A 57,671-nucleotide genomic window follows, 5' to 3' on the forward strand; every position below is an offset into this window, starting at 1 on the left:
CGGTCTGCCCGCGTTTGTCACTTTTCTCCTGGATGAGAAAAGTAACCAAAAGAATCATGAAGAAAAGAAACTCGCTGACGCTCAGACAATCTTTTCTTCAGTAAAAGGTACCACCTGGCAGCCGTCCTCAGTTTCATAGGGAGCGTAGGGCATTGCTGCTGGTGACGTTCGTGCGTGTGCTATCTCAACACTGGGCTACGCATGCGGCCCAGCGCCGAGACAGCGCAATGGCTGAGTAGGGTTTGGAGCCGCTGCAATGCCTGTATTGTCCTGCGGACGGGAAAAAGTAAAATAGTTGGTGGGAGAATTCTCCTCCTGGGAGGGGTGAGGTGGGTTCTGTTTCAAGGCTGATTTCTGAAAAGCAGGCCGAGAAAGCAGCAAGAGCAAAAGCTCCCCTCCTAATTTAGGAGGGGCTGGGGGTGGTTACATCTTTGCCCTCCTTTTCTGAAAACAGCCTTGAAACAGACGGGCTTCTGCTTAACGAATACCTTTTAAAGCGGCGTGCATCTATGAATTTAGACTGAATCTGTATTACCCCAAATGGCCGGGTTTGAAGAACCAATAATGGCTTTTACCGGTATATTTGAGTTAAGGCGCTTACGCAAAGCAGAGCCTGCATAACAGAGATACTTACCATGAAAGATTTATTGAGACTGCGTACCTCTCTTTCAGAGGAAATTGAGACGCTCTTAAACGAACAGATAAAAGTAGAAGCCCATTCCTCGGCCACGTATTTAGCCATGTCTAGCTGGTGCAACCGCCAGGGTTTTGATTACAGCGCCGATTACTTCATGAAACAGTCACACGAAGAGCGCGAGCACATGCTTAAGCTTTTCAACTTTGTGAGTGATTTGGGCGGCCATTCCATCTCGCCGGAAGTGGTGAACATTCCGCAGGAGTTCGATTCTTTCCGTGATGTGTTTGAAAAGGCGCTGCAACAGGAGATTTTTGTGACCCAGCAATTCAACCGCCTGGCCGACCAATGCATGAAGTCCCGCGATTTCATGACGTTCCAGTTTCTGCAGTGGTTCCTGAAAGAGCAGGTAGAGGAGGAGTATGTCGCCCGCCGCGCCCTGGAACTGTTTGACGTGATTGGCGAAGAAGGCACCGGGCGTTGGGAGATTGACAAAAACGTGCGTAAAATCAAGTACGACAACGACGGCGAATAACCTTTCCCAAAAACTTCTAGTTTAAAAAAGAACCCCTCACGCCTGTAAGCCTGAGGGGTTCTTCGTTTATTTGCCCAGCACCTGCTCCCGGAAAACCTCCAGAATCTGAGATTCGGTCATGTCATGCAGCCAGAGGTTCTGGGGCTGGATGCTGAAAATAGGGCCGTGTTTGCAGCGGTCGGTACAATCGGTTTTGATGATTTCCACTTCGTCTTTCAGGCCAGCCATCTTCAGCTGGTCGCGCATGGTTTTGCGGATCTCTTTGCCGCCGCGTTTCTGGCATTTGCCGCTGCCGCAAGCGTAAATCACTTGGCGCGGGTTGGTTGGGTATTTGCTCATAACTGCGTGAATGCTCTCTCTTGGGTTGTACGGAAGGCAGCCAGATTAGCTGTCTTTCCCGCCTTGGCCACTTGCGTGCGTCTGTTTTTGAGCCCGTTTCTGAAAAACAGCCTCAAAACAAACCAGCTGAAACGTTAGTCTTCGTAGGCGTTGCGTTGCCGCTGTGCTTTATAGAGCTGCCAGATGTAGAGCAAAATGCCCAGGGCCAGAAACCCGTAGATGGAGTAGGCCAGCACCCCGCTGTTTTCCTTGGCGACAAGGTCTTTGCCTAGGAAGAACGTGAGGTTTTTGGCAGGAGCCGTTAAGCCGTACAGTTTCCGGACGCCGCCGTTCTCCAGCACATCTTCGCGGTTGCTGTACTCCACGCGCAGCCGGTCGCCGGGCTTGATGGCGGACCTGAAGGCAGCGGTGTCAAAGTTGGCCTCCTCTTGGCCCGAAAGCTCAAACCGCTCAGCGAATTCCTTGAGCCAGATGCCGTAGTCTCGCTCGCCTTCGGGCGTTTTCTTGAAAGAGTAATTGATAAAGGTTCCTTCCTTCACCACCAGATCCTGCGCCTGCTTCACCTTCTGGGTGAGGTTCTTGAAAATAAGAAGGCCCAACCCCACAATGATCAGGAGAATGGCCGGCATGAACTGCCCCGATATAGGCAAAGGGAAAGTAGGAACGCCTAAGGTGCGTCTACTGCGTGCTGACATAGTATGTTTGAAATAAGATAAAGTTCTAAAAGTATTAAAACTATGCCGGGAATAGAAGAGTTCGTTTTTCCGGGAAGTTCCTGCGCCTACTTTCCAGAGAAACGAAAGTAACCTGCCGAGCCACGTTTTAGGCCCGAAATCCTAAAAACAAGCCCAAAACAGAAGCCACGGAGCCGCGCTAAAACGAGACATTGTTCAAACGACCTTCCCTGATTTGGATGACTTTACCGGAAAACGCACTGTAAACATCCAACTCGAAATTCGCGGAGAAGCGTCTTTGCCCCAGGTCAAACGCCGTGACGGTGAACGTTCCCGTGTGCTGCGGACCGGTGGAGAAAATGCCGGGCGTATTGGCGGGGTGGCGGCCCAGGTACTGGAGCGCCCCATTACTGCCAGCCCCGCTCCCGGGCGTGTTGTCTAAGTTGTAGTACAGGGTAGATTGCTGTTGCAGAAGGTAACTGCCCGTGCCGCGTACGTCCCAGATGTCCAGGTGAAGGCTTTTGATGGAGTCATTGCAGCTATCGGTGCCCCTAATGACCAACCGCCCGTTGCCCGCGTCATACGTCACTTCCAGGTTGTTCTTGGGCAAGGTGGGCGTGGGGATTTTGCTTCCCTCCAGATTGGTGCAGGCGGTAAAAGCCCGTCCGTTTATCTGGGCGGTCATGGCCGGGTCTTCCAGGAATTCATCTCCACAACCGGTAAAAATAACGCAAGAACAAAAAAGGAAGAGGGTGAAAATAAAACGCATGGGCAGCAAGTAAAATCCAGACAACGAGCGGAGGAAGGTCAGTAGAGAGACAGGGAAAAAGCCGGTTTCCCCTATGGGCGGAGAGGAAACCGGGTCATTTCAGAATCTCCACCCAGCCTTTGGCGGTGTTGCCGTCGGTGTCTTTCAGGATGTAGAAATACGTGCCTTCTGAGAGGTCGCCGCCATCCCACTTCTGGTTGTAGATTTTCTGCTGGAAAATCTGTTTTCCCCATAAGTTGTAGACAATGATCTCGGTGGGCAAGCAACTGAAATGCTGCACGAAGGTGTCGTTCTTGCCATCGCCGTTCGGGGTGAAAATGTTGGGGATGAACGGAGGCTTCACCACTACTTCGCCTACTTCCAGTATTTCCTGACAGCCGTTCCCGTACGTGGCCACCAGCGTGACCTGATAATTGCCCGGCGTCTGGTACAGGTGCCGAGGGGCTGTCTCATTAGATTGGGTTCCGTCGCCAAACTGCCAGGTAAAGCTGCTGGCGTTGGTGGTGCCGTTGGCAAAAGTGGCGTTGAACGGCGCGTAACCCGAGATGTCAGGATTATCTGCGCAGGCATTTGCCAGATGGGCTTCCATGGAAGGAGGGGGGAGTACGGTTATTTTCCTGGTCCCCGTAGCCGGACAGGGCTGCGTAATGGAATACGTCACATTGACGGAGCCAGAGAAACCCGCCGGTGGGGTGAACATACCAGAAGATGAGATGTTAGGGCCGCTCCAGGTGCCGCCCGCTATGTTAGCCCGTAACTGAAAAGGCACCATGCTGCCCGGGCATAGCGTGGTGTCAGGGCCCAGGTTAAGGGTAGAGGAAATCACTTCTACGGTTTGGGTCACAGCGCCACAACTCCCGTTCAGGCCATCGTTTATGTAGGTAATCACGTGTTTGCCCACGCCAGCGGTAGCCGGGGTGAAAGTGGCCCCTGATACGCCTTTGCCGGAGAAAACGCCCCCTGCCGGAGAAGCCGTCAACGGTACTACTGCCGTGGAGTTGACGCAGAAGATAGTATCTGGCATGGTAAGCGTGTGCGGCTCCGGCGGAAGCACCTTCAGGATCATGGTATTGGCAATGGAGCAGGCCCCAGTGCCGGTAACGGTATACGTGAGCGTGCGGTCGCCTATCAGGGCAGGAGCGGGGGTGAAGTAATACCGGCCACCGATCATAGTGACGCCATCACCGGACCATACGCCGCCACTGGGCGAGCCCTCCATCCTAAGCGCGGGACCCTCTACGCAGATTTCCTGATCTGGGCCGGCATCTGCCCGCAGCTCTTCCGCGAAGTCAAACTTAAAGGCGGCGTTGTTGCAGTTGAGGCTGTTGTTGATTCTGGAGTAGTAATTCGCCCCGGGCGGAAAGGGGAAATTGGACCTTCCCTGGCAGCCGCCACACACCGCCTGGTAAACATAGCCTTTCTTATCGAAGCGGCTGGTGCCGCCGTCTACGTGTTCGTAGCTTCCACCGGATATGCCCTGGTACCCGCCAAAAAAAGTGGCGTAGAGGAGTTGGCTCGCATCTGTGCCCAATTGCATGAGGTAGAAATCGCCGCCATCGGTAACGGTCTGGGCCGCTCCCGGGGTGGTAGGCAGTCCGTTGACCGTTCCGTTGCCGTAGACGCCCGCGTTGTTGGTGCCGCCCCAGCCCGAGATATAAATCCGTTGGCAGTCATCTACCAGAAAAGCGGTGGGCGAAATATCAATGGTGTTTCGGCCGGAGCCAAAAGCGGTAGACCAGACCGTGGTGGACAAGTCATTGCTCAGCTTGTGCAGAAACTGCCGCCCGTTGTTGTTGCGGTAGGTGCCCCTGGTCACAGGGTAATCGCCTAAGGTCTGGCCAAACAGATACACGCTGTTGGCGGCGTCTAATTGGAGGAAATACGTTTGGTCATAGGCCGGAGTGCCCATGAAGGTGGCTCCCATAATGGCCGTGCCGGTGTTGTTAATCTTGAGCACAAAGCCATCGGTGTTTCCGCCCGAGATAGGTTTCATGCCGTTGGCGGTGCCGGGCAGTGACGCACTGGTGGTTCCGCCGCAGACGTACACCTGCCGGTTCTGGTCTAACTGAATGGAATACGCAGCGTCAATGCCGGCTCCACCGTAATAGCTGGCCCAGAGCACCTGGCTCAGGTCTGGGGAAAGTTTGCAGACCACTGCGTCATGGGTGCCGCCGTGCTGTTGCGACCGAAACCCGTTCCGGGCCGGAAAGTCAGCGGAGGAGGTGTTGGAGGCGATGTAGATGTTGCCGTTTGGGTCTGTAATGATGTCGCCGCGGTACTGGTCTCCGTAGTTTTGCACCAGCGATGGGGTGGTAGGGGTAGGGAGCTTGGATAGAAGCCCGTCGTTGTGGGTGCCGCCTAAAAACGTGGAAGCCAGCAATGCGTCTCCGTTGCTGCTGAGGCGGGTGATGACCAGATCAGATCCGAAATCATACACGGGGTTTCCTCCGGAGCCCAACGGAGAAATGGACTCTCCGCCTTTGAAGTTGCGGCTGACTGCGTTCACAGAGGTGGGGTAATCTGCTGAACTGGTCGTGCCCAGCACAATGAGCTCATCTGCGGCGTTCACCACCAGGCTGTGCGGTGTCTCGGTGCTTGCGCCTCCAATATAGGTGGCGTAGAGCCGGGCCGCCGGGCCAATCGCTTTGGTGTCGTATTTGATGATGGCTATGTCCCAGTTGCCGTTGAAATTCTCATCGAACGCGCCCGTGGTCACCGGATACCCGATGCTGGAGACAATTCCTCCGGAATACATGTTGCCCTGGCTGTCATAGGTGGCGGTGTAGCCCCAGTTGTCGGCGGTGGAGCCGGTGAAGGAGGAGAATTCCACGACTGGGTCAATCACTAGCGGGAGCTGTTGGTCATAGCCATCGGGAAACTGAAAGGAAAGGCGCTGGCCGTTGAGTTGGTACTGGCACTTTACTTCCACGCGTTGGTTCTGCACCAGTTGATACGCCACCGGTTTGTGCTCGGTGAGGTGACCCACCGAGGTTTCCACGCGCAGGTTGCCGTTCTCTAAAGACAGGTTGGCGCCGGTGTAGTTGAGTTTGATCTGGGCAGGAGATGCGCCGGGCGCAACGTGGAGGTCATATTTCAGCTGGCCTCCCTGTTCATACAAGGCCATGTCTACGCCCTTGTAGAGGCTCTTGTATTGCACCTGCCGGAAGCCCCGGGCGCCTTTTCCCCACTTTTTGGGGTCCTTGCCAAGGTAGTAGTTCCGGGTGCCAGGGGTTATTTCCTGCCCCTGCAAAGCCGGCGCGGCGTTCGCATTTTCAAACGTGACGGAATAGGCATGGCTTCTGATCCGCTTGGAGGCGGAAGTGGTCCGTTGCGTGGCCGCGTCTGCTTCCGGTGAGTGGCCGTGTTGGCTAACCGCCGTTGGGTCGCGCAGGACATAGACAAAACCGGTAGGCTGCAGAAACATTTTGCCGCCCGCAATGTCTGCCGCGTACGACACCTGTTTAGGCCATTGCCCCTCGTTCTCCACAAACTCCAGCGTGCGGGAGTCTGGGGCGGAATTGCGGGCGGAAACTACCGCGGGCGCGGGCGTAGGGGCAACAGGTGCGGGCGCTGGACTGGCAGTTCCCAGAAAGAATTCCAGCAGGGTCCAGAAGGCAGAAAAGACAAATAGGGGAGCAGGCAGGGTCATCGTCAGAAATTGAAACTTCTGACTAAAATAAGCTAAATTTTCCTATAAATCTGCTGCTGGCCGCCGCTTGTTTTAAGGAGGATTTCAAAAAAAGAGGCAGAAAACCCAATTACCAGCCCATCCTCTGTTTTAAGGAATCAATATGCCCCACGTGGTGCTCGCCGTGCCAGGCGTACATGCCCGCCGCCTGAAACAAATAGACCTCGCCGCTCTCAGGATGGTAAAAGGAACGGTGCCATTCTTCCATGCAGAGCGAGCGGAGCAGGATGATCCAGCGCTGGTGCAGCGCCTCCAGGAGTTGCAGCGAAAGGGCCGGGTCTGCCCAGTGAGCATCGTGCAGGTACGCCCAGGGAGACTCCTGGTACGGTTTAATCACGGGAATATCCTCGGTGAGGGCCAGCCGGAAGCGGGTGTAGGCATTGATGTGGCTATCGGCGACGTGGTGCACTACCTGGCGCAGGGTCCAGCCGCCGGGGCGATAGGGGGTGTCCAGCTGCTCGTCTGACAGCGGATGCACCGCCGCCCGCAATTTGGCCGGCAGGGCCTCCAGGCTGGTGAGGGATTGTTTGACAAATGCAGACCCGTACAGAGGCGGGGCCTCATATCGTCCCAGGGGGTAGCGTAAAAGTTCCAGGGGTAAAGTTGATGTTTCCATGCAGATACAGAACTAGTCTTAACAAATCTAACGAAATGCACCGTTCTTGGCTGCGTTTTTGGCCTCTATTTTTGAAACTGCCCCCAAACAAGTCTGCCTCAGGCGCTTTATAAAGGCCGGGCGGAACGGTCATTCCTTTGAAACCCTGTAGCAGTACTGACTTCTGATCAATGTTGTGGTAACGTCTTTCCGGCGGTATTATCCTGTTCAGGAAATTGCTGCACAGAACAGCGGGTGTTGTTTTGCCTTCCGGCCAGGAAATTTTCACGACTAATAGAATGAACATCGCAAAGAAGGGCGGGGCGGGCGTAAAGCCGATGGCAGCGTTGATCTTGGCGGCACGGGACTGCGTACGGAATGAAAGTGTACCGCTGGCGCAACAATGTCTGGGCGCCAACGGTTGTAGGACAGGTGCTGTTTTCGCATTGGTTTGCTGAAAACAGGCCCAAAACGCAATTGCTTTTCCCATGCCTGAGTTACCCGAGGTAGAAACGTACCGCCGCTTTATTGACGAGACCAGCTTGTACCTGCCCATTGCCGACGTAGACGTGCAAGACCCCAAACGGCAGCTGACCGTAGACCTGGACGAGTTCAGGAGAACTTTGCGCGGAGATCAGTTTACCGGCACCCAGCGCGTGGGCAAACAGCTTTTTCTTTTGACGGCGAAGGGAACAGTGGTGACCATGCACTTCGGGATGACCGGTGACGTGGCTTTCTACCGCGATGACGCCGATACGCCACGCTTCGCCCGGGCCGTGTTTCACTTTGAAAACGGTTTCCGGTTTGCGTTCATTGACTCCCGGAAGTTTGGCCGAATCGGCTTGGCCCCGAGTGTGGACGCGTTCCGGCGGCAGAAGAAACTCGGTCCTGATGCGCTCACCCTCTCCACCGAAGAACTCACGCAAGGGCTGGCCAAAAAGAAATCGGCGATCAAGCCCCTGCTGCTGGACCAGCGCATTGCCCCCGGCGTGGGCAACTGGATTGCCGATGAAGTTTTGTTTCAGGCCCAGCTGGAGCCGGAACGCCCCGCCGACTCCCTACAGCCCGCCGAAATTGACCGACTGGCCACGGCCATCCGGGAGGTGCTGGAAACCGCCATCGCCGCCGAGGCCATCTACCGCGATTTCCCCTCGCACTACCTCATCCATGCCCGCGAATGGGACGACGCACCCGCCTCGGCCACCAAAGACGCCCATTTGCACTGCCCCCGGTGCCAGACCCTCATCCAGAAGAAGTACGTGGGTGGCCGCGCCACCTATTTTTGCCCAACTTGCCAGGTCTAAAGCCAAAGTGCTCTGGATTGCTCACGGTTCGTAAAGCGAGTAAAAGCAGGACATGGTTGTTCTATCCTGTTCTCTGAATATAGTATATTCAGTAGCGCAGTTACGGTTATCTGTTGATTTCGGCGAAAAACTGTATGTTTAGGCTAAGCTATAGGGCGCATAAGCGTAAGAGTGCGTTTATACGATAGTTATGCACAAGCTAAAAAAATAGAAAAATGTATAGAGATACTTGGACCAACTGTTATTCCTCAATTTGCTCAATTAGCTTTTTTAATCAGTTAAACCAAAAAATAGGATCTGGTACAGGATTTAAGGTCAACAATTTCTTAGTAACCAATAATCATGTATTTCAAGCCTCAGGTGCTTCATCAGTAGAATTAAGATTTGTGAATATTGATGGAAATTCTACAAAGTTTTCCAAAATCTTAAGTTATCAAGAATTCCAAGGTCGGCTTCAAACAGGTATGCCTGAACATTCTTGGGACTTTGCAATTCTTTCATTAAATGATACGGAATTTTCTACAATACCATCTTTAACACTTTCTGATTCTTCAAAAATCCAGATTGGAGGTAAAATAGCAGTTTTAGGGTTTCAGTTTGATCAAACAAACTTATCTATAAAACAGGGCCTCTTATCATCTAAATATACCAAAGCAGGAGTCAAATACATGCAGATTGACGCAAGCGTGAATCATGGAAATTCAGGCGGGCCACTCATTAATGTTGACAACAATCGGGTAGTGGGAATTGTGACAAGAAAACATACTGGACTTACTAACGCATTCGATGATTTGATCAAAACATTTGACAACAATATAAAAGTACTGAATGTTGCGAAAGGAATGATGTCAATGAGTGGAGTTGACCCTGTTGAAGCTTTAATAGTAAGTCAAAATCAGATGAAAATCACATCAAAAGAGATACAGCGTTCATCGAATGTTGGTATTGGTTTGGCATATGAACTTGACCAAATCAAGGACTTCTTTGATCACTTATAAAAAGCCAGTGCATAACAAGGTGCATAAGCCATGCTACGGCTTCAGCCTCGCACGTCTCATGCACGAGACCGTTGAGCTTAATTTAGATTATGAGATTAGATATAGTCCAAAAGGGTTCCAAATATACTTTTTATAAAAAGGGCGTTGAAGAGCCTATGTATAAAGGTCGCTACCGTTCTTTTTTCTTTAAATCTGGATACACAGAAGTATTTAACCCAGCAGGTGAAGTAGCGGCATCTGTAAGAATTGGGAACAGTATTTGGTTTCCAGGTCTAAATCGGACGTCTAAGGCAACTTATATCATCGATTTTACTGAGCAATCAACTATAATAGAAATCACAGTTAAAAATTATTCAAAAGGTTACTGGGAATTTGAATATCAAAACCATCAATACGCTTTTTATCGACATAGAGGACATAAAAGGTCTCTCTTCAAAAATGAAAAGCAGGTAGCTCGATACGACAAGAGAGCGGTTAACCTGTTTGAAAATGACCGTGCGTATGTGGTTGCGAACAGTGATGAGGATGAATTACTTCTCCTATGTCTATTCTTAGCATATGATATGGGTGAATATAATGATGCTGACATTTCTTTAGATTTTGGACAAGTATTGGAAGGAGTTAAGAAGATTGACCATGATTGGCAGCCATGGAAATAGAAAAACTAAGCTCAATAACACCTAAAAAGCAGTAGACGATTTTTAGCCAAGACGTTAGCGGCAATAAGAATATCAATTCATTTACTTAAACCACAACCAGTAAGAAGGATACTTATTGCTGAGATTTGGATACTTATTGCCAATCTTTTGTGCCGAATTTTGCCTTGTACTAAAAATAAAAAAAATGGACAGCGCAAAAGCATGGTTTATTACCGGAGCATCTAAAGGATTAGGATTGGCTCTAACAAAATTGGTTTTGGCAAAAGGTGACAAAGTAGTGGCAACTTCCCGGAACACAGAAAGTTTAAGTAAAAGCATAGGCGAAAACAACGAAAATTTCTTGCCCCTGCAGGTAGATATTACTTCTGATGCCGAAGTAAAAGATGCCGTAAACCGCAGTATTGAAAAATTCGGGAAGCTAGATGTGGTAGTAAACAACGCCGGGTATTCGTTGGTAGGCAGCATGGAAGAAGTAACGGATGAAGAGTTCCGGAAAACCATGGATGTCAACTTATTCGGGACGGTGAATGTAATAAGGGCGGTAATGCCTTACCTTAGGAAACAGCAATCCGGGCACATTATTAATATTTCTTCCAATGCCGGTTATGTTGGGTATGCTAATGCGGCCAGTTACAATGCCGCAAAATTTGCCGTTATTGGCCTATCCGAAGCCTTGCACCTGGAGGCCCAGCCCTTTAACGTAAAAGTAACCGTAGTGGCGCCCGGCCAGTTCCGCACTAATTTTATGGACGAAGGCTCTTTAACCTTTACTAAAAACAAAATAGATGTTTACAAAGTAGCCGAGGCCGAAGCCATGTGGCGCAGCTTTAGTGGTCAGCAAATGGGCGACCCCGAAAAGCTGGTAAATATTTTGTATGATATTACCCAACTACCTACTCCGCCCCTACACCTGTTATTAGGGCCAGATACGTATGAACTGATAACCAATCATAGAGCCCAGGAGAAACAGGAAATAGAAACCTGGAAGCACTTAACTTTATCAACTAATTTCGATTAAGGCAAAAGCGGGCTATTTTGTCCCGCTTTTTTAATTTTATGATATGAAAAGAACCGGAAATTTACCTCATCCTATAAAATCTATTGCGGAACTGCACCGACTTTTGGAAATTGAAAAACCAAAACATCCTTTAATTAGTGTCATCGACTTTAGTAAGATATCCTGCTATTCTAACGAAAAGCTTAAAAGCGTAAGTTACCATTTTTACTGCATTGCCTTAAAGAAGAACTTTGCCGGAAAAATGCGATATGGCCAGAATTACTATGATTTTGACGAAGGTGTGATGACATTCTTCTCCCCCAATCAAATCATAACCACTGATTTTGACCCGGGCTTAAAGTTAGAAGGCTGGTGGCTCGTACTGCACCCGGATTTTATCAGGGGTTACCCCTTAGCACAAAGGCTGAATACGTATAACTTTTTTTCCTACGCAGTAAACGAGGCCTTGTATGTGTCAGAAAGTGAAGAAATAGTAGTTGATACAATTATGCAGGGCATTCACAAAGAATATAACACCTCTATTGATGGTTTTAGCCAGGATATAATTGTGTCGCAAATAGAATTACTGCTGAATCATTGCAACCGGTTTTATCATCGGCAATTTATTACGCGTAAAACCGCCAGTAACGAACTTTTGGTAAAATTGGAAACTATTCTGGCTGATTATTTCAGCAGTGAAAAATTGCAGCAGTCAGGCCTGCCCACGGTGCAGGATATTGCCGACCAGTTGCATTTGTCACCTAATTATTTAAGCGATATGCTCCGGACGCTTACCGGGCAAAGTACGCAGCAACATATTTATGACCGCTTAATCGAAAAAGCCAAGGAAATGCTGGTGTCTACCAATTTGTCTGTAGGCGAAATAGCTTTTCAGTTTGGCTTTGAGTACCCGCAATCTTTTCATAAATTATTTAAAAGAAAAACCAACTTTTCGCCTTTAGAGTACCGGCAGTCCTTTAATTAAATCCTGCTTCCGCTAACACAAGCTAAACGCCAGTCGGGTTGTATCCAGATAGAAATCTGTCACTTTTTTTACCGATAATTAGCAAGCAAATATAAAGCAAGTAAACTTTCCCAATCGCCGCTTAGCCACAGTACGTTATAGGCTGTTGTCAAGCGATACTGGACTCATTTGAGTAAATTGCAATCATGAAATTTAAAATCGCATTTATAGGTCTGGCAAGTTGGCTGCTGGCCATTTGCAGTGTAAACGCCCAACAGCCGGGCAACAAAGTAAAAGTGGTTGGGCAAATGAAGAATGTGATGTGGAAAGGGCAACTTCATGGCAACATACACCTTGACACCATCGCCGATAAGAAGAAGCTATACGGGCTGGGGCCGGTTGAGTATTTAGCGGGCGAAATTCTGATCATTGACGGCAAAGCCTACAAATCTACCGTGGTGTCTGATACGAAAATGAAAGTGGAAGAAACCTATGACATCAAAGCGCCCTTTTTTGGTTATGCAAACATCGCCAAATGGAGAGAGCAGACCTTGCCTGACAGCATTCAGACGATGCAACAGCTTGAACGGTACCTTGATAAAGTTACCAAGACATCGCCGAGGCCCTTTATGTTTAAGCTTTCAGGAACAGTGGCAGAGGCCACAATCCATGTCGTGAATTTGCCGAAAGGTTCAAAGGTTAGTTCGCCCGATGAAGCACACCAAGGGCAGAAAAATTATGGACTGAAAAACAAATCATCAGACATCATCGGCTTTTTCTCCACCCAGCACAAGGCCATTTTAACGCACCATGACACGTTCTTGCATATGCACTTAATAACAGATGACCGACAGCAAATGGGGCATTTAGACCAAGTGCTTTTTAAGAAAGGCACAGTTAAGCTGTATTTGCCGGCAGAATGAAAGAATAAGGAAGGTGTGAAACGGGCTTAGAAAAGACCATAGGTAGTGCCGGCTAGGCGTATATATAGTTTGCTATATATTGATCTTCCGCATGGGGATCAATGATGGAAATCGTCCCTCATGCCAAATCCGAAATCCTCATGGGTAATGCTCTTTTTTAATGATAGATTCCTGGAAATAGGCTTTGTATAACTTACACTCATGGAGCAGTTGATTGAATTTATTTTGCAGTTTGGAAGCCTGGGCCAACAACAGATTGACCTCATTAAAGAAAAGGCCATAGAGAGACAATTGCCAAAAGGCGACTACTTTTCTGAAGCAGGAAGAATTCCCGCCCAGGTTGGTTTCCTGGTGGAGGGGGTGATGCGGGGATACTATTACAATAGCAAAGGGGAAGAAATTACCCGCTGCTTTATCAGTGAGAATAGCCTAGTGGTTGATTACATGAATTTTGAGGCGAATACAGCCTCCTCAGAATACCTGCAGGCCAGTACTGCTTGCAGGCTCATGGTGTTTTCCAAACCGAACTGGGAAGAGCTTTCCCGGGCTATTGTGGGTTGGGACAACATGAAAAATAAGATGGTTCAACTGTGTATGTTCCAGAAATCCAGAAAAGGCCCGGTGATTTCACAAGATGCCACTACCCGCTACCTGGAATTTATAGCCAATTACCCATCGCTGATGAATCGTGTCCCGTTGGCCTACATTGCTTCCTATTTGGGCGTAACCCAACAGTCTTTGAGTAGAATCAGAAAAAGCATCCGCTAAACCACTATTTACCATTTGGTAAACGATTCCATTTCTTGACGAGACAATTTTGCGTGTCAACTTAACGAAAGCAAGAAATGAAATCAGTGTTAATTACCGGAGCCAACAAAGGCATTGGCCTGGAAACCGCGAAACAACTTGTGAGAGAAGGACTGTTTGTTTATGTAGGCAGTAGAGATATTGAAAAAGGGAGAGAAGTTGTACAGGAAATAAACGCTCAGGGCTTTGAAAATGTCAAAGCGATTGAATTAGACGTCACCAATCCCGCCACGCTGGCAGCTGCTAAGAAGGTGATAGAAGAGGAGCGGGGGCATCTGGATGTGCTGATCAACAATGCCGGCATCAGTGGAATGGTGCCCCAAAGCGCTCAGGAGACAGGCATTGATCAGTATAAAGAAGTCTTTGCCGTTAATGTATATGGCGTTGTAAGCGTTACCCAAACCTTTCTGGGGCTGTTGCAGAAATCGGGGGAGCCCAGAATTGTAAATGTAAGTACCAGCGTGGGCTCCCTGACGCTCCAGAGCAACCCGGCCTGGCCTCCGTATGACTATGCCAAGTATGCGGTGTATGCAGCTTCAAAGTCTGCCATGAACATGTACACGGTCCATCTGGCGTATGAGTTGCGCGGCACCGCTTTCAAAGTGAATGCCGTTTGCCCAGGCTACACCAAAACTGATTTCACGAACTATATGGGAGGTGACGTGGAGGAAGCCGGAAAACGCATCGTAAAATACGCCCTGATTGACCAAAACGGCCCCACTGGCAAATTCTTCAGCGAAGAAAGCAATCCGGAAACCGGCGAGATTCCCTGGTAAGAAAAGCCGCTCCCCACAAAGTGCTGCCACAAAAGGGCTGACGAGGTTCATTCATCGTCAGCCCTTTTGTGTATCTTCCTGTTAGATTGATCGCCTGTGTTTTGAAGCAGCACTGCGGCAATGCTTTTCTCCTGGATGCCTGAGAAGAAGTAACCGGTGACCATTGCCTCTGCTGCACCAAACCGAAAACTGTATCCTTAACCTTGCACCTGCTCAACATGAATGTACCACAGCAACTCGCCCAACACGTCAGGGAAGTTTTTTTTGGAGGGAATTGGACAGAATCTGCCTTGAAGGAGCATGTCACTGACGTCACCTGGCAGCAAGCCACCGCCCGCGTGGGCTCCCTGAATACCATTGCGGCCCTGGTGTACCACTCCCATTACTATATAAGTGCCCTGCTGCAGGTCTTGAGGGCAGAGCCGCTCACCGCCCGCGACAAAGACAGTTTTGAGCACCCGCCCATCCACTCGGCGGAAGCCTGGGAAAGTTTGTTGGCGAACGTGTGGGAAGAGACCGAGGCCGCGGCGCTCCTGATTGAGCAGCTGCCGGAAGCCAAACTCTGGGAAACTTTTGTGGAGGAGAAATACGGAACCTACTACCGGAACATCCAGGGCATTATTGAACACACGCATTACCATCTGGGGCAGATTGTCTTATTGAAAAAGCTGTTGCCCCAGACGGCAGAAACGAGCTCAAGCCCCGCGCTCTCCTGAAGTGCCAACCCCGTCTGGATGCTCTCCCTTCAAGCGACGGCACCTGCGGGCTCGTCTCAAAGCAGCAAGGCAAAAGGGGATGCTTTGGCATAGAACCCGTCATGACAACAGCCCGCCTGTACTTTTGCGTTTAAAGAGCAAAAAACGAAAATGACCGGCGAAACAGATTTAGCTAAAATGCTCAGGACCTTGGAGCCCAGGCTGAACCCAGGGGCGTATGTCTTCTGCGTTGTGCAAGACATGGCAGAGCTCGACCTGGCGGAAGTCCTCATGATGTTCCGGGAAGGCGAGGGGACCACCGTCATCTTGAAGAAAGATGTCGCCGATCGTCTCCAACTGGCGTACTCCTTCATTGCTGCCTGGATTACTCTGTCCGTGCATTCGTCGCTGGAGGCGGTGGGTTTAACGGCCGTTTTTTCAAAAACACTGGCAAAACACGGGATCAGCTGCAACGTGGTGGCCGCCTATTACCACGATCATATTTTTGTAAACCAGCAGCACGCCGCCGAAGCCATGCGGGTGCTCACCGGGCTGTCGACTGGAAATGCGAATTCAGATGAACTTTCGTCAGTTTCATAGCAAAGTAAGCAAGCAAAGAAGTGTTGTTTTAAATATTTGCTAAGTAAAAAGTAAAAACTTTGCGAATATTTATTTGAATTAAGAATTTTACTACGATATTTGGTAATCGTAACTCTTAAATTCAAGTATTGTGTGTGGAATTGTTTGTGCTTTTGATTTAAAGGAACCTGCTGAAGCATTACGGCCTCAGTTACTGGAGATGGCTAAATGTATACGGCACCGTGGTCCGGACTGGAGTGGGATTTTCAGTAGCGAGAAGGCCATTCTGGCGCATGAGCGCCTGGCCATCGTGGACCCTACCTCCGGGAAACAGCCGTTGTTCAGCGAAGATGGTAAGTTGGTGCTGGCCGCCAACGGAGAAATCTACAACCATTTAGAACTCAGAGAAAAACTCACCATTGACTATAATTTCCAGACCAGATCAGACTGTGAAGTCATTCTGGCGCTATATAAAGAGAAAGGAAGCAAATTCTTAGACGACCTCAACGGCATTTTCGGGTTTGCCCTCTATGACCTGGAGAATGACGCCTACCTGATTGCCCGGGACCACATGGGTATTATTCCGCTGTACATTGGCTGGGACGCGAACGGTACCTTCTACGTGGCCTCAGAACTGAAAGCCCTGGAAGGCAAGTGCGCCAGAATTGAGCTTTTCCCGCCGGGTCATTACCTGTCCAGCCAGGAAGAGGGTTTCCAGAAATGGTATGACCGCGAGTGGCGCGAATATGAGAACGTAGCCCAGAACGAAACCAGCATTCAGGAACTGCGCGAAGCCCTGGAAGCCGCCGTGCACCGCCAGTTGATGAGCGATGTGCCCTACGGCGTGCTGCTCTCCGGCGGCCTGGATTCCTCCATCACCTCGGCCATCGCCAAAAAATACGCCGAGAAACGGATAGAGAGCAACGACAAAGAAGCCGCCTGGTGGCCGCAGTTGCACTCGTTCGCCATCGGGTTGGAAGGCTCTCCGGATTTGGCCGCCGCCCAGAAAGTGGCCGATCATTTGGGTACCGTGCACCACGAGATAAAATTCACCATCCAGGAGGGCATTGACGCCATCAAAGACGTGATCTACCACCTGGAGACGTACGATGTCACCACCGTGCGGGCCTCTACGCCCATGTACCTCATGGCGCGTGCCATTAAGTCCATGGGCATTAAAATGGTGCTTTCCGGCGAGGGTTCCGATGAGATCTTTGGCGGCTACCTGTACTTCCATAAAGCGCCCAACGCCCGCGAGTTCCACGAAGAAACCGTCCGGAAACTGGACAAATTGCACATGTATGACTGCCTGCGCGCGAACAAATCACTGTGTGCCTGGGGCATTGAAGGGCGCGTGCCATTCCTGGACAAAGAGTTCATGGACGTGGCCATGCGCATCAACCCGCAGGACAAGATGATCAACGGCGAACGCATGGAGAAATGGGTGCTGCGCAAAGCGTTTGAAGACTACCTGCCCGCCAGCGTGGCCTGGCGCCAGAAAGAGCAGTTCTCAGACGGCGTGGGCTACAACTGGATTGACACGCTCAAGGCCATGGTCAACACCAAGGTGAGCGATGAGCAACTGGCCAACGCCAGCGAGTACTTCCCTATTCAGCCGCCGTCCAGCAAAGAGGAGTTCTACTACCGTTCCATCTTCTCCAAACACTTCCCCAGCGATGCCGCCGCGCTATCCGTACCATCAGTGCCGTCGGTAGCATGCAGCACGCCTATTGCCCTGGAGTGGGACGAGTCCTTCAAGAACATGAACGACCCCTCTGGCCGGGCCGTCGCCAACGTCCATGCCGATGCTTATCAAAAGGCGGAAGTAGCGCAATAAGCAACGGAGCTGATGTAAGCAAAATGGAAACGCCACCCACTACACACGTGGGTGGCGTTTCTCGTTTACAGAAGTAAGGAAGCCGTGAAAAGATAACTGAAACAGCATTCCTTGCCGAGCTATTTTAGGCCTGTTTTTCAGGAAACAGCCCGAAAAGGAATAGCCTCCCCCAACGCTTAAACTCGTTCAACAGCTACGGAAGGTGTCTCTGAAGAGAATGCCGTTTATAAGTCATTCTCAGCTTTGAGCACCGCGCCGCGAAAGCACCTCCTTCACCGAAGCCCAGCGGAGATCTGGATAGCGGGCGTTGTCCAGGGGCTGCAACTTCGGAAGGCCGCTGAACATGTTGCGCAGGTACTGCATGCCTTGCCAGGGCGGGAACACCTCCTTCGGCTGTGGGAAAAGGGCGCGCGTCACCTTGATGAGGGTGTCAAGTCTACCAAGGCTGCCGGCCCGCAGCAGACGGAAGTTTTTGCCGGTCACTTCAGAGGCAATGTCCTTCAGGCCGCTCGCGCTCACCACCTCGCCGGCAATGCGGAGGTAGCGGGGAGCGGCGGCATCCAGGGCGGCAGCGGCGGTAAAATGGGCGGTGTCTTCAATGGTGGTAAAATCCAGAGGTTGGTGCGCATTGCCCCAGTAGACCACCCGCTTCATCGGAAACAGCACCACGGGCGCGGCTCCCACCAGCAAATCAGTGAACATGCCGTTCAAAACCGAGGTGGCCGCAATGGGCGCCTGGTTCAGGCGCTCGGCAAACTCCCGCCGGAGATCCAGATTGCGGTTGGTGCCTTGGGGGAGCTTGGTGAAATCGATGGAGAAATCGGAGGGAATGAAGCGGGGAACTCCGGCCTCCACGGCCGCCTGCAACAACAAGGTTTGAGCGTCTACAATCACTTCCCGCAGCCCGGAGAGCGCCGAGATCACGCAGGTTCCGCCAGCACAAACTTCCCGCAACGCGGCGGCGTTCTGGAAATCCACTTCCACCACCGAGGCTCCCAGGTTCCGCAAGCCAGTGCTTTTCTCTGCCGCCGTTCCGGGCCGGACCATCGCCCGCACGTGCGCTCCCCGCTGAACAAGGGCCCGGACAATTCGGCCGCCAAGGTCACCGGTGGCTCCGGCTACAATAATGGTGGGTTTCTCAAGGGATGCGTTTTGTTCAGGAGCCATGGCGTCGTTTTCTTTTACCCTTAACCACTAGACGGGACAAATGTTGAAGGAACAACCTGCCGGAGGAAGGTAAATACCTTTTCCCTTGCGATGTGTGCTCTCCAGCAAGCCGAAAGGTGCCTCCCTCTGGATGATGGATGAGCCCGCAGCAAGACCAAAGTGCTCTCCTTCGGCTCACGCAACAGGTTCGTCTTCTTTTCCGATCGATAAAAAAATACTTGTCCATTTTTCGGTTGCCAGCCGGTGTGGGATGGGCGTTCTTTGAAGAAAAAAGCCCTGGTTTTCAGAAATCAGGCTTAAAATGGAAGAAGTCGTTCATGCTATTTTTTACCCTATGTTGGTCACGAACAGAAAAGACGTAGATAAATACTACAAAGCCCTGGTGGCGAAAGATGAGCAGTTCATCGGCATCTTTTACGTGGGCGTGAAAACTACCGGTATCTTCTGTATTGCCACGTGCCGCGCGCGCAAACCCAAACCCGAGAACGTGGAGTTTTACACCGAGGCGCGCGAACTGCTGCAAAACGGGTATCGGCCGTGCAAAGTCTGTAAGCCCACGGAGCACGCGCACCAGCCGCCGCCCGAGGTGCTGGCCGCCCTGCAGCTGGTGAAGGAAAACCCCAAACAGAAAATCCAGGACTATCATTTCCGGGAGCAGGGCCTGGCCCCGGAGAAAATCAGGAGATGGTTTAAGAAGCACCACGGCATCACCTTCCAAGCCTACCAACGCATGACCAGAATCAATACCGCCTTCCAGGAACTGAAAACCGGCAAAAACGTGACCGACTCCGCCTTTGACTCAGGTTATGAGTCCTTGAGCGGTTTTGGCTATACTTTCAAAAAACTGCTCGGAAACTCCCCTGACGAGATCAAAGACCAAACCATCATCCTGATGACCCGGCTCACCACGCCGCTGGGCCCCATGTACGCCTGCGCCACCCCGCAAGGAATCTGCCTCCTGGAGTTCACCGATAGAAGAATGCTGGAAACTGAGTTCCGGGATCTGCAGAAACGGTTAAACGCCACTATTCTGGCCGGCGAAAATGACCACCTGCTCCAATTGAAAACTGAGGTGGCCGAGTATTTTGCGGGCACCAGAAAAACGTTTACGGTGCCGTTGAACGCCCCGGGCACGGCGTTTCAGCAGAAGGTGTGGCACGTGCTGCACGACATTCCCTACGGGGAAACCTGCTCGTACCAAGGCCAGGCCGAAAAGCTGGACATGCCCAAGGCGGTTCGGGCGGTAGCCTCGGCCAACGGCCACAACCGCATCTCCATTATCATCCCGTGCCACCGCGTCATTGGCAAGAACAACCAGTTAACAGGCTACGGCGGCGGCCTGGAACGGAAGAAATGGCTGCTGGACCATGAACGGAAACATGCGCTCTCTCAGCCGGAATAAGAAGGAATTGTTTGCGAGGACCTAAAATGAATCGTCCCGTTTAGGGCCTGTTTTCAGAAAACAGGCCCTAAACGGGACGATTCATTTTACTATAGTATTTTAGAACGGATACCCGATGGCCAGGTTCAGCACGCCTGTCCCGAAGAGGCCGGATTTAGGTCGGCCGCCGTTGGGGTACGTAGGGTCGCGGAGCGGGTACGCCAGATCCACCCTGATCACGAAGAACTGCACATCTACCCGTAGACCTGCTCCCGCGCCAATGGCCAGTTCGCTCATGAAGTTACCGCTGAACTTACCGCCAGGCCGGGTGGGGTCTTCGTTCACGAGCCAGATGTTACCGGCATCCGCAAAGACCGCGCCTTTCAGGTACGGGTCCATGAGCGGGAAGCGGAACTCCGCGTTGGCCTCCAGCCGGATGTCGCCGGTCTGGTCAAAGTAGGAGAAGCTTTGGGAGACCTCGTTGCCGGGCTCCTGTAACGCTCTTGGATTATACACCCCTGGGCCAAGGCTGCGGGCCGGGAACGCCCGGATACTGTTGGGCCCGCCAATGCCGTATTGTTTAATGTACGGCAACACACTGGAGTTTCCGTAAGGCAAACCATAGCCGCCCAGCAGGCGGGTGGCCAGCACCAGCTTCTCGGTGAGGTTGAAGTAATAGCGGGTTTCCAGGTCAAACTTGGCGTACTGTGACAAGGCCTGCCCGCGAAACGTGTTAGGGTTTTCCGGATCGGCGGGTCGTTTGTTTTTCACCCGGTAAAAGAGTCCCCACAAGCCGCCCGAAAAATCCAGCCCGGGGCTGATATATAACTGGTGTTTGCGGCCGGCAATGCCCAGGGTATTGTACACTAACCGGTAATTGCCGCCAATGATGAGCTGCTGGTCAAAGGCCCGGGCCAGGAACGGACGCTGGGCCAGTTCCTTCTCAAACGCGGGCGTTGGGTTCATCAGCCGCGAGTACTGCACCTGCACCGGGTTGAGCTGGATCTCGGTGGTAGCGTACTGCCGCCACGAGTACCCGTACTCAAAGTTGAAGGAGTTCTGCTGAAAGAATTCCTTCCGATTGATAAACCGGAAACCGAGCGCAAACCGCGTTCTGGGCTGGTACATGCTGCTGGCAATCCGGATGTTGAACGGCGAGATGATGCGGGGCACGTGCATCTCGGCATCGGCCCCCACCTCCGTGGAGGTAAGGCCGGAGCGGGCGCTGTCTCCGCTGATCTGTGACTCAAAAGAACCCACCAGGTTGATGAGCAGGAGTTCGGCGCCCCGCAACGCATTCCGGTTCCGGAAACTGACCGTTATACCCGGCCCCGCGTATCCGTTGGATTTCTGCACGGTCTGTACCTCCGCCCGGATGGACTTTTTCTTGGCCTGGGTTAAGAGGATGTCGGCATTCAGGCGGCCGCTCAACCCAACGGAATCCAGCGGGGTGAACCTGACCTCGGCAAACTTGAAGGTGCCCAGATCCATAAGGCGGTTGACGGTCTGCAGGTGGTGCTTGCGGCTGTAAAGGTCTCCGTTTTCCACAAACACGGCGTTCAGAATGGTTTTCGCCTTGAAGGTTTCCTCGTCTGGGTAGTATTTGTAATCACGGTACTGGACCGGGGCCTCACTGTCGCCCAGGGTGTCTCCTAAAGAGAAATCTGTATAGATGCTGACCTGCTGGTACCGGTACGGGATCAACGCTTTATCCGGGGCAGTGTCCTTGATGCGCACGTAGATGTTCACCTTGTTGTTGAGGGTGCTGTCTACGTGGTAAATCAGGTAACTTTCGTCAAAGAAGAAAAAGCCTTTCTCCTTCAGAATCTCATTCACCCGCAGGCGCTCGGCAATCAGTTTCTCCAGGTTATACGGATCATTCACCTTCAGCAAGCTTTGGGGCTCCGTTTCCCGGATGGCCATGGAAAGGCTGTCGTTCCCCTGCGGAAACTGGATCTGCTGTATGGTATACTGGCGGCCCACGGTAGCCTCATAATGTACCGTGGCCATTTTGCGCTTGCTGGTAGTGTCAAGGGTGTGCGCCAGCGTGGGGGAAAAATACCCGTTGTTATACAGGCGGTTGATCATGTTGGCCTGCACCCGGTCTGGGTGGGCCTCGCTCAACAGCACCGGCGGCTCTCCCAGCCGAGTCTTGATCCAGTTGGCGATGCCTTTGCGTTCCCGGTTTCCGCCCATGGCGTTGTAAATCCAGAGCTTGGGACGCATGCCCAGAAAAGAGGTATTGGGCTGCGGCCGAATGGCGGCGTTCAGCTCCGGTTCCAACGCTTTGGTGTTGGTCTCCGGCACCGGTGACGTTACTTTGATGTCACCGCCAATGTAGAGATAATCTCCCTGGGGTACGCTTTTGGTGCTGCTGCAACCCGCCAGAAAGGCCAGGAGAAACAACAGGGATACGCTCCTGGAGAAGGAGGAGGCAGAGAAGGTCACGTGTCTTAAAAGCGATATCATTTATTTTGCTTTGCCAGTATTTCTAAAGAGGTCTGCGAGGCTGTCATACTCCCGCACGAACAGCAGGGAAACACCGGTGCGTATTAATTGTCCATCCAGGAATCCTTCGTAGGAGTTGTTCCGGAAAGCCCGCAAGCGCAGTCGTCCGTCCTGGGTCACCGAGTATTCCACAGAGACGTCGCCCGCGAAGGCATTGCTGCCGGAGTTGGTATTGCCGGAGCTGCCCTGGTCATTGCCCCCACCCAACGGAATGTCCGTCCCAAAACTTACGGTTAACCGGTCGTTGAGGAGCTGGCGGCGCATGGCCACGTTCAGGTCGGTGCGGCTCTGGGCATCACCGGACGAATAATCATCATAGGTGTTCAAGCCTAACTCCAAGCCCAGGCTACCCAGGTACTGACCCGTCAGGTTGTTGAGCTGATCAGAGAGCACCTTGCTGGCGCTGCCGCGCAAAGCACTGTTGATGCCACCTCCGCCCGAGGAAGCCAGTGGGTCCTGCGCCATGAACCTTCCCAGCACCAGCAGGGAGAAGACCTGTTTGGTGCGTTCCGCTTCCTGGGTAGGCTGGCTGAGTTGATCCAGGCGGGCATCCACCTCGGCCACCATGGCGCCTTTGGCTTTCTCGTCCAGTTCAATGTTGAACGAGATGGCAGGGCGCATGATCTCGCCTTTCATGTTCAGGCGTACGTCAAACGGCAGTTTCTGACGGAACTGGCCCGCCGACCCGGCATCTACCCCGGAGGTCTGGCTCTGGATGAGTTCCAGCGGAGCGGCGTCTATGTTGTAAATGGCCGTGATATTGGCATCTGCCTCCAGCATGTCACCGGTCCAGACAATATAACTGGCCGGGTCAAACTCAAACTCGCGTTTCACCAGTTCATAGAGGTTTAGGGAGTAACGGCCTTCCGTGACGTCATAGCGGCCCGTTAAGGTGATGTTTTCCGTCACGTCATAGCCCACGCGTAAGTTCGCCTCGCCTCTGATAGTCAGGTTATCGCCAGATTCAGGGTCCATCAACACTGTGATAGGGGTTTCATCGGTCAGGGTCAACGTCATGTCCATTTCGATGCCCTGGATTTCGGTCTCCAGCGTGTCTATGTCTTTGGGGCGGTTGATGCGGCGGTTGCGCGCGCTGTCTACGTCCACAAAGACCACAATGCCCTCTCGGTTCACGCCCACTTCTTCCTGCGGCATCACATAAGTGAGGGCAGAATTAGGGGCCACGGTCACGTTGGTGGTAATGACCGGCACATTCAGGTCACCGGTGATGCGGGTGTCGCTGTCCAGGAACACGCGGCCGTAATAGAGCGGGTTGTCAGCGGCGGTGCTGTTCATGACCATGAAATCATCGGTGGTGGCCCGCAGGTCGAACCGGTAATCCAGGAAGTTGGAGGTCAGGATGGAGCCGTTCACGGTAGCGCGGTTGTTCAGGGAATCCAGCATCACAAACTCATTGAACTGGATGCCCTGGTTGTTCACGGTTAACCGCTCATCAGGTACCCGGAACGTAGAATTCAGCATGGCGATGTTGAAGGTAGCGTCTCTGAACTGCAGATCACCGGTCATCTGAGGGGCCTCCAGGGTTCCCCTGATCGCCACGTTGCCCAGCAAATTACCGCCCATGTTTTTGACCATGCCAGCCGTGAAAGGTTGCAGCGAGGCCAGGTTCAGTTGGCCCATGTCCAGATCAAACGACATGGGTTTTCCTTCAGAGGTCAGGTAGTAGCCCGCCAAGGTCACGTTGTTGCCATACCCCGAGAGGCGGGCCGTCATGTTGTAGCGGTTGGCGGTAGGATTGCTGGCTTGCAGGGTTAAATCACCTACCGGGAAGGTCTGGTATTCCAACCCGGTCAGACCCATGTCTGCCGTAAAGCTCATGTTGCCCGTAATGTCATTGACGGTGGCCGTTCCGTTGAGGGTACCGGCTACCAGACTGTCCTGATCCAGGAACGCGCGGGCCAGGTACCCGATGTCCAGATCGGTGATGTTCACGTTGAGGGGCGAGTTGGGGTTCTGCGGATTCTGGCTTTGCAGCGCCAGCGACATAGGACCGTTGGACAGGCGCAGGGCATCGGCCACCACCGCTCCAGAGGACGTGTAGTAGCGTACGTAGTTGTTCGCAGATACTTCCCATTTATCGCGGTTAATCAGCAAATCAGGGTCAAAACGTACTTCCAGCGCATTTTGCAGTTGCTGTAACCGCACACCTAACGCCGTCTGGTCCTCGCCGGCCTCGTTCTGGATCGCGGCCCGCGTGGCCACAATGTTGTTCTGCACGTTGCCTCCCAGCACAATGTTCTCAATTTTCAAGGTGTCTTGCCGAACACGCTCGGCCCGCACGGCATAGTTCAGTTGTGTTGGGTTAGAGCTCATTTCCAGCCTCATGGAATCAAGGCGGGTAGTGGTGTAACGCAGGCGCGGTACATTAGCCACCAGTTGCAGGTTAGCCGTCTGGCTGTTGTAGTTGCCGTACAGCGTATCCAGGCGCAGGCGGGTCAGGCCGGGAACAAACGCCTGGAACACCCTAGGCTTGTGCAAGGCCATGTTAAAGGAGAACTGCCGGTTGCGGGCGCTGGGTTTGTAAGGGCCGTTCCCCAGGTCATAGTACCGACTGATGTGGTTCATGAGCTCCGGCCCGATGTCGCCCAGCCCGATGTTTCCGTTCAGGTTCGCGGTAAGCACGTCAGACAGGATCCGCAACTCGCTACGGTTAGGCTGCTGGGTGATGTACACGGCCAACGAGTCAAACTTAAGCGGACGGTTGTTGCTGGTAAGGGCCGTGTTGCGGGCAATGATGGAGCCGTTCAGGCTGTTGGCATCACCGCCGCGTATGTTCGCAACAATATCGCCGCGCAGGCGCAGGTCCTCAGAATAGAGTTTTAAGGCCTGGAAATCCACCGCGCGCAGGTTGGCCGTCATGGCAATGTCTGGTTGGGCGCCGCGCAGGTTCACCGTGCCGTTCAGGGCGAAGTCCAGGTTCTGGTCCTGGGTGCTGTTGGCTTTGATGGCGTAGCGGTTGCGGTTGGCGTCCACGTTAAACCCGATGTTGTGGTAGTTGTACCCGCCGTACTCAAAGCTCTGCACGGTGCCGTTGATCTTGGCCACCATGGTCTCGGGCGTGATGCCGGTGCCGTTGATGTTGGCCACCAGGGAAGCCTTGCCCAAGGTTGGGTCTTGCATTAAGCGGCCCAGGTCAAAGCGCAGGAGGCGCACATTTCCTTTGATGCGTTCCTGACCGGCGGTGCGGCCCGGGGTCATGTCAATCTTGGCGATGGCGTTCCCGAAGGTGGTGCGCACGGTAGCGTCTACGTCAAAGGCGGTCATGGTCCCACTGAACGATCCTTCCACGTCCATGGACGGCGGCAGGGTGATGTTAGCCGGCAGCGTGCCCGCCGGAAGCAGGGATTTCACGTCGGCGGCGGTGGTATGAAAACGGTTGATCTGGAGGTTGGCCGCCAGGTTGTCTGGGTTGGGTAAGCCCCGGATACGACCGCTCAAAGCCAGATCGGTGTTGCGCCAGCCGCTCACGCGCACGTTGCTCAGGAGCAGGTTGTCCATGCGGCCGTTGACGAGGCCGCTCAGGCGCACGGTCTGGTTCAGGTTGCCCGCCAGCGGCGGTTGGCTCACCAGCGAAGGTTGCAGCAAGGCGATGTCCCGGAACCCGATGTAGGTATTCTGCAAATCAGCGGATAAGGTGAGCTTGCTCAGGTCATCGGCGGCGGTTTCCAGCGACGGGTAGCCTACTTTCAAACGGCGCGCGATGCGGCTGTGTCCCGTTTCCAGCACCAAATCTGAAAGTTCGGTCTGAACCGAGTCAAACAAAATACCGGCGGTGAATTGCTTTACCTCAAAGCCGCTTTTTTCCTGGAACGTGAGTTGGTCCAGTTGGGCGGTGGTGCGGTTGGTGCTGAAGAAAAGATCAGAAAGCTGGATGTTCAGGTTGCGGGCCAGGAGGTGGTTGTAGTCCATGCCCCGGGCTTGTTTGGGCGCGTCATAGTTGTCAAAGGCGGCGTCTACCTCGGTCACGTTCAGTTTGTCCAGCGTCACCACCCAGTTCACGGGCTCGCCGGTAGTTTTGGAAACGGCTTCCTCAATGGCTTCCACGGCCTCTTTCGGGTTCACCACGCGGTACTCGGCGGGCATTTCGGCGTTTTGGGAATAAGCCAGGGTGCTGTTGTGCAGCTCCAGGTTGCTCAGGTCAATGCGCGAGTTGATGAGGTCGATGTTGTCAGAAGCTAGGCGGGCCTGGCCCAGGTTTACGTCAATGTACTGCTTGGCCACGCCGTTGCGGTATTTCAGTTTCACGCGGTCCAGCGCCACCGTCTTGAGCCCGAACTGCATGGTCAGGGGCTCAGATTCGCCTTCGGGCGGAACTTTGGTCTGCACCATGTCCACGTAGGTGTCGCGCAGCGTGATGTCGCCGATGCGGTAAATTTCCTTGGTGAGGTCCAGCTCGTCCATCTTCACGTTGAGGTTGCCCACGCGGGTGCGCACGTTCTGGCCGTTCACCTCGTCGCGGTACGTGAGGAAGATGTTCTTGAAGTCAATGGTGCCGATGTCATAGACAAAACCGGCGCTGGTAGTGTCCTGCACGGTGGTGTCGGTGGGTGTGGCGAAGGCCTCCAGGATGTAGTCAAAGTTCGAGACGCTGTCGGGCAGGGTACGGTAGAGGTGCGCGGTGGCGTTCTCCAGTTCCAGGGACTTGAGCGCCACTTTTGACTTGAGGATGCCCAGAATGTCCAGATTGGCGGCCAAACGCTCAGAATACCAGAGCGTGTCGCCTTTCTGGTCTTCCAGGTACACGCCCTCCAGCAGGATGTCTTTCCGGAAATCGCTGCGGAACTTACCGATGCGGACTTCCGTCCCGATCTTATTCTGCAGGTAATTCTCGGCCTTGCTGGCGGCAAAGTCCTGCACCTTGGGTATCTGGAGGGCTACAAGCAACAGCACCACCAATACCAACACCCCGCCAATGATCCAGAGGAGCACGGCCAGCGTTTTAAGCGTATATCTTTTTACAGTATGCGTAGACAAAATGAAGAAGGTAGCAATTTTAGGAGATGCTACTTGTACTCAAGATATATAGCTGTGGTTACATATAGACTGGCTAAAGAATAGGATTAAACCACTTTTTAGGGCCTTTTTTCCAAAAGAAGCCCCAAAACACCACAATTTTTCTTCAGGCCAACCTTCTGGCCGGCTTGCCCTGGCAGCGCATCTTTACCTTGAAGCCGCCCTTGCGTATGTTTTAGAAAAATAACCTGATGAGTACTTCGCCTGCCCCGCCGGAAACACCCGAAAAACACGCCCTGAACCAGGAACGCCGACAGCTTCTCCGGCGCCTGCAACATGCCCTGGAGGGGCCCATGATCTTCCTGGGATTTGTGTGGCTGGTCTTGCTGGTGGTGGAGCTGATCTGGGGTTTGGGGTCAATGCTGCAGCTGCTCAACTATGCCATCTGGGTGATCTTTATCCTGGATTTTGCCCTGCGGTTTACCCTGGCCCCGGAGAAAGGCGATTTCCTGAAAGCGAATTGGCTCACCGCTATTTCCCTGGCGGTGCCGGCCTTGCGGGTCTTCCGGGTCACGCGGTTTGTGCGGGTTTTCAGGACCGTACGCGCGGTGCGGGGCATCCGGCTGGTGCGGGTTTTGAGTTCCTTAAACCGGGGCATGAAAAGCCTGGGCGCCACCATGGGCCGCCGGGGCTTCGGGTACATGCTGGCGCTCTCGCTGGCGGTGTTGTTTTCCGGCGCGGCCGGCATGTACGCGTTCGAGAACGAGGTGGAAGGCGGGATCTCGTCCTACGGCGAAGCTCTTTGGTGGACGGCCATGATCCTGATCTCGCTGGGCAGTGAGTACTGGCCCAAAACCCCCGAAGGCCGCGCCCTGTGTTTTGTGCTGGCGTTGTACGGATTTGCGGTATTTGGGTATTTCACGGCCTTGTTGGCCAGTTTCTTCCTGGACCAGGATGCCGCCAGCAACACCTCGGCAACCGCCGGTGCCACTCAGATTGAACAGCTGCACTTGGAAGTGAAGCTGTTGCGGAAAGAATTACAGGCGGTGCTAGCGCTGCGGCAAAACGCTGATTTTGGAGTTCCACTTGAAAAACCAAAGGCTGATAAGGATAATGACAAGGGAGTGGGCAATGTTGCAGAGGGAACGTAGTTGAACCTACCACCTTCAAGGCAGGAGATTCAATCCAACGTGATTGCCTGCCATTGCTGATTCAGCGAACGTTCTATTGAGGCTCTCGCCTCATGGAAGTTGCAAACTTCCGGTCATTATAGGCCCAAGTCACAGACTTGAACCATGTTTTCACCTTTAAGGGAGAAAGGAACGCGTGTGACCGGCAAGTGTAAACATCCCCCTTCGCCCCCTTCAAAGGGGGAGTCTCCGCTTTAGAGGGCAGGAGTCCATTGCAACTTTCCCCAGTTCCAGTCTTTCCCGAGCGCGCCTCGCTTTTGGCCATGGAAAGGCAAAACTAAGCGCAAAAGACTTCTCAGGCCGAAAGGACAGTGCGAGAGGGGAAGACGGGGCCTCGCGGCCGTGAGCGCACGGAGGGAAACCATGCAACAACCCAGTATAAGGGCACCGCATCCGCCAGCCACGGCAAACTGCCTGCACCAGCCTAAGGCACTAGACGCAAGAAAGACAATTATCTTTCATTGCAACTCTGATCTGTTTTGACCAGCCGGCGGGTGTCAAAACCCAGTTCGCGGGCTTTTTGGGACAAACGGGCGAAAATCGCGGAATCAAGCTGCGGGGCGCGGGACAAGATCCAGAGGTAGTCGCGGTCTGGGGTGCCCACCAGTGCGTGGGAGTAATCATCGGCCAGGGCCAGAATCCAGTAATCGCCCCGGAAGGGCCAGAAGAACTGCACGCGGAGTTTGGCGTTGTGGCTGCCTTCCACCGGAAACGCCTTGCCTACCACGCCATCTTCTTTGCCGGCAGGGCTGCCTTTGCGGCAGGTGTTGCGCACTTCCACGTAGCCTTCCTTGGGCGTGTACTCCGCGAAGGTGCAGTGGCAGCCTTTCTCAAAACGTTGGGGGAACGCCGCTATCTCGTACCATTTGCCGGCATAGCGTTGCAGGTCTACCGAGGCGACGGTGGGTAAGGGAGCGTTTTTGGGTTTCAGGGCCAGGTACAAAGCTCCGGCGGTCAGCAACCCGGCACCCAGGCCGGTAAAGATTAGTGGTTTTTTCATGGCAGAAGACGTAAAGGTTACTCCGTTTCCCAGTAGGGCTGCAGGTGAAGCAGATGGGAAGCGGAGCAAGGACTTTTACGTCGCTGCTTAGTGAAGGGGTTTGCGCATCTGGTAATGCTGCACTTCTCCGAAGAGTAAATGCGTGGGAAACTCTTCGGTGAAGCCGTTGCGCTTGTAGAAGTTGCGGGCGTACTCGCGGGCCTGCACAATCAGGTCCTGGGCACCCAGCTTGCGGGCTTCTTCTTCCACCGCCTGCAGAAGCCGGCGGCCTACCTGTTTGTTCTGGTACTTGGGGGCCACGGCCAGAAACCGAAGCTGGGCTTCCTGATCTGATTCCAGGTGCACGCGACATCCTCCCATGATTTCGCCGGTATTCTCGTCAAGAGCCATTAAATGAATGGCCTGGTCGTCATCCTCGGCGCGCTCGCTGCCTATGGGTTGGTGCCAAGGCTTGCGTAACATTTCGTAACGTAAACGGTAATACTGCTCAAACTCGTGAAAGGTAGAGGGCTGAATAATTTGCATGACTGCGTTTTTAAGCTCTTTTCCGTAAAATTCCGCTAAACTAGTAACTTTGTTCGGCATCCGGCAATAAAACCGTATAAATACCCAATCATTTTCTAATAAAATCCTCTTATGCCTTCATTCGATATCGTGAGCAAGGTTGATCCGCAGACGCTGGACAACGCCATCAACACCGTGAAAAAAGAGATTCAGACGCGCTTTGATTTCCGGGACTCCAAAGGCAGCCTGGAGCTGGACAAGAAAACCAACATCGTGCACATCGTCACCGAGAACGACATGCGCCTGCGCCAGATCGAGGATATCATCCTGAGCAAGATTGTGAAGCAGCAGATAGATGCCACGGCCCTGGATTTCAGCAACGAGGCGTTCCCCAGCGGCCCGATGATCAAGAAAGACGTGAAAGTGCGCGCCGGCATTGACAAAGAGGACGCCAAGAAGATTGTGAAGCTCATCAAAGACAGCAAACTCAAAGTGACGCCCGCCATCATGGACGACCAGGTGCGCGTGACCGCCAAGAAGATTGATGACCTGCAGGACGTGATTGCGATGCTGCGCCGCGCCGAGCTGGGCATTCCGCTGCAGTTCGTGAACATGAAGTCGTAGCCCAGGCGGCTCTCCGTAATAATACCTAAAAAGGAGGCCGGGCCGCTGCCTGGCTTAACTCCGCCGGAAACACTGCGTTTAAATCTCTTGAATTCTGCTACCCAGCGCCCAATCCACTACCTGATTCTGTAAAACTATGTTTGACGTATTCTCCAGCCCAGATGTCTGGCTAAGCCTCCTCACCCTTACCTTCATGGAAGTAGTGCTGGGGATTGACAATATTGTGTTCATCTCCATTGTGGTGGCGCGGTTGCCCAAAGCCCAGCAGGCGCGGGGGCGCACCATCGGGTTAATGCTGGCCCTGGTGTTCCGGATTATCCTCCTGATGTTCATCAGCCACATTGTGAACGCGAACCAACCGCTCTTCACCTGGAACCTGCCCTGGATGGACGAGCCGTTCAATGTCTCCTGGCGCGATATTATTCTCTTTGGCGGGGGCTTGTTTTTGCTGGCCAAGAGTACCACCGAGATCCACAACAAGCTGGAGGGCGAGGAAGAACACCATAGTGCCGCCGGCGGAACCGCCACCATGGGCAAGATTCTGGTGCAGATTGTGATGGTGGACATTGTATTCTCCTTTGACTCTATCTTAACCGCTGTTGGTCTGGTAGACCATGTGATTGTGATGATTGTGGCCGTGATCATCTCCATGGGCATCATGCTGGCCTTCGCCAAGTACGTGAGCGATTTCGTGAACGACCACCCCACCGTGAAGATGCTGGCCCTGTCCTTCCTGATCATGATTGGAGTGATGCTGGTGGTGGAAGCCCTGCACGCCCACATCCCGAAAGGCTACATCTACTTTGCCATGTTCTTCTCGCTGCTGGTAGAGATGCTGAACATGAAGCTCCGCAAGAAAACCGAGCCGGTGCAGTTGCGCCAGAGTGAGATCAAAACGGAAGACATCACCGTGCAAGGCCGTTAAGGGCCTGCTTTCCACAAAAGTGCTAAAAACAAAAGCGGGAGCCTGTGAAGGTTCCCGCTTTTGTTTTTAGGCGGTTTATCAAGGGGACAGCTTTCTTAAGGGTTCCGCTTCGCTGAAAGGATGAAAAATTTTCATAAAACGGTTTAGCTAAATAATTTTCCGTAATGATGGCTGTTTTGAGGCTGTTTTGGCCAAAACAAGCTGAAAAGGCCGTTTTCGCGAGTTTTACGCCCGACGCACCGTGGTGGCGAGCTACTCCAGGGGCAAGCTGGAGTAGCCCTTTTTTCCGGGCAGGGGAGGCGGGGTGCTTGCTTTTGCTGTTTTTAAATTTTATTATTAAAAGTCCGTTTTGTTGATACTATATCAATGGAAGGGCAAGGAATGGCGATGCCGTTGTCATTGCTCCATTCCTGAAAAGCCAAATTCCTTTATGCCAACTAAGCAAACAACCTTCCTCTATGGCCGATAATCGTTACGATGCCATTGTCATTGGTTCCGGGATTTCGGGCGGCTGGGCTGCCAAAGAACTCACCGAAAAGGGCCTCAAAACCATCCTGCTGGAGCGGGGCAGAAACATAGAACACGTCAAGGATTACGTGAACGCGAACAAGCATCCCTGGGAACTGCCGCACCGCGGGGGCCGCACGCAGGAGATGATTGAGAATTACCCGGTCCTCAAACGCGACTACACCCTCAATGAAGCCAACCTGGACTATTGGGTGAACGAAAAGGAAAGCCCCTACATAGAAAGCAAACGCTTTGACTGGTACCGGGGCTACCACGTAGGAGGCCGTTCCCTCATGTGGGGCCGCCAGAGTTACCGCCTGAGCGACCTTGATTTTGAGGCCAACGCCAAAGACGGCATCGCCGTGGACTGGCCCATCCGCTACAAAGACCTGGCGCCCTGGTACAGCTACGTAGAGAAGTTCTCGGGCATCAGCGGTTCCAAAGACAACATTCCGCATCTGCCCGACGGCGAGTTCCTGCCGCCCATGGAGCTGAACTGTGTGGAGAAAGACGTGGCCGCCCGCCTCAAGACGCATTACAAAGGAAACCGCCACCTCATCATCGGCCGCACGGCCAACCTCACGGCGGCGCATAACAACCGCACCAATTGCCAGTACCGCAACAAGTGCTGGTTGGGTTGCCCGTTTGGCGCATACTTCAGCACGCAGTCGGCTACGCTGCCCGCCGCCATGGCCACGGGTAACTTAACGCTTCGGCCGCATTCCATTGTGACCAAAATCCTGTATGACAAAGACACCAAGAAAGCCAGAGGTGTAGAGGTGCTGGATGCGGAGACCAACCAGACGTATGAGTATCTGGCCAAAGTGGTGTTCCTGAATGCCTCTACGCTGAACTCCACCTGGGTTTTGATGAACTCGGCCACCGATGTATGGGAAGGCGGGCTGGGCAGCAGCAGCGGGCAGTTGGGCCACAACCTCATGGACCACCACTTCAGGGCCGGGGCCAAAGGCGAGGCGGAAGGCTACGATGACAAATATTATTATGGCCGACGGCCGAACGGCATCTATATCCCGCGGTTCCGGAACGTGAACGGCGACAAGCGCGACTACATCCGGGGTTTCGGGTACCAGGGCAGCGCCAGCCGCTCCGGTTGGGGCCGGGAGATTGCCGAGTTGGGCATCGGGGCTCAGTTGAAAGACGCCATGACCGAGCCCGGCGCCTGGACCATGGGCCTTACCGGTTTCGGGGAGACGCTGCCGTACCACGAGAACATGGTGAAACTGGACAAGAACAAGAAAGACAAATGGGGCCTGCCGGTGCTGGACATTTCCTGCGAGATAAAGGAAAACGAGCATAAAATGCGCCAAGACATGGCCAATGACGCGAAGGAAATGCTGGAGATTGCCGGTCTCAAGAACGTGGAAACCTACGATGCCGGCTACGCTATGGGCCAGGGCATCCATGAGATGGGCACCGCCCGCATGGGCCGCGATCCTAAGTCCTCGGTCCTGAACCAGTATAACCAGGTGTGGGATGCGCCTAACGTGTACGTGACCGATGGCGCGGCCATGACCTCGGCGGGTTGCCAGAACCCATCGCTTACCTACATGGCCCTCACCGCCCGCGCCGTGGACCATGCCGTTAGTGAGTTGAAGAAAATGAACATCTGATTTCCCTCAAGCTACCCCCTCATGACCGAAGAAGAAAAAAAATCCGCCCCGCAGGACAGCACCAGAAGGCAGTTCCTGAAAACCGGAGCCCTGGCCGCGGCCGGATTCATGATTGTGCCCCGCTACGTGCTGGGCGGCAAAGGCTACACCGCCCCCAGTGACCGGCTCCGGATAGCCGCCGTGGGCGTGGGCGGCAAAGGCGAAAGCGACATCAAGAGTTTCCATGACAGCGGCAAAGCCGATATCGCCTTTCTATGCGACGTAGACGACACCCGCGCCGCCAAGTCCCGGGAACGGTTCCCCAAAGCCAAGTACTACAGAGACTGGCGCGAGATGTTCGATAAAGAGGCAAAGAACTTTGATGCCGTCTCGGTCTCCACGCCTGACCATAACCACGCCGTGACCACCATGGCCGCCATGCAACTGGGCAAGCACGTGTATGTGCAGAAACCGCTCACGCATGACATCTATGAGGCCCGCATGCTCACCGATGCCGCCAAACGCTACAAGGTAGTCACGCAAATGGGCAACCAGGGCGCCTCCGGCGATGGCGTGCGCCAGATGCGCGAGTGGTATGACTCTGGGGCCATTGGTAAGGTGCACACCATTTACAGCTGGACCAATCGGCCGGTTTGGCCGCAGGGCATCCAATGGCCAGCCACCAAAGCCGAGGTACCTAAAGACCTGGATTGGGATCTATGGTTAGGCACCGCACCCTACAAAGACTACGTGAACAAACTGGTGCCCTTCAACTGGCGCGGCTGGTGGGACTACGGCACCGGCGCCCTGGGTGACATGGGTTGCCACCTGATTGAAGCTCCGTTCCGGGTACTGGATTTGCAGTATGCCACTGATGTGCAGGCCAGCGTAGGCAGCGTGTATGTAGACGAGTTCAAGCGCGGCTACTTCCCCGAGAGCTGCCCGCCTTCCAGCCACGTGACCCTGACGTTCCCTAAAACCGATAAAACCAAAGGCCCAGTGACCCTACACTGGATGGATGGCGGTATTCAGCCAGAACGTCCCGAGGAACTCGGTCCCAATGAGGTATTTGGCGATGGCGGCAACGGAACGCTCTTCGTGGGCACCAAAGGCAAGATGATGTGCAGCACCTACGGGGCAGACCCGCGCCTGTTGCCTACTTCCCGCACCCATAACGTGAATCCCAAGCACCGGCTAGCCAGAGTACCCGGCGGGGCCGAAGGCCATTATGCGCAGTGGGTGGAAGCCTGTCTGGCCGGATACGGCAAGATGGAGGTAAGTTCTCCGTTCGAGATTGCCGGTCCGCTCACCGAGGCTTTGCTCATGGCCAACCTCGCCATCAGAGGCATTGATGTGCGCAAACCCAATGCCGCCGGCAACGGCTTCGATTACCCCGGCCGCGGCGTGAAACTGCTCTGGGACAACCAGAACATGCGCGTCACCAACTTTGACGAAGTCAACCAATTCGTGAAACGCGACTACCGCGCCGGCTGGACGTTGGGCGTGTAAGTATATGAAGTTGGTGCTTTCCGTCTCCTGCAACGTGGGATAGAAGAGGAGTACCATCAGTTTAGACAATGTTTTTAGAAAACAGGCCATAAATGGTTTAAGATGAATAGAAGAGAAGCGATTGCCGCTATTGGCTGGATGATGGGCGGTACCATGATTGGTGCCGAGTTCCTGGTTTCCTGCACCAATAGTTCCCCCAAAGTCAACAAGCTGTTTGACCAGGACCAGGTGACGTTGTTAGACGAGGTAGGGGAGACCATCATTCCTACCACCAGCTCGCCCGGCGCGAAAGCCGCCAAAATAGGTACCTTCATGGCTACCATGGTGCAGGATTGCTACACCCCTGAAGACCAGAAAATCTTCCTGAAAGGCATTTCCCAACTGGATGACGCCAGCAAAAAGAAATTCAACAAGAAGTTCCTGGAAGCCAGCGCACAGGAGCGCACGGCCCTGCTCAACCAACTGGACCAAGACCAGAAGAACCACCAGAAAAACAAAAAAGCCGAGGAGCCTAACCACTACTTCCGGATGATGAAGGAGCTCACGTTGCTGGGCTATTTCACCTCAGAGGTGGGAGCCACGCAGGCCCTGCGCTACCTTCCGGTGCCCGGCCGTTTTGACGGCTGCATGCCGTATAAAAAAGGCGATAAGGCCTGGGCTACCTAAGCGGCGGCGTTGCGCGGCGAACTGGCCTTCAGGTGCGCGCTGGGTGGAAGCGTAAACCCGTGGACATAAGTTTTTGCCCGAAGGAAAAATCATCCAGATAAAATGCCATATTTAGGCAGTTTTTCTAAAAACGATGCTAAAACAGACCTCGCCGCTGCACCAAGTTGTCCGGTAGAGATCTGTTGGCGGGTCTCTATTTCAGATTGTCATCAAACCTAAAACCATAGAATTACGCGTACCCACTATGAAAAAATTTTTCCTTCTAGTAAGCTGCTGCGCTTTCATGGCAGCCTGTAACAGCAATTCGTCCACCAACGAAGGGGCCGTGGAAAGCTCCAGCGCTGATTCTTCTTCCGCCGCGAACATGAGTGCCGCCAGCCGGCAATCTGATGCAGACACCAGCAGCCTCAACATCGGGACGGACCGTACCGCCGGAGCCGGCGTTAGCCCGCACGCGAACGGCGAGAAATTGATCGCCCAGTCAGATTGCACCGGTTGCCATAGAATAGACGAGAAACTGGTAGGTCCGGCGTACCAGGCCGTGGCCGACAAATACGAGAACAACGAAAAAGACACGGACTATCTGGCGGGCAAGATCATCCAGGGCGGCAAAGGCGTTTGGGGCGAAATCCCGATGACACCGCATCCTAACTTAAGTGAAGACGAAGCCAAGCAAATGGCTCAATATATCCTTTCACTCAAAAAATAAAACGGCTATGGCTCTCCGCAAGATCATCCCACTTCTGGCCCTCGGTGCGTTCAGCGCCTGCACGTCTACCTCCCTCAAATCTACCATGGACAACAACCAATCTGGGGGCACTTTTGCAGAAACGGCCTTTAAACCGCTCTTCGACGGCAAAACTACCACCGGCTGGCACACCTACGGGCAAACCGCCGCGGGCAAAGCCTGGAAAGTAGACAACGGTACCCTGCACCTGGACGCCGCCAACAAACAAAACTGGCAGAAGGGCGACGGCGGAGATCTTGTGACGCAAGAAAGCTACGACAATTTCCACTTGAAGCTGGACTGGAAAATAGCGGCCAAGGGCAACAGCGGCATCATCTTGTTTGTGCAGGACGATGCCGCCAAATACCCCAACACCTGGAACACCGGCCCCGAGGTGCAGGTGCTGGACAATAACGGCCACCCCGATGCCAAAATCCACAAGCACCGCGCCGGTGATTTATACGACCTGATTGCCAGCAGCCCCGAGACGGTGAAGCCCGCCGGTGAGTGGAACCAGGTGGAAATCATCAGCAACAAAGGCCAGTTGGAGATCATCCAGAACGGGGTGAAAGTGGTTGCCACTACTCTGTGGGACGATAACTGGAAGAAGATGGTGGCCGGAAGCAAGTTCAAAGACATGGCGGATTTCGGGGCATTCAAATCCGGGAAGATCGCCTTGCAGGACCACGGAGACGATGTCTGGTACCGAAACATTCTAATCAAGCGGCTGTAGAACCGTCGTTTTGCCCATGAGCCAACCTCCAGCTTCAACTTGCCTTCGCTTACCCCACCTGCTATGCCAGACAAAAACAGAAGAATCGCCATCAAAGGAATATTGGCCACTACCGCAGCTTTGACCGCCACCGGCTCTTTGTCCTGTTTTGCCCAAAACGAGCCCAAAACGGAAACTACCTATGAACTGAAAGGCAACATCAACCACTCGGTGTGTCGCTGGTGCTTCAATGAGTTGTCGGTGGAGGAACTCTGCGTGGCCGCCCAGGGAATGGGCCTGAAAGGCATTGACTTGGTGGGACCCAAAGACTGGCCTACGCTTAAGAAACACGGGCTGATTTCCACCATGTGCAACGGCGCGGAGATCAGCCTCACCGAAGGGTTTAACCACCCGCAGTACCACGCCACGTTGATTAAGAATTACTCAGACATGATCCCGCTGGTAGCCAAAGCAGGGTACACCAACCTGATCTGCTTCAGCGGAAACCGCAACGGCCTGGATGATGAAACGGGTTTAAAGAACTCGGTGGAAGGTCTGAAAAAGCTGCTGCCGCTGGCCGAGAAGCACAAAGTAGTGCTGGTGATGGAGTTGTTGAACAGCAAAGTCAACCACCCAGACTACCAATGCGACCGTACCGCCTGGGGTGCCGAGCTGGCCAAGCGCCTGGGCTCCGAAAACTTCAAGCTGCTCTATGACATCTACCACATGCAGGTAGACGAAGGCAACGTGATCCAGACCATCCGGGAGAACCACCAGTACATCGCACATTACCACACCGCCGGGGTGCCGGGCCGCCACGAGATTGATGACACCCAGGAGTTGAATTATCCGGCCATTATGCGCGCCATCAAAGCCACGGGTTTTAAGGGCTTCGTGGCGCAGGAATTCATTCCGCAGGCCAAAGACAAACTCGCGTCCCTGAGAAAAGCCGTCCAGATCTGCGATGTCTGAGGGCTTTCCCTTTAACCGAACCCAACTAACCGTTCACCTACCTAAACCGAAATGAACAACAGAAGATCTTTTTTACAGAAGCTCGGGTTACTGTCAGCCGGAGTGGCCTTCGCGCCCTCGTTGCTGACTTCCTGTGATTCTTCCAGCCAGAACACCACCACCACTGCCTCTACGGAGGGAACTGACACCTCCGCCACCTCCACAAGCACCGGAGACACGGGCTTGAGTGACATCGGGATCCAACTCTACACCCTGCGGGAAGTGCTACCCCAGGATGTGAAAGGCGTGATCGGGAAAGTGGCGCAGGCCGGGTACAATGATGTGGAAACCTATGGGTATTCCGTAGACAAAGGCTACTGGGGCTTAGAACCCACCGCTTTCAAAGAACTGCTCACGGCCAATAACCTGCTTTCTACCAGCGGTCACTACGAGTTTGGCCAGTACATGAAAGACGGCAACACTGATATTGTGAAACGCTACATTGAGGCCGGCAACATTGTGGGCCACAAATACATCACGGTGCCGTACCTGGGCGAAGAGCTGAGAAACAGCGCCGATGCCTACAAAAACATCGCTGACAAGGTGAACAAGGCTGCCGAGCTCTGCAAAGCCGCCGGACTGAAGCTGGCCTACCACAACCATGACTTCGAGTTCAAGCAATACGGTGACACCACCGGCTATGACATCCTGCTGAAGGAAACCGATCCGGCGCTGGTCAGCTTCGAGGCCGATTTGTTCTGGATGGAAAAAGCGGGCCGTAAGCCGGTAGACCTGTTCAGCCAGCACAAAGGCCGCTTTGTGATGTGGCACGTGAAAGACATGGACAAAGCCAAGCCTGACCTGAACACCGAAGTTGGCAACGGTACCATCGACTACAAAGCCATTTTCGCCCAAGCCAAAGCCTCCGGCGTTGACCGCATCTTCGTGGAGCAGGAAAACTTCGCCGCCGGCATGGACCCCTTCCAAAGCATCAAACAAAGCCGCGACTACGTGAAAAATACCCTACTCGTGTAAGCCGCGGACTACCTATTGTCAAAACCGTTTCGGGCCTGTTTTACCAAAAGCAGGCCCGAAACGCGTTTACAGGTTCCTGTTCAGTTTCTTAAGAGTTCTTTTGCTTCGAAAGTAGATTGACTAACAAACCCGAGTTGAGGCTGTTGCCGCACGGCAGTTGCAAACTGCCGGCCATTTTGGGTCCAAGTCACAGACTTGAACCATGTGCTTCTTCTATCACGTCCGCAGGACGATGAAGGCATTGCAGCAGCACAAGCAGCCATAAGTCCATCTGCGCTTCCCCAGCGGAGGGCCGCCTGCGTAGCCCGAGGCAAGGGGAAGCGCAAGCAGTAACGGCTCCAGCAGCAATGGCCTTAGCTCCCTATGAAACAGAAGGCTTTTACCCGGTGGTACCAACTGAAGCCCCGCCTGTTTGAGCGTCAGCGAGTTCGGGGCTTCTTGATTCTTTTGGTTACTTTTCTCATCCAGGAGAAAAGTGACAAACGCGGGCAGACCGCGACTCCAGCCTTAAGGCTTGGTAGGAAAGAGGTGGAGAGCAAAAGCAGATAGCTAACTTGAGCGGCAGTCATGGTCGTTGGTGAGAACACCAACAACGGGGGGGTGGCTGGTCACTAATCAGTGTTAGCTCAACAAGAAGAAAAGGCACGGAAATAAATCCACGCCATAGAAGCAAATGCGTTTTAAGCCTGTTTTCTCAAAACAGCCCCAAAACGCATTTACCCCGGTGCAGCTCAGCAACCTATCAAAACAATCCTTATCTTCACAAATCCCAAACTATCACCCAACTAACCCCTTTATTATGAAGCAGTTTTTTGCCAACCATATGCCTGGCTGGAGGAAACCCGTATTGCTGCTTTGCACCCTGGGGCTGTTCGTGGAGCCTTCGCTGGCCCAGAACGCACCTGCCCCGGCAAAGAAAGACAGCCCCAAAAAAGAAGAGAAAAAAGACCTGCCGTTGGAAGCGGGCCGCACCATTGACATCAACACGAAGGAAGGTTCTTGGCTCGCGCTGGACGTACACCCGGCGGGCGGACAGCTTATCTTCAGCATGCTGGGCGATTTGTATTTGCTGCCGATGGCCGGGGGCAAAGCCGAGCAGTTGACCGAAGGCATGGCCCTGGATGTGCAGCCGCGTTTCAGCCCGGACGGCAAGTCCATCGTGTTCCTCTCAGACCGCGACGGAAACGACAACGTGTGGGTGATGGACCTGGCTACCAAGAAAACCCGCCAAATCAGCAAAAGCAAAAACGAGAACTTTCAGGCTGCTGAGTGGACGCCCGATGGCGAATACCTGGTGGTGTCGCAAGGCCGCCGGAACCTGAAACTGCACCTGTATCACAAAGACAGCGGGAGCGGAACACAGTTGATCAAAACGCCTGAGACCCTGAAAACCGTGGAGCCGGCGTTTGGCAAAGACCCGCGCTATATCTGGTATTCGCGCCGCACCGGAGGCTGGAACTACAACGCGCAGTTGCCGCAGTACCAATTGGCCACGCTGGACCGCGAAACCGGCGAAACCGATACCCGCACCTCGCGCTACGGTTCGGCATTCTCGCCTACCTTGTCGCCGGATGGCACGATGCTGGTCTACGGAACCCGCCACAACAACGAAACCGGCCTGATTGTGCAGAACCTGAAATCCGGCGATGAGAAGTGGCTGGCGTATCCGGTGCAGCGCGATGAGCAGGAGTCCATCGCGCCGCTGGGCGTGTTGCCGGCCATGTCGTTCACGCCAGACAGCAAAGAGTTGGTGGCCTCGTACGGCGGAAAAATCTACCGCATTCCGGTGAGCGGCGGTGCGGCCAAGGAAATTCCGTTCGAGGTGAATACCAAAATCGCCATCGGGCCTAAGCTGGAGTTCAAGTACCCCATCAGCGATGACAAAACCATGAAGGTGACGCAAATCCGCGATGCGGCTATGTCGCCGGACGGCAAACGTCTGGCCTTTACCGCGCTGGACCGTCTGTACATCACTGATTACCCGAATGGTACGCCAAAACGCGTGACCACCAATGATTTCACCGAAGCGCAACCTGCCTGGTCACCGGACGGCAAGAGCTTGGCGTTTGTGACCTGGCAGGAGAAAACCGGGGGTGCCATCTACAAAGTAGCGGCTACCGGCAAAGGCAAACCAGAGAAGTTGACCGTGGAGAACTCCGTTTTCCAGGAGCCGGTGTGGTCACCCAAAGGTGACAAAATCGTGTTCGTGAAAGGCTCGGCGCAGACTTACCGTGAATCGGCGGGACCGGGCGCGTTTGACGCGCGGCAGACCATTAACTGGATTTCTTCTAAAGGCGGCGCCAGCACGTTCGTGACCAAAGCCAACCTGGGCGCGAACCCGCACTTCGTGCAAGGCGATGACCGCATTTACCTGTACAGCTCCTCTGACGGCTTGATTTCTATCCGGTGGGACGGCACCGACAAGAAGCCGTACGTGAAAGTAAAAGGCATCACCACCTTCGGGTCGTTCGCCGACATGCTGGAGGAGGAGATGAGCCACAACACGCACGTGAACGAGCGCGAGCCGCAGCAACAGGCTTCTACCGCTACTACTATTATCAAAGCTCCGAAGGGCGACAAAGCGCTAGCTCTCATCAACAACGAGATTTACGTGGTGACCATCCCGTTTGTAGGCGGCGAAACGCCCACCATCTCCGTGGCCGATATCGCCAGTTCGCAGTTCCCAAGCTGGAAACTCACCGACATCGGCGGTCAATTCCCGAGCTGGTCAGCCGATGGGAAAAGCGTGTACTGGTCCATCGGGAACGCTTTCTTCGCCTATAACATGGACCAAGCCTTCGCGAAGAAACGTGAACTGGAAGCCGCCGAGGAGCTGAAGAAAGACGCCAAGCCCGCCACCGAAGTGAAGAAAGACAGCACCGGCGCCAAAGAAGCCGTGAAGATTGAAGGCTACAAGCCGGTGGAAACCAGAATTGCGATCACTGTGCCGCGTGACATCCCGACGGGAAATATCTTGTTACAAGGAGCCCGCATTATCACCATGAACGGCGACGAGGTAATTGAGAACGGCGATATTCTGATTCAGGACAACCGCATCAAAGCGGTAGGAGCCTCCGGTACGCTGACCGTTCCGCAGAACGCTACGGTCATGGATGTGAAAGGCAAAACCATTACGCCGGGCTTCGTAGACACCCACGCGCACATGTGGCCGCGTTGGGGCGTGCACTCCAACCAGGTCTGGATTTACGCCGCGAACTTAGCCTACGGCGTGACCACCACCCGCGACCCGCAAACCGCCACTACCGACGTGTTGACCTACTCAGATATGGTGGAAACCGGCAAGATGATCGGGCCGCGCGTGTACTCCACGGGTCCGGGCGTTGGGTACTGGTCCTATAACCTGAAAAGCTTAGACCATGCCAAGAGCGTGCTGAAGCAGTACTCTGATTACTACAACACCAAGACCATCAAAATGTATTTGGTGGGGAACCGCCAGCACCGTCAGTGGATTATCATGGCGGCCAAGGAACAAGGCCTGATGCCTACCACCGAAGGCGGTCTGGACTTCAAACTGAATCTGACTGAGATTCTGGACGGCTACCCGGGCCATGAGCACTCGTACCCCATCTATCCGCTGTACAAAGACGTGCTGGAGTTTGTGTCTAAGTCGCAGATTGCCTACACGCCAACTTTGCTGGTTTCCTACGGCGGTCCCTGGGCCGAGAACTATTACTATGCCACGGAAAATGTAATCGGGGATAAAAAGCTTAACTACTTCACTCCAAAAGTGGAGTTAGACGAGAAAGCCCGACGCAGAGGAGGTTGGTTCTCTAAAGAAGAGCACATCTTTGACCGTCACGCGCAGTTTGTGAACAGACTGGTGAAAGACGGTGGTTTGGCTGGTGTGGGTTCGCATGGTCAGTTGCAAGGCTTAGGGTACCACTGGGAACTCTGGTCTATCCAATCCGGGGGCATGAAGAACCTGGATGCCTTGAAAGTAGCCACCATTTTAGGCGCGAAATCTTTGGGCTTAGACGGTGACTTAGGCTCCATCCAGAACGGTAAACTGGCCGATTTGGTCATCATGGACCAGAACCCGCTGGAGAACATCCGGAACACCAACTCCATCAAATACGTGATGCGGAACGGTCGTCTGTACGATGCCAACACCCTGGATGAACTGGCCCCCACCAAGAAGAAAGCGCCGGACTTTGACTGGCACAGCGCGCTTCCGCTGGGTGTGCCCGGAGTGCAGGAATAATTCTGAAATACGGTTGAAGAAGGCCTTCCTTGCTAAGCAGGGGAGGCCTTTCTGTTTTGAGGCAGTTTTTAAGAAATCGGGCCAAAAACAGCATCGGTCTCGTATCATAGAACTTCTGCCATAGCGGAGAAGTAAAACAAGGACATCTTACAACCTTCACTACTCAGAAATGAAATTAGCTGGAAATACTGTCTTGATCACCGGGGGAGGCTCCGGGATTGGCCTTGCCATTGCCGAACGCTTTCTGAACGCCGGCAGCACCGTGATCATCTGCGGCCGCCGCGCCGATAAGCTCAACGAAGTGAAAGCCCGATATCCCCAGATCCACACCATTGCCTGTGACGTGGCCCGGGAAGCCGACCGCATTGCCCTGCTGGAGTGGACCACCACCGAGTTTCCGGCGTTGAATGTGCTGGTGAACAATGCCGGTATTCAACGGCGGGTGAATCTGGTGGACGAGCAGGAGGAGTGGAGCCAGACGCAGCAGGAAATCGCCATTAACTTAGAAGCGCCCATCCATCTGAGCAGCCTGTTTGTGCCCCACCTGAAGCAACAGCCGCACGCCGCTATCGTGAACGTGACCTCGGGGCTGGCGTTTACGCCGGGTGTTTTCGCGCCGGTGTACTGCGCCACCAAAGCGGCCCTGCATTCTTTCACCATGTCCCTGCGTTATCTGCTTTCCAAAACGAGCGTGGAAGTGGTGGAGATTGTGCCACCCGCCGTGAACACCGATCTGGGCGGAACCGGATTGCATAACTTCGGCGCTCCTTTAGATGAGTTCGCTGACTCCGTGATGCAACGCATTGACAACGGTGAACTGGAAGTGGGATTCGGGACCTCAGAGGTGAGAAGGAAAGCCTCCCGCGAAGAGAACGATGCCCTCTTCCTGGAGATGAATTCCCGCTGGGCGTAAGGTGTGTTTTGGACCTGTTTTCCTGAAATCGGGCCTAAAATACCTTTTTGCATACGTGCTTGTATTATTCCTTGGATGGGTCCGGGCGGTGGAAGATTTGAGGTAAGTAACTGGCTTTTAAGGTTTAATTTCTGTAACTTCAAAGCAGGCGAAGCCTTGTTTCTCTCTTCTGTTCTTTCTGACGGAAGGGTGTTCTCCTGTAAGTGCTTTCCCTTTCTATTGTTCACTCCTTAAATTTTCCGGAAAGATGAGATGGGTATATAGTGTGAAACATAAAACAAGAGCCGCGTTGCTGTTGGCGGCGGTAATGCTGCTGGTACTGGCCAAGAACACCCTGGATAGCAACACGGTGACCAAACTGGGTACTTCCTTCACCAGCGTGTACGAAGACCGGCTGCTGGTGGAAAGTTACATTTATCAGCTGTCGGGGCACTTGTACCAGAAGAAAATGCTGATGGACAATGCCTTCTACGCCGGCACTGACGGCCTTTTGTCAGCGAAACTAAGCAAGACCAACTCGGCTATCAGCACCCTCCTGACAGACTATGCCAAAACCGAGTTGACCGCAGACGAGGCCCGGTACCTGCGGGCCTTCCAACAGAACCACCTGGCGCTCCAAACTTTGGAGAACCAGTATCTGCGGCATTTAACCGGAAGCCGGGAGATGGTGGGAGAGAAGCAGCAGATGGACGCCCAGTTTCAGGAAGCCACCGGGTATTTAAACCAGCTCTCCCACATCCAGGTGGCCGAGGGCAAGCGGCTGAACGATTCATCCAAGCAGATGATGGCCGGGTCTGCCCTGCTCACGCAGGTAGAGTTGGTTTTGATCGTCGTGATTGGGGTTATGATTCAGATGCTGGTGTTCGCCTCCAAATCGAAGTTCTCTAAGTTTCCTCAGAACCCTATGTTGAACTGAGAAAGCAAACTTGTTGCCTTTGTTCCGTTTAAGGGGCAGGATCTCGCCTCAAATTTCACCTTAAAAACCAAAAACGGCTATGAAACACTCGATCTATATTTTGGCCATCGCTTCTTTGTGCTGCGGAATGGGATGTTCCAAAAGCAAAGACGAAACCGCTGCGGGCACTACTGCCGGGCAGAACACCACTTTGCCGGGAACTACCTCCGCTAGCAGCCCGGCGCCAGCAGTTACCACTCAGCCCGCTACCACCACTACCACCCCGGCTGTGACGGCCGGCTTAAATCCGGCTCACGGGCAACCCGGCCATCGGTGCGATATTCAGGTGGGCGCGCCTTTGAACTCCCCTCCGGGGGTAACCGCCAATTCCGGCGCAGCGTCTACTCCTGCGGCAAGGCCTGCGGGCTTACCTCCGGCTCCGGTGTTGCCGGTTGGTCCGCCGGTGGTTACTGCCCAGGGCATGAACCCGCCCCACGGGCAGCCCGGGCATGACTGCAGCATTGCGGTGGGAGCTCCGTTAAAGAAATAGCAGTAAAAAAGCGCAGCCATCCACTGCGCTTTTTTACTGCTATTTCTGGGCTGTTTTTCTTAAAACGGCCTTAAAACGGAGGGCCGGAACTTGGTTTGACGTTCTCGTTTCAGGTAAACATTCTCCGGAATCCTGTTAGGCTTTTTGTCCATCAGGGGTTCACAATAGAAGATTACTTCCTCTTATTCTTGCCGGCCTTCCGCACCTCCTAAGACAGGCAATTACTTCTTAGGCCAGGAATCGGTCCGGAAGCTGGAAGCGGGCAGGCCGTTCTTGCCGAAGAGATTGGGAACTGCGGTGTTGTTCCAGCCAAACCGAACGGCCACCGGCTTCTTCACTTCTTTGGCACTCACCACAATGGTTTTGCCGTCTATCCGGGCTTGGGCGGGCACGAACTTCTGGTCTTCGCCGGCGATCTCGAAATGGGTGAGTTCTTTGCCTTTGGCCACCAGGCCTTGATCCGCGTGATCAAAGGACAGCCTGATTTTGTCTTTTTCCACTCTCATCTCGCGGTACAAAGGGCCGGAGAAAGGCACGTCTTTTTGGCCGTAGGTTTTGTTCAGCGCCCAAGCCGCCAGGCGCTTGCCCACGTCCAGTTTGTTTCTGGGGTGGATGTCGTCTACGTTGCCCACGTCGCTGATCACGGCCATGCCGGTGTTGGGTACGCGCAGGGTTTTCAGCTGGGCCTCGGCTAAACGCGGCCACTCTTCGGCCCCGCCGTACTTGTAGGGCGCAATCTGGACGTAGTAGAAGGGAAACTCGTTCTGCCAGGCGGTGCGCCAATCCTGGATGAGGGTAGGCAGCAGTTGGGCGTACACCTCCGGGGCATCTACGTTGGATTCGCCCTGGTACCACAGGGCACCCGCCAGCCGGAAAGGGATCAGCGGCGCGATCATGGCGTTGTAAGCCTTGGCCGACTGTACCGGACCATACTCCACTTCTTTGCGTTTTGCAGCCGATTCTGCCAAAACCGGGTTAGAAGCCAGGGCGGGCGCACTGAACCAGATCTCAATGGGCGTGCCGCCCCAGCTGCTGTTGATCAGCCCCACGGGAACTTTCAGGTTCTGGTGAAGCTCCCGCCCGAAGAAGTAGCCCACGGAGCTGAAATGTTTCATGGTCTCGGGCGTGCAGACTACCCACTGGCCCTGGACATCCAGTTGCGGGGCATCGGCGGTGCGCTTCAACACCTGGAAAAACCGGATGGACGGGTAGTTGGCTTCTTTGACGTGCTGCTCGGCGTTGTCTATGCCCGCGTTGGCGTTCCAGTCCATGTTGGATTGGCCCGAGCACAGCCACACTTCGCCCAGCAACACGTCTTCCAGCACAATTGTATTATAACCTTTCACCGTCACCGTCTGCGGAACGCTGGTCCCGGAGGTCTGTAGCTTCACCGACCATTGCGCCAGGTTGTTGACTTTGGTTTTTACGGGTTGGTTGTTCCAGCTTCCGGTCACGGTGACTTCCTCGCCGGTGTTGCCCCAGCCCCAGATGGTAACCTCGGCATTGCGCTGCAGCACCATGTGATTCCCGAGAATGGCCGGCAGCGAGACGGCTCCCGCCGAGGAGGTTGCCCCGGTCAGCAGCAGGAGTAGTAAAAGTTTTCCGAATGATTTTAGATGCATGTTCTCTGAACTAAAGCGTGAAGGATGGAATCAGAAGCTTGTACGGTTTTCTTAGCTTCCATTGAAACGCGTTTAGGGCCTGATTTCCAGAAAACAGGCCCTAAACGAAAGATAGCTATTATTCTGACAGCACTAACAGCACCACGTCATGGGCCGGTACGGTGGTCTCGAAGGCTTTCTTGGTGGTGCCTTGGCTTTTCTTCGCCCAGACGTTCCGGATTTTGTAGGTGGTTTTGCCGCCGTCCAGTTGCCTTTTGGCTACCTCATCGTTGATCACGTTCTTTTTCCAGTCGAAGTCTACTTTCTGCGGATTCTTGGCGCGGTTCAGGAACGCCACGGCCCACTTGCCGCCATCCAGCGGTTTCACCCAGGTCTCCAGGCTGTCTTTCACGGTATGCCGCAGGCCCTGCACGCCCAGTTTGTCCTGGTTGATGGCCAGCACTTCTTTATCGGTGAGGATGGCTACGGTCTCCTTGCTCATCTTACGCAGGTCATTCCCGGCAATCAAAGGCGCGGCAATCATGCTCCACATGGTGAAGTGGGCGCGGTCTTCGTTCACCGCCATGCCGTTGCCTACTTCCAGCATGTCGGGGTCGTTCCAGTGGCCGGGGCCGGCGTACTGGCGCAGGCCGTCCTGCTTGTCCAGAATCTGCATCACCCCGAAGGATTTCCAGGTGCCGTGGTCTTCCACGCAGTCAAAGCAGTTGTAGATGTCGCCGGTGGTGCGCCAGAGGTGGCCTACGGTTGGTCCCCATTCCCAGGGCTTGTCATTGCCCCACTCGCAGATGCTGAGCACCATGGGTCTTCCGGCTTTCCGCAAGGCGGCGGTGATGGTTTTGTAGGCGCCTTCGGCTTTCAGGCCCTCGGTGTTGCACCAGTCGTATTTCAGGTAATCGATACCCCATTTAGCGTACATCTGGGCATCCTGGAACTCGTAGCCACGGCTACCGGGGCGGCCGCCGCAGGTCTGGGAACCGGCATCGGAGTAAATGCCCAGCTTCAGGCCTTTGGAATGCACGTAATCGGCTAGCGCTTTCATGCCCGAGGGAAAACGTTTGGGATCGGCGTGGATGAAGCCCAGGCTGTCGCGGTCGCCGTGCCAGCAATCGTCAATGTTGATGTACTCGTAGCCGGCGGCCTTCATGCCCGAGCTGACCATGGCATCGGCAGTTTCCCGGATCAGCTTCTCGTCTACGTTGCAGGCGAATTTGTTCCAGCTGTTCCAGCCCATGGGCGGCGTCATGGCCAGGCCTTCATACTTCTTGTAGTTCTGCGCATAGTTGTTTCCCTGGCTGAACGCCGTTACGGAAAGCGCGAGGGCCGCGAAGGAGAGCAGTAGTTTTTTCATGAGGTTCTGTGGAGATAGGTTAGGGGTAGCGTGTTTGGAGGTAAGGTTCTGTTTTGGTTTCGTGCGTTCAAGGGGTGTTTTAGCGAAATCAGGCTTGAAACGACCGCTGGTGAATAGACAAGCTGTCGGGTTTTATTTCTGCACCACTACTTTCAGGGAGATTTGTTCGGTTCCTTTCTGGATGGAAAGCACATACATGCCGGCCGGAAGCTGCTGCACCGGAATCTGGACCTGATTGATCCCACTTCGCAGCTGTTGGGCTACTTCCAGTACCTTGGCGCCGGTGGCGGAAAACAGCGTAAATCTAGCCGACAAGGGTGAGGTGCTCGTGGTTCTAATGGTGAAGAATTCCTCTGAAACCGGATTGGGATACACCATGAGTGGGCCGAGTTCCTTTTCCAGCGCGCTGCCGGTCACGGCGCCGGAGGTGCGCCAGTTGGGCAATTCATCCAGGGTAATCACATCCGGGTCGTTGAAGACGGCGTGGAGGAGCGAGGTAGGCTGTTTTCTGGTGTAGTCAGCGCCGGGCCACACGGCAAACCAGGACCACCACGTCCCGAAGGTCCGGATATACTCTGAGTTGGGGAGGTTGCCGGTCTCGGAGAGCGTGACCAGTTTCTTGCCTTTGAACAGCGCCTGTAGCTCGGTCCACTGACCACTCAGGTTAGAAGCCACGGCGGTGTTTTCGTAGATGTCAATGCCCACTACGTCCACGAACGCGTCGCCGGGGTACCACTCCGGTTTGCCTCGTTCGGCGGTGTACACCCAGATGAGGTGGTGCAGGTTGTGGTGGTTCGTCAACCGATCATACATCACTTGCCACAGTTCTTTAAACGCCGGAGCTCCCTGCGCCCCCCACCAGAACCAGCCGCCGGCCGCTTCGTGCAAAGGCCGCCATAGCACGGGAATGTCCTGCGCCTGGAATTTCTTCAGTTCCACGGCAATGGCATCAATGTCGCGGAGCAGGAGTTGGTAGTTGGCGCTGTTTTTATCGGCTAGCGCGGCGGCAAAGTTGAAGGTGGTGGCCCGCGTGTAGAAACCGCTCCACCAGAGTTTGTCCGGGTTTTGGTTGATCAGATCGGTGGGAGCGTTCCAGTGCCACATCAGGCTGACAATGCCGCGGCCCTGGTCTTTTTTAGCCCATTGGATGGCTTTCTCGGAGAAACCCGCGGGGTTGGCTCCGTACTGAATGCGCGAAGGGGAGTACTCAATGAGGTCAAAGGAACCAATGGCTGGGTCTTTGCCCGTATGCGTGCGAACGTAGCTAATTTCTTGGAAATCATTGGTTTCCTGCTGGGCCGCCAGCACCTTGGTGCCGTAGATATCCACCAGATACGAAAACAGATTTTTGGTGGAAGCCGTCGCGTTGGCGTCCACTAAGGTCTTGGGCGGTTTGGCCGGTAACGGAATGGTGGCTGGAGACAGGTTAATATAGTCAATGAGGTAATAGCCCCAGCCGCCGCCCAAGGTGATGGACGTATTCCCCGCCGGAAGCAGGAACTTGCCGCCTTGCGCTGTGCCGTACCCTGTGATGGCAGGTAACATTCCCTCAGATCGGCTCCCGTTCACGTCCAGCACGTAGCCCTTCTCGCCGGAAGGCGTGGCGTAGCGGATGGTCAGGTCATAAATGCCCGCCGTGGGGATGTTCACCGTGAACCGCACGTTTTTGGCGAAGGAGTTGTCAAACCCCTGCACGTACCCGCCACCTGAAAAACCCGCCAAAGCGGTGCCTACCGTCACTCCGGTGCGGGTGGCATTTTCGGCCTCCAGCTTGATGTCAGCGGCTTGGGTGCCGGAGAACGATGCCAGAAAAAACATCAGCCCCAGCCAGGCAACGCAGGCCTGCCCAGAAAATGTAGAACGCAACGGTAGACGTGATTTCATTTCAAGGAGGTTGGGGTGGTGGTGAATAGGTAAATGCTTTTCCAGTTCAGATCTAATGCGCCAGCTGGAGGTGCCCGCCTGTTTTAAGGCTGATTTTCAGAAACAAGGCTTAAAACAGGCGGGCACCTTTTGGCAGGTAGGCTCTAAGAAGGCGTGAGTGCTTTCCTGCATCTATGGATGATCTCCAGGCAGGCACGGGCGTTGTGGTACGGGCATTTCCAGAAACCCACCTTGTCTTCCTTGCGCATGAGCGTGTAGTCATCGTGTACGCCCCAGTGCCACTCGCCGCGCTCCAGGTCTAGGAGGTGGGTCTGGGCGAACTTCCAGGAGTTAAGGGACCGGTGCAGGAACTCTTCCGAGCCCGTCAGCTGGTAGGCGTTGAAGAACCCCACCATCGCCTCGGCGCTCACCCACCACTCGCGGTGTTTGTCACAGTGGTTCCCGTCCAGGTTGAGCTCGTGGTAGAGGCTGCCGTCTGGGAGCAGGGCCTCGGCCGTGGCGTGGGCCATGGTGAGCGCCACTTCCTTCACTTGTGCGAGCAGGGCCTCGTCACCCAGTACCTCGGCGGCTTCCTGCAAGAGCCAGGAGGCTTCGATGTCGTGCCCGTAGGACACCAGGTTGGCGGTGGAGGTCCAGTCCCGGGTGAAGAACAGGTGCAGGTGGCCGGTGGAAAGGTCGATGATCCTGGCGAGAAACACCTCGATCAACCCTCGGAGCTGCCTCTCCAGCCCAGGGTCCGGCCAGATGCGGTACAGGTTGGCGTAGGCCTCCAGAATATGCAGGTGCGTATTCATGGTCTTGGGGTCGTTGCGGTCTTTCTCGCTCAGGCGCAGGTCCTCCAGCAATTCCCCTTCCCGGCTGAAAGCCTCCAGGTAGCCGCCCTGCTCCGGATCGAAGCTGTATTGCTCTATCCAGCGGAAAAGCGCCTGACTTATTTCCAGGGCCTGCGGGTGCTGGGTGGCCCGGTAGTACTCGCTCATGCCGTAGATAGTGAACGCCAGCGCGTAGATCTGCTTGCGGGTGTTCAGCGGCTGGCCCTGGGCGTCCACCATCCAGTAGATACCGCCGTGCACGGTATCCAGGAAGGAGGTGGTCAGGTAGTCAAAGGCGCGGGTGGCGATCTCCAGGTGCGTTTTATGCCCCGTTTCCCGAAAAGCCGCCGAAAACGTCCACAGGATGCGGGCGTTCAGGATGCCGCCCTTCGGCGCCTCGGGATTCACGTTGCCGACATTGTCCATCTGCCCCACGAAGCCGCCGTGCCGGTGGTCCAGGGTGTGCTCCGCCCAGAATCCCAGGATTCTCTCCAGTTCGGCGGCCATCTCCTGTTTATAGGCGGAGAGCTGCGACGCAGAAGACGTTTTGGAAACCGGAACCATCAATTCGCGCCGTTGAACTCAGGGGCCATCACGTGCTTCTTCGCGTGGATGTAGGCCTGGTTTCGGTCTACCAATTGGTTGATCTGCTCCACCGAGGCAGCGGAGCGGAAACCGTCGGCCGGGGTGTTGAGCACGTAGTCCAGCAGTTGGTCTACGGTGGAGGTGGCCACGTGCATTCTGGTGTCCGAGGAGGCGTAGTAGATGAACACGGTGCCGTCCTCGTTCAGGATCCAGCCGTTGGCGAAGGTCACGTTGGACACGTCGCCCACCCGTTCCTCCCCCTCCGGGGCGATGAAGTGCCCGCCCGGTTTCGCGATGACTTTAGACGGGTCCTGAAGATCGGTCAGGAATAGATAAAGCACGTACCGCAGGCCCGCCGCCGTGTTGCGGACGCCGTGCGCCAGGTGCAGCCAGCCTTTCCCGGTTTTGAGCGGAGCCGGGCCCTGGCCGTTCTTCACCTCGTACACGGTGTGGTAGGTTTTCGGGTCCACGATGAACTCCTCGTCCACCACGGCGTTCTCCATGGAGTCGGTGAGGCCCCAGCCGATGCCGCCGCGGCTGCCCGCCTCAATGAAGCTGTCCTGCGGACGGGTGTAGAGCGCGTATTTGCCGTTGATGAACTCGGGGTGCAAGACCACGTTGCGCTGCTGCGCCGAGGTGGATTTCAGGTCGGGCAGGCGTTCCCAGGAAATCAGGTCGCGGGTACGCGCGATGCCGCACTGCGCCACCGCCGAGGACTCGTCGCCGGGCTGGGCCTCCGGGTCTTTGCGCTCGGTGCAGAACAGGCCGTAGATCCAGCCGTCCTCGTGCCGGACCACGCGCATGTCGTACACGTTCACGTCCGGGTCCTGGGTCTCGGGCATGGTGATGGGCTTCTCCCAGAACTGGAAGTTGTCGATGCCGTTGGGGCTCTCGGCCACTGCGAAGAACGATTTCCGGTCGTTGCCCTCCACCCGCACCACCAGCAGGTACTTGCCGTTCAGCTTGATGGCCCCGGCGTTGAAGGCCGCGTTCACGCCGATGCGCTCCATGAAGTAGGGGTTGGTCTCGGGGTTGAGGTCATAGCGCCAGGTGATGGGCGCGTGCTGATTGGTGAGCACCGGGAATTTATATCGGTCATAAATGCCGTTGCCAAGCGGCTGCTTTTCGTTTTTTCTGGTGATCAGGGCCGCGTGGAACTGCTCTACGGCCTGCTGTCTTTTTTGGAAGGAGTTTTCCATGTGATTTTGGGAAAAGATGAAGAAAACGGCCTGCTAACGCCGTCTATAACTTATGAAACAGAAACTAATTTACGCTTGAGGGTGGAGGCCACGGTGCTGCCGTCCTCGGGCAGCCGGTCCCACCAGGTTTTCTTCAGAATAAGGGTGCACACGAGCACGAGGCCGAAGGCCACCGCCAGTTCGGTGTACATGGTCAGGATGAGGTAGATGGGGAGCAGCGTCAGGCTCATCTGCCACACCACGCCAATGACCACGTTGAACATGTCCAGTTTGAAGTTCTTGTTCTCCGTGAAGGAAGGGTCTTGGGCTTTCACCTGCTCAGCCACGGGTTTCCAGAAGCCCCACGGCCGCACGTTCCTGTAGAAGGCTTTCAGGGTCTCGGGGTCCGTGGGCGGGGCCATGTACGTCCCGATGATACTGCCGGCCAGCGAAATGAGTAGAAGCCACGGGAAGTAGTAGAGGTCCAGGCCCTCGGTGAAGTACGGGAACACGAGCGCGGCCACAATGCCCACCAGCATGCCCCAGAAGAACCCGTTGCCGTTGAAGCGCCACCAGTACCACTTCAGCACGTTCGCCGAGATGTAGCCGCCGTACAGGCCGGCCACAATCCACTGCAGAAGGCTATTCACATCTTTCGCGAAGAAGCCCAGGGCCATGCTCACCAGCACCACCACGATGCCGGTGGCGTAGTTCATGCGGTTCACCGTGGTGTTCGTGGCCTTCGGGTTCACGTATCTCAGGTACACGTCGTTCACCAGGTAGGCCTGCGCCGCGTTCAGCGTTCCCGCAAACGTCCCGATGAAGGCGGCCAGCAGCCCGGCCAGAATCAGACCCATGACGCCCGTGGGCGCGAACCGCTGGATGGCAGCCGGTAGGATCCGCTCAAAGTCAATCCCGCTCGCGGACTCTAGGTTCAGCTGGTCGTAGTTGAGGATGGCTAGCACCGTGAAGCCCATGATCATGAGGTAGCGCGTGGGGATGAGCACCACTGACACGAAGGCGCTCATCTTGGCGGCATCCTGCGGCGAGCGGGCCGAGAGGATCTTCTGCATGTCATAGCTGGGCGTGGGCCCGGCCAAACTGGCCAGAATCCCCTTGAAGAGCATCAGGGAGAAGAAGGTCCCGAAGAGCGAGTACCCGTCTGACTGGATCTTGGCGTTCACGTCATCAATGATGCCGGTCCAGTCCATGTTGAGCGTGGCCCCGAAGAAAGGCGTCTTCCATTCCGCCGGCACGTTGAGCGGGGTGGTGTCCAGGTTGTTCATGGCCATGATGGCCACCACCACCGAGGCCGCCGTCATGATGGCGTACTGCAGCACATCGGCCCACACGATGCTGGCCATGCCGCCCAGGATGGAGTAGAACACCGCGAAGAAGGTGAAGAGCATGCCGTAAAAGTGGGGCACGAACTCCGGCGAAACGGTGAACGGCACGTACGGCTGCACCACGGCCCACGGCACGAAGATCTCCACGAACTTGCCCAGCCCGATGAACCCGTACGCCAGAAAGCCCAGGCAGCTCAAAAGGGCGAACGCCACCACAATGGCGTGTGACTTGTTGGAGTCCCGGCCCCGGCCGAAGCGGGTGAGCATCCACTCCGCGCCGGTGGTCACGTTGGAGCGGCGGAGCCAGGCGGCCAGGAACATCATCAGGAAGATCTGGTTGAAGGACGGCCACAGCCAGGGGATCCAGATGCTCTTGAGCCCGTAGACGAAGCCCAGCATCACCATCCACATGGTGCCGGAGATGTCGAACATGCCCGAGGCGTTGGAAAGGCCCAGCGCGTACCAGGGCAGGGTGTTGCCGCCCAGCATGTACGCCTCCTTGTTGGCCTTGGCCCGGTTCTGCAAGACAAGCCCGATGGCCGCTACCGACACGAGGTAGAGGAAAATAATGCCGATGTCCAGTGCGCTTAGTTTCATGGAAGTGCCGTAATGGTTTTGTTTGGGTTGGTGGGTAAGGGGCGGTGGTAAAGCGTATAGGTGTTTTGGGTGAGCTACTTTTTTGCTCCCAACTTGTCCTGGGGAACCGGGGCGTACAGACGTTCCCGGGCTACTTTGTCCAGGAAGAATACGTTGGGGTTTTGGTAAAACACCTTAAAATCGTCGGCGCTTTTCTGCCCCGGGTAGGGGGCGTAAAAGTGGTCAGGGCGGGCGTTGCGCCACACCATCACGTAAGACAACCCTGCGTTTTGGACAATGGGCGCCAGGATGCTGGTCCACCAGTTGGCGATGGGCAAGGTTTCCAGGCCGGTTTCGCTCAGGGTCCAGACCTTGTTTTTCTCCTGGCCAATCTGGCGCAGGGTCTCCACCATCTGGCGGGTTTCTTTGAGGAAGTTCTGGTTGGCCTGGGCTAATTGCGCCGGATCAGCGGGTGGACGGTGGTAGATGTCAAAGCCGACAATGTCCACGTAGTCATCGCCGGGATAACGTTCCAGGTAATCTTCGCGGGAGGTGAACCGGTCAGTGGAGTAGGCGAAGAGCAGGTTGTTGGCTTTTTTCTTGCGCAGGTAATCCACGGTGAAGCGCCACATCTGCTTGTATTCCTCGGGAGAACAGTGATTGCGGCCCCACCAGAACCAGCTGCCGGTGTGCTCATGAAACGGCCGGAACACCACAGGGATCAGCTCGCCGTTGGGGCCTTTCAGGCTTTTCATGAAACTGGCTAACCCGTCTAGCCAGGACGTATAGCGTTTCAGGGCTTTTTTGTCTTTGAACAGGTGCTGGATGGTGGAATCGGCGGCGTCCCAGCTGGTTTTTGACGGATCTACCGGGTTGTTCAGGTGCCAGCTAAAGGTGTTCAATCCGCCCTTGGCGTACAACTGCTGCGCATATTCCCGCATTTTCTGGAAAGGGACGCTGTCCAGGTTCATGGGCTTACCTAGCTCCAGATGGCCAAGTTCCCAGCCCACCACCGCCGGGTATTCCCCTACTACCTCTTTCACATCAGAGCGGCCGGGTTCATACTTCCAGCCTACGCCATACGCCAGCGCGTCCTGGTGCCCGAACATAATGCCCTTTTGGGAGAGCCGCTTCAGGTTGGCATACAGGTTCCGGGTTTCGGCCGTCGCTTTCCGGGTAATGGGAAGCATCTGTGCCCAAGCGGAGAGATGGGTGAGCGCCAGAAACAGGAAAGCCAGTAGAAATCTATGCATGGGTTCTGTTTTAAAAAAATGCCGGAAAGGTATTCGCCGCAAGCTGGGTAACAGGAGCAACGCCTCGGCGCGCTGTTTCTGCGTGGCTCCTGGTCTGCTCTGGTGGACTCACTAAAAAGCCAAGTTGGTGTGCTTTGCTTTCGTTGTTTCTCCACGTCTTGAACAGATCATCAGGCTACTCTACAAAACTAGGTAGTTTTCCTGCAGGCTTGTAGTACTATTTTATCGTTTTCTTGAAGAAATAGAAAGTTCTTTAGGGCAGAAGGAAGCGCAGGCGGTTTGTTTAGCCTGTGGTATAGTTTTTTAACCAGTGACCGAGAAATTAGGTAATCTTGGGTTTTGGAGCTGTTTTTGCAAAAGAAGGATTAAATAAAAGCGTTTAGCTGGGAAGAAGAGCCTCTGATTCTATCCCTGCCCGCCAGAAAGAGGAAGAGTGGGAGGTAAAAGGAGCGTTTTGAGCTTTCAGGACACGAGGGTGCACCAATTAACGGCGGAAAACTGGTATTTTTTTAACCAGATCGTAAAAAGTAAATCCAGATTCTGTAACTTCACAGAGTAAATCAGATGTTATGAGTGCTATCTACCGTGAGATTACCCCGTTAACCCAGAACGATTGCTTTACCCTTTTCTCCCGGGTGAAAGAGGAATTTAACTTTCCGCTCCACTACCACGAAGACTTCGAGCTGAACTTCATTTACAACGCGGCCGGTGCCAAGCGGGTGGT

The 57,671-nt window shown here is 54.5% G+C and carries 45 protein-coding genes (1 of these 45 running past the window's edge); 28 read left to right on the forward strand and 17 right to left on the reverse strand.

The genetic code is table 11. The annotated features are described in order from the left end of the window. Nucleotides 1-635: 635 nt before the first annotated feature. Nucleotides 636-1,169: a ferritin gene (locus tag H7U12_RS05065; RefSeq protein WP_186633925.1), complete on the forward strand. Its 534-nt coding sequence runs from the start codon at nucleotides 636-638 to the stop codon at nucleotides 1,167-1,169. A 66-nt stretch (nucleotides 1,170-1,235) separates the two neighbouring features. On the opposite strand, the gene H7U12_RS05070 is transcribed toward H7U12_RS05065, so the two are convergent. The 5 genes from H7U12_RS05070 to H7U12_RS05090 all read right to left on the reverse strand — a co-directional run bounded on the left by H7U12_RS05070 (nucleotide 1,236) and on the right by H7U12_RS05090 (nucleotide 7,255). Further along, nucleotides 1,236-1,508 carry a (2Fe-2S) ferredoxin domain-containing protein gene (locus H7U12_RS05070; protein WP_186633928.1) on the reverse strand — a complete coding sequence of 91 codons (273 nt, stop codon included), beginning with the start codon at nucleotides 1,506-1,508 and terminating at the stop codon, nucleotides 1,236-1,238. 134 nt (nucleotides 1,509-1,642) lie between these two features. Next, nucleotides 1,643-2,203, reverse strand: coding sequence for a hypothetical protein (locus H7U12_RS05075; RefSeq protein WP_186633931.1), 561 nt, complete (start codon nucleotides 2,201-2,203; stop codon nucleotides 1,643-1,645). A 178-nt stretch (nucleotides 2,204-2,381) separates the two neighbouring features. Next, complete coding sequence (locus H7U12_RS05080; protein ID WP_186633934.1) at nucleotides 2,382-2,867, reverse strand: hypothetical protein; 486 nt, start codon at nucleotides 2,865-2,867, stop codon at nucleotides 2,382-2,384. A gap of 178 nt (nucleotides 2,868-3,045) precedes the next feature. Beyond that, complete coding sequence (locus H7U12_RS05085) at nucleotides 3,046-6,600, reverse strand: DUF7948 domain-containing protein (RefSeq protein WP_186633937.1); 3,555 nt, start codon at nucleotides 6,598-6,600, stop codon at nucleotides 3,046-3,048. Nucleotides 6,601-6,709: 109 nt separating this feature from the next. After that, on the reverse strand, nucleotides 6,710-7,255 hold the full coding sequence (locus H7U12_RS05090; RefSeq protein ID WP_186633940.1) for a YfiT family bacillithiol transferase: 546 nt from the start codon (nucleotides 7,253-7,255) through the stop codon (nucleotides 6,710-6,712). A gap of 467 nt (nucleotides 7,256-7,722) precedes the next feature. On the opposite strand from H7U12_RS05090, the gene mutM reads away from it, so the two are divergent. The 11 genes from mutM (at nucleotide 7,723) to asnB (ending at nucleotide 17,773) form a co-directional block, all read left to right on the forward strand. Beyond that, nucleotides 7,723-8,538 (forward strand): DNA-formamidopyrimidine glycosylase, encoded by an 816-nt coding sequence (gene mutM, locus H7U12_RS05095; protein ID WP_186633943.1) that lies wholly within the window; start codon nucleotides 7,723-7,725, stop codon nucleotides 8,536-8,538. Nucleotides 8,539-8,753: 215 nt separating this feature from the next. Continuing rightward, a complete protein-coding gene (locus tag H7U12_RS05100; RefSeq protein ID WP_186633946.1) occupies nucleotides 8,754-9,536 on the forward strand; it encodes a S1 family peptidase in 783 nt (260 codons plus the stop codon). Nucleotides 9,537-9,625: 89 nt separating this feature from the next. Next, on the forward strand, nucleotides 9,626-10,195 hold the full coding sequence (locus tag H7U12_RS05105; protein ID WP_186633950.1) for a hypothetical protein: 570 nt from the start codon (nucleotides 9,626-9,628) through the stop codon (nucleotides 10,193-10,195). A 184-nt stretch (nucleotides 10,196-10,379) separates the two neighbouring features. After that, complete coding sequence (locus tag H7U12_RS05110; protein WP_186633953.1) at nucleotides 10,380-11,213, forward strand: SDR family oxidoreductase; 834 nt, start codon at nucleotides 10,380-10,382, stop codon at nucleotides 11,211-11,213. A gap of 43 nt (nucleotides 11,214-11,256) precedes the next feature. Continuing rightward, the gene (locus H7U12_RS05115) at nucleotides 11,257-12,177 is read left to right on the forward strand and encodes a helix-turn-helix domain-containing protein (protein WP_186633956.1); all 921 of its coding nucleotides are present in this window, start codon (nucleotides 11,257-11,259) and stop codon (nucleotides 12,175-12,177) included. A 185-nt stretch (nucleotides 12,178-12,362) separates the two neighbouring features. Further along, on the forward strand, nucleotides 12,363-13,079 hold the full coding sequence (locus tag H7U12_RS05120; protein WP_206683873.1) for an acetolactate decarboxylase: 717 nt from the start codon (nucleotides 12,363-12,365) through the stop codon (nucleotides 13,077-13,079). 201 nt (nucleotides 13,080-13,280) lie between these two features. Beyond that, nucleotides 13,281-13,847, forward strand: a complete 567-nt coding sequence (locus H7U12_RS05125) for a Crp/Fnr family transcriptional regulator (protein WP_186633959.1) — start codon at nucleotides 13,281-13,283, stop codon at nucleotides 13,845-13,847. A 77-nt stretch (nucleotides 13,848-13,924) separates the two neighbouring features. Further along, nucleotides 13,925-14,662: an SDR family oxidoreductase gene (locus H7U12_RS05130; RefSeq protein ID WP_186633962.1), complete on the forward strand. Its 738-nt coding sequence runs from the start codon at nucleotides 13,925-13,927 to the stop codon at nucleotides 14,660-14,662. Between the two features lie 218 nt (nucleotides 14,663-14,880). Beyond that, on the forward strand, nucleotides 14,881-15,378 hold the full coding sequence (locus tag H7U12_RS05135; protein ID WP_186633966.1) for a DinB family protein: 498 nt from the start codon (nucleotides 14,881-14,883) through the stop codon (nucleotides 15,376-15,378). A gap of 150 nt (nucleotides 15,379-15,528) precedes the next feature. Then, on the forward strand, nucleotides 15,529-15,957 hold the full coding sequence (locus H7U12_RS05140; RefSeq protein WP_186633969.1) for an ACT domain-containing protein: 429 nt from the start codon (nucleotides 15,529-15,531) through the stop codon (nucleotides 15,955-15,957). 130 nt (nucleotides 15,958-16,087) lie between these two features. After that, nucleotides 16,088-17,773, forward strand: coding sequence for an asparagine synthase B (asnB, locus tag H7U12_RS05145; RefSeq protein WP_186633972.1), 1,686 nt, complete (start codon nucleotides 16,088-16,090; stop codon nucleotides 17,771-17,773). Between the two features lie 237 nt (nucleotides 17,774-18,010). Here the strand turns inward: asnB and H7U12_RS05150 are convergent, their stop codons facing one another. Beyond that, entirely contained in the window at nucleotides 18,011-18,940 is a 930-nt protein-coding gene (locus tag H7U12_RS05150) for an NmrA family NAD(P)-binding protein (RefSeq protein ID WP_186633975.1), read from the reverse strand. 334 nt (nucleotides 18,941-19,274) lie between these two features. Here H7U12_RS05150 and H7U12_RS05155 point away from each other — a divergent pair, with 334 nt between their 5' ends. Then, nucleotides 19,275-20,342 (forward strand): bifunctional transcriptional activator/DNA repair enzyme AdaA, encoded by a 1,068-nt coding sequence (locus H7U12_RS05155; RefSeq protein WP_186633978.1) that lies wholly within the window; start codon nucleotides 19,275-19,277, stop codon nucleotides 20,340-20,342. 99 nt (nucleotides 20,343-20,441) lie between these two features. On the opposite strand, the gene tamL is transcribed toward H7U12_RS05155, so the two are convergent. Together tamL and H7U12_RS05165 are read right to left on the reverse strand one after the other, a co-directional pair. Next, entirely contained in the window at nucleotides 20,442-22,790 is a 2,349-nt protein-coding gene (gene tamL / locus H7U12_RS05160; RefSeq protein WP_186633981.1) for a translocation and assembly module lipoprotein TamL, read from the reverse strand. Continuing rightward, nucleotides 22,791-27,824: a translocation/assembly module TamB domain-containing protein gene (locus H7U12_RS05165; protein ID WP_206683874.1), complete on the reverse strand. Its 5,034-nt coding sequence runs from the start codon at nucleotides 27,822-27,824 to the stop codon at nucleotides 22,791-22,793. It lies immediately after the preceding gene. Nucleotides 27,825-28,054: 230 nt separating this feature from the next. On the opposite strand from H7U12_RS05165, the gene H7U12_RS05170 reads away from it, so the two are divergent. Further along, complete coding sequence (locus tag H7U12_RS05170) at nucleotides 28,055-28,954, forward strand: ion transporter (RefSeq protein ID WP_186633987.1); 900 nt, start codon at nucleotides 28,055-28,057, stop codon at nucleotides 28,952-28,954. 490 nt (nucleotides 28,955-29,444) lie between these two features. On the opposite strand, the gene H7U12_RS05175 is transcribed toward H7U12_RS05170, so the two are convergent. Both H7U12_RS05175 and H7U12_RS05180 read right to left on the reverse strand, forming a co-directional pair. Then, the gene (locus H7U12_RS05175; protein WP_186633990.1) at nucleotides 29,445-29,993 is read right to left on the reverse strand and encodes a lipocalin family protein; all 549 of its coding nucleotides are present in this window, start codon (nucleotides 29,991-29,993) and stop codon (nucleotides 29,445-29,447) included. Nucleotides 29,994-30,080: 87 nt separating this feature from the next. After that, a complete protein-coding gene (locus H7U12_RS05180; RefSeq protein ID WP_186633993.1) occupies nucleotides 30,081-30,518 on the reverse strand; it encodes a GNAT family N-acetyltransferase in 438 nt (145 codons plus the stop codon). Nucleotides 30,519-30,629: 111 nt separating this feature from the next. Here H7U12_RS05180 and H7U12_RS05185 point away from each other — a divergent pair, with 111 nt between their 5' ends. From H7U12_RS05185 to H7U12_RS05245, 13 genes are all read left to right on the forward strand, one after another. Beyond that, nucleotides 30,630-31,121, forward strand: coding sequence for a YajQ family cyclic di-GMP-binding protein (locus H7U12_RS05185; protein WP_186633995.1), 492 nt, complete (start codon nucleotides 30,630-30,632; stop codon nucleotides 31,119-31,121). A gap of 136 nt (nucleotides 31,122-31,257) precedes the next feature. Further along, nucleotides 31,258-32,046, forward strand: coding sequence for a TerC family protein (locus tag H7U12_RS05190; RefSeq protein WP_186633997.1), 789 nt, complete (start codon nucleotides 31,258-31,260; stop codon nucleotides 32,044-32,046). 458 nt (nucleotides 32,047-32,504) lie between these two features. Next, nucleotides 32,505-34,184 (forward strand): GMC oxidoreductase, encoded by a 1,680-nt coding sequence (locus tag H7U12_RS05195; RefSeq protein WP_186634000.1) that lies wholly within the window; start codon nucleotides 32,505-32,507, stop codon nucleotides 34,182-34,184. A gap of 21 nt (nucleotides 34,185-34,205) precedes the next feature. Then, entirely contained in the window at nucleotides 34,206-35,672 is a 1,467-nt protein-coding gene (locus H7U12_RS05200) for a Gfo/Idh/MocA family protein (RefSeq protein ID WP_186634003.1), read from the forward strand. Between the two features lie 102 nt (nucleotides 35,673-35,774). Continuing rightward, the gene (locus H7U12_RS05205) at nucleotides 35,775-36,338 is read left to right on the forward strand and encodes a gluconate 2-dehydrogenase subunit 3 family protein (protein WP_186634006.1); all 564 of its coding nucleotides are present in this window, start codon (nucleotides 35,775-35,777) and stop codon (nucleotides 36,336-36,338) included. A 244-nt stretch (nucleotides 36,339-36,582) separates the two neighbouring features. Continuing rightward, complete coding sequence (locus H7U12_RS05210) at nucleotides 36,583-37,047, forward strand: c-type cytochrome (RefSeq protein WP_241749144.1); 465 nt, start codon at nucleotides 36,583-36,585, stop codon at nucleotides 37,045-37,047. Nucleotides 37,048-37,054: 7 nt separating this feature from the next. Then, complete coding sequence (locus H7U12_RS05215; RefSeq protein WP_241749146.1) at nucleotides 37,055-37,798, forward strand: 3-keto-disaccharide hydrolase; 744 nt, start codon at nucleotides 37,055-37,057, stop codon at nucleotides 37,796-37,798. Between the two features lie 63 nt (nucleotides 37,799-37,861). Beyond that, the gene (locus H7U12_RS05220; RefSeq protein WP_186634009.1) at nucleotides 37,862-38,749 is read left to right on the forward strand and encodes a hydroxypyruvate isomerase family protein; all 888 of its coding nucleotides are present in this window, start codon (nucleotides 37,862-37,864) and stop codon (nucleotides 38,747-38,749) included. Between the two features lie 51 nt (nucleotides 38,750-38,800). Next, a complete protein-coding gene (locus tag H7U12_RS05225) occupies nucleotides 38,801-39,763 on the forward strand; it encodes a sugar phosphate isomerase/epimerase family protein (protein WP_186634012.1) in 963 nt (320 codons plus the stop codon). Nucleotides 39,764-40,562: 799 nt separating this feature from the next. Continuing rightward, nucleotides 40,563-43,985, forward strand: a complete 3,423-nt coding sequence (locus tag H7U12_RS05230) for an amidohydrolase family protein (RefSeq protein WP_186634015.1) — start codon at nucleotides 40,563-40,565, stop codon at nucleotides 43,983-43,985. A gap of 169 nt (nucleotides 43,986-44,154) precedes the next feature. After that, nucleotides 44,155-44,898 carry an SDR family oxidoreductase gene (locus tag H7U12_RS05235; RefSeq protein ID WP_186634018.1) on the forward strand — a complete coding sequence of 248 codons (744 nt, stop codon included), beginning with the start codon at nucleotides 44,155-44,157 and terminating at the stop codon, nucleotides 44,896-44,898. A gap of 265 nt (nucleotides 44,899-45,163) precedes the next feature. Next, entirely contained in the window at nucleotides 45,164-45,814 is a 651-nt protein-coding gene (locus H7U12_RS05240) for an MCP four helix bundle domain-containing protein (protein ID WP_186634021.1), read from the forward strand. A 79-nt stretch (nucleotides 45,815-45,893) separates the two neighbouring features. Continuing rightward, entirely contained in the window at nucleotides 45,894-46,343 is a 450-nt protein-coding gene (locus tag H7U12_RS05245) for a hypothetical protein (RefSeq protein ID WP_186634024.1), read from the forward strand. Between the two features lie 221 nt (nucleotides 46,344-46,564). Here the strand turns inward: H7U12_RS05245 and H7U12_RS05250 are convergent, their stop codons facing one another. The 7 genes from H7U12_RS05250 to H7U12_RS05280 all read right to left on the reverse strand — a co-directional run bounded on the left by H7U12_RS05250 (nucleotide 46,565) and on the right by H7U12_RS05280 (nucleotide 56,947). Further along, the gene (locus H7U12_RS05250; RefSeq protein WP_186634027.1) at nucleotides 46,565-47,965 is read right to left on the reverse strand and encodes a sialate O-acetylesterase; all 1,401 of its coding nucleotides are present in this window, start codon (nucleotides 47,963-47,965) and stop codon (nucleotides 46,565-46,567) included. Nucleotides 47,966-48,083: 118 nt separating this feature from the next. Further along, entirely contained in the window at nucleotides 48,084-49,313 is a 1,230-nt protein-coding gene (locus H7U12_RS05255) for a glycoside hydrolase family 27 protein (protein ID WP_186634030.1), read from the reverse strand. Nucleotides 49,314-49,445: 132 nt separating this feature from the next. Then, nucleotides 49,446-51,197: a glycosyl hydrolase gene (locus H7U12_RS05260; protein WP_186634033.1), complete on the reverse strand. Its 1,752-nt coding sequence runs from the start codon at nucleotides 51,195-51,197 to the stop codon at nucleotides 49,446-49,448. Nucleotides 51,198-51,340: 143 nt separating this feature from the next. Beyond that, a complete protein-coding gene (locus H7U12_RS05265) occupies nucleotides 51,341-52,573 on the reverse strand; it encodes an AGE family epimerase/isomerase (protein ID WP_186634063.1) in 1,233 nt (410 codons plus the stop codon). Further along, nucleotides 52,573-53,793, reverse strand: coding sequence for a glycoside hydrolase family 130 protein (locus H7U12_RS05270; RefSeq protein ID WP_186634036.1), 1,221 nt, complete (start codon nucleotides 53,791-53,793; stop codon nucleotides 52,573-52,575). The genes H7U12_RS05265 and H7U12_RS05270 overlap by 1 nt, the downstream gene beginning before the upstream one ends. Before the next feature lie 50 nt (nucleotides 53,794-53,843). Next, on the reverse strand, nucleotides 53,844-55,715 hold the full coding sequence (locus tag H7U12_RS05275; protein ID WP_186634039.1) for a sodium:solute symporter family protein: 1,872 nt from the start codon (nucleotides 55,713-55,715) through the stop codon (nucleotides 53,844-53,846). Nucleotides 55,716-55,789: 74 nt separating this feature from the next. Further along, the gene (locus H7U12_RS05280) at nucleotides 55,790-56,947 is read right to left on the reverse strand and encodes a glycoside hydrolase family 26 protein (RefSeq protein ID WP_241749148.1); all 1,158 of its coding nucleotides are present in this window, start codon (nucleotides 56,945-56,947) and stop codon (nucleotides 55,790-55,792) included. Between the two features lie 569 nt (nucleotides 56,948-57,516). Between H7U12_RS05280 and H7U12_RS05285 the strand changes: the two genes are divergently transcribed. Then, nucleotides 57,517-57,671: the 5' portion of an AraC family transcriptional regulator gene (locus H7U12_RS05285; protein WP_186634043.1), read on the forward strand. 718 nt of this gene lie beyond the right edge of the window; 155 of the gene's 873 nt are visible here — the first part of the coding sequence; the start codon lies at nucleotides 57,517-57,519; its stop codon lies beyond the right edge, outside the window.

Source organism: Rufibacter sediminis, from assembly GCF_014269285.1.
GTDB classification, from domain to species: Bacteria; Bacteroidota; Bacteroidia; order Cytophagales; family Hymenobacteraceae; genus Nibribacter; species Nibribacter sediminis.

Coding starts and splice junctions, on each gene's coding strand:
- H7U12_RS05065 (WP_186633925.1), top strand. CDS start 636: ATGAAAGATTTATTGAGACTGCGTACCTCTCTTTCAGAGGAAATTGAG.
- H7U12_RS05070 (WP_186633928.1), bottom strand. CDS start 1,508: ATGAGCAAATACCCAACCAACCCGCGCCAAGTGATTTACGCTTGCGGC.
- H7U12_RS05075 (WP_186633931.1), bottom strand. CDS start 2,203: ATGTCAGCACGCAGTAGACGCACCTTAGGCGTTCCTACTTTCCCTTTG.
- H7U12_RS05080 (WP_186633934.1), bottom strand. CDS start 2,867: ATGACCGCCCAGATAAACGGACGGGCTTTTACCGCCTGCACCAATCTG.
- H7U12_RS05085 (WP_186633937.1), bottom strand. CDS start 6,600: ATGACCCTGCCTGCTCCCCTATTTGTCTTTTCTGCCTTCTGGACCCTG.
- H7U12_RS05090 (WP_186633940.1), bottom strand. CDS start 7,255: ATGGAAACATCAACTTTACCCCTGGAACTTTTACGCTACCCCCTGGGA.
- mutM (WP_186633943.1), top strand. CDS start 7,723: ATGCCTGAGTTACCCGAGGTAGAAACGTACCGCCGCTTTATTGACGAG.
- H7U12_RS05100 (WP_186633946.1), top strand. CDS start 8,754: ATGTATAGAGATACTTGGACCAACTGTTATTCCTCAATTTGCTCAATT.
- H7U12_RS05105 (WP_186633950.1), top strand. CDS start 9,626: ATGAGATTAGATATAGTCCAAAAGGGTTCCAAATATACTTTTTATAAA.
- H7U12_RS05110 (WP_186633953.1), top strand. CDS start 10,380: ATGGACAGCGCAAAAGCATGGTTTATTACCGGAGCATCTAAAGGATTA.
- H7U12_RS05115 (WP_186633956.1), top strand. CDS start 11,257: ATGAAAAGAACCGGAAATTTACCTCATCCTATAAAATCTATTGCGGAA.
- H7U12_RS05120 (WP_206683873.1), top strand. CDS start 12,363: ATGAAATTTAAAATCGCATTTATAGGTCTGGCAAGTTGGCTGCTGGCC.
- H7U12_RS05125 (WP_186633959.1), top strand. CDS start 13,281: ATGGAGCAGTTGATTGAATTTATTTTGCAGTTTGGAAGCCTGGGCCAA.
- H7U12_RS05130 (WP_186633962.1), top strand. CDS start 13,925: ATGAAATCAGTGTTAATTACCGGAGCCAACAAAGGCATTGGCCTGGAA.
- H7U12_RS05135 (WP_186633966.1), top strand. CDS start 14,881: ATGAATGTACCACAGCAACTCGCCCAACACGTCAGGGAAGTTTTTTTT.
- H7U12_RS05140 (WP_186633969.1), top strand. CDS start 15,529: ATGACCGGCGAAACAGATTTAGCTAAAATGCTCAGGACCTTGGAGCCC.
- H7U12_RS05150 (WP_186633975.1), bottom strand. CDS start 18,940: ATGGCTCCTGAACAAAACGCATCCCTTGAGAAACCCACCATTATTGTA.
- H7U12_RS05155 (WP_186633978.1), top strand. CDS start 19,275: ATGTTGGTCACGAACAGAAAAGACGTAGATAAATACTACAAAGCCCTG.
- tamL (WP_186633981.1), bottom strand. CDS start 22,790: ATGATATCGCTTTTAAGACACGTGACCTTCTCTGCCTCCTCCTTCTCC.
- H7U12_RS05170 (WP_186633987.1), top strand. CDS start 28,055: ATGAGTACTTCGCCTGCCCCGCCGGAAACACCCGAAAAACACGCCCTG.
- H7U12_RS05175 (WP_186633990.1), bottom strand. CDS start 29,993: ATGAAAAAACCACTAATCTTTACCGGCCTGGGTGCCGGGTTGCTGACC.
- H7U12_RS05180 (WP_186633993.1), bottom strand. CDS start 30,518: ATGCAAATTATTCAGCCCTCTACCTTTCACGAGTTTGAGCAGTATTAC.
- H7U12_RS05185 (WP_186633995.1), top strand. CDS start 30,630: ATGCCTTCATTCGATATCGTGAGCAAGGTTGATCCGCAGACGCTGGAC.
- H7U12_RS05190 (WP_186633997.1), top strand. CDS start 31,258: ATGTTTGACGTATTCTCCAGCCCAGATGTCTGGCTAAGCCTCCTCACC.
- H7U12_RS05195 (WP_186634000.1), top strand. CDS start 32,505: ATGGCCGATAATCGTTACGATGCCATTGTCATTGGTTCCGGGATTTCG.
- H7U12_RS05200 (WP_186634003.1), top strand. CDS start 34,206: ATGACCGAAGAAGAAAAAAAATCCGCCCCGCAGGACAGCACCAGAAGG.
- H7U12_RS05205 (WP_186634006.1), top strand. CDS start 35,775: ATGAATAGAAGAGAAGCGATTGCCGCTATTGGCTGGATGATGGGCGGT.
- H7U12_RS05210 (WP_241749144.1), top strand. CDS start 36,583: ATGAAAAAATTTTTCCTTCTAGTAAGCTGCTGCGCTTTCATGGCAGCC.
- H7U12_RS05215 (WP_241749146.1), top strand. CDS start 37,055: ATGGCTCTCCGCAAGATCATCCCACTTCTGGCCCTCGGTGCGTTCAGC.
- H7U12_RS05220 (WP_186634009.1), top strand. CDS start 37,862: ATGCCAGACAAAAACAGAAGAATCGCCATCAAAGGAATATTGGCCACT.
- H7U12_RS05225 (WP_186634012.1), top strand. CDS start 38,801: ATGAACAACAGAAGATCTTTTTTACAGAAGCTCGGGTTACTGTCAGCC.
- H7U12_RS05230 (WP_186634015.1), top strand. CDS start 40,563: ATGAAGCAGTTTTTTGCCAACCATATGCCTGGCTGGAGGAAACCCGTA.
- H7U12_RS05235 (WP_186634018.1), top strand. CDS start 44,155: ATGAAATTAGCTGGAAATACTGTCTTGATCACCGGGGGAGGCTCCGGG.
- H7U12_RS05245 (WP_186634024.1), top strand. CDS start 45,894: ATGAAACACTCGATCTATATTTTGGCCATCGCTTCTTTGTGCTGCGGA.
- H7U12_RS05250 (WP_186634027.1), bottom strand. CDS start 47,965: ATGCATCTAAAATCATTCGGAAAACTTTTACTACTCCTGCTGCTGACC.
- H7U12_RS05255 (WP_186634030.1), bottom strand. CDS start 49,313: ATGAAAAAACTACTGCTCTCCTTCGCGGCCCTCGCGCTTTCCGTAACG.
- H7U12_RS05260 (WP_186634033.1), bottom strand. CDS start 51,197: ATGAAATCACGTCTACCGTTGCGTTCTACATTTTCTGGGCAGGCCTGC.
- H7U12_RS05265 (WP_186634063.1), bottom strand. CDS start 52,573: ATGGTTCCGGTTTCCAAAACGTCTTCTGCGTCGCAGCTCTCCGCCTAT.
- H7U12_RS05270 (WP_186634036.1), bottom strand. CDS start 53,793: ATGGAAAACTCCTTCCAAAAAAGACAGCAGGCCGTAGAGCAGTTCCAC.
- H7U12_RS05275 (WP_186634039.1), bottom strand. CDS start 55,715: ATGAAACTAAGCGCACTGGACATCGGCATTATTTTCCTCTACCTCGTG.
- H7U12_RS05280 (WP_241749148.1), bottom strand. CDS start 56,947: ATGCATAGATTTCTACTGGCTTTCCTGTTTCTGGCGCTCACCCATCTC.